This is a genomic window from Paracoccus mangrovi (genome assembly GCF_042648425.1).
GTDB classification, from domain to species: domain Bacteria; phylum Pseudomonadota; class Alphaproteobacteria; order Rhodobacterales; family Rhodobacteraceae; genus Paracoccus; species Paracoccus mangrovi.
Map to the genome: position 1 here is coordinate 1 of NZ_JBHRXJ010000009.1, position 56473 is coordinate 56473.

Annotated in this window: 49 protein-coding genes and 3 tRNA genes; 37 read left to right on the forward strand and 15 right to left on the reverse strand. The window is 64.1% G+C overall.

The window, feature by feature from the left end; genetic code table 11:
• Positions 1 to 233 precede the first annotated feature (233 nt).
• From ACFOMH_RS12480 to ptsP, 5 genes are all read left to right on the forward strand, one after another.
• On the forward strand, positions 234 to 827 hold the full coding sequence (locus ACFOMH_RS12480; RefSeq protein WP_374423113.1) for a cold-shock protein: 594 nt from the start codon (positions 234 to 236) through the stop codon (positions 825 to 827).
• Between the two features lie 56 nt (positions 828 to 883).
• Positions 884 to 1318 (forward strand): DUF192 domain-containing protein, encoded by a 435-nt coding sequence (locus ACFOMH_RS12485; protein WP_377744842.1) that lies wholly within the window; start codon positions 884 to 886, stop codon positions 1316 to 1318.
• A gap of 114 nt (positions 1319 to 1432) precedes the next feature.
• Positions 1433 to 1509 (forward strand) — tRNA-Pro (locus tag ACFOMH_RS12490).
• 181 nt (positions 1510 to 1690) lie between these two features.
• Entirely contained in the window at positions 1691 to 2947 is a 1257-nt protein-coding gene (locus tag ACFOMH_RS12495; protein ID WP_374423114.1) for an aspartate kinase, read from the forward strand.
• A 30-nt stretch (positions 2948 to 2977) separates the two neighbouring features.
• Positions 2978 to 5221 carry a phosphoenolpyruvate--protein phosphotransferase gene (ptsP, locus tag ACFOMH_RS12500; protein ID WP_377744844.1) on the forward strand — a complete coding sequence of 748 codons (2244 nt, stop codon included), beginning with the start codon at positions 2978 to 2980 and terminating at the stop codon, positions 5219 to 5221.
• A gap of 149 nt (positions 5222 to 5370) precedes the next feature.
• Here the strand turns inward: ptsP and ACFOMH_RS12505 are convergent.
• Positions 5371 to 5445 (reverse strand) — tRNA-Thr (locus tag ACFOMH_RS12505).
• A gap of 146 nt (positions 5446 to 5591) precedes the next feature.
• On the opposite strand from ACFOMH_RS12505, the gene ACFOMH_RS12510 reads away from it, so the two are divergent.
• The 7 genes from ACFOMH_RS12510 to ACFOMH_RS12540 all read left to right on the forward strand — a co-directional run bounded on the left by ACFOMH_RS12510 (position 5592) and on the right by ACFOMH_RS12540 (position 10634).
• A complete protein-coding gene (locus tag ACFOMH_RS12510) occupies positions 5592 to 5813 on the forward strand; it encodes a hypothetical protein (protein ID WP_377744845.1) in 222 nt (73 codons plus the stop codon).
• Positions 5814 to 7097: a UDP-N-acetylglucosamine 1-carboxyvinyltransferase gene (murA, locus tag ACFOMH_RS12515; protein ID WP_374423121.1), complete on the forward strand. Its 1284-nt coding sequence runs from the start codon at positions 5814 to 5816 to the stop codon at positions 7095 to 7097.
• On the forward strand, positions 7090 to 7569 hold the full coding sequence (locus ACFOMH_RS12520; protein WP_374423123.1) for a DUF2948 family protein: 480 nt from the start codon (positions 7090 to 7092) through the stop codon (positions 7567 to 7569). The genes murA and ACFOMH_RS12520 overlap by 8 nt, the downstream gene beginning before the upstream one ends.
• A 214-nt stretch (positions 7570 to 7783) precedes the next feature.
• On the forward strand, positions 7784 to 9100 hold the full coding sequence (gene hisD / locus ACFOMH_RS12525) for a histidinol dehydrogenase (protein WP_377744848.1): 1317 nt from the start codon (positions 7784 to 7786) through the stop codon (positions 9098 to 9100).
• The gene (locus tag ACFOMH_RS12530; protein ID WP_377744850.1) at positions 9090 to 9581 is read left to right on the forward strand and encodes a UPF0262 family protein; all 492 of its coding nucleotides are present in this window, start codon (positions 9090 to 9092) and stop codon (positions 9579 to 9581) included. Before hisD ends, ACFOMH_RS12530 begins: the two co-directional genes overlap by 11 nt.
• A 3-nt stretch (positions 9582 to 9584) precedes the next feature.
• Complete coding sequence (locus tag ACFOMH_RS12535) at positions 9585 to 10043, forward strand: arsenate-mycothiol transferase ArsC (RefSeq protein ID WP_374423129.1); 459 nt, start codon at positions 9585 to 9587, stop codon at positions 10041 to 10043.
• 66 nt (positions 10044 to 10109) lie between these two features.
• Positions 10110 to 10634 (forward strand): PAS domain-containing protein, encoded by a 525-nt coding sequence (locus tag ACFOMH_RS12540; protein WP_374423131.1) that lies wholly within the window; start codon positions 10110 to 10112, stop codon positions 10632 to 10634.
• A 319-nt stretch (positions 10635 to 10953) separates the two neighbouring features.
• On the opposite strand, the gene edd is transcribed toward ACFOMH_RS12540, so the two are convergent.
• Complete coding sequence (gene edd, locus ACFOMH_RS12545) at positions 10954 to 12756, reverse strand: phosphogluconate dehydratase (RefSeq protein ID WP_377744851.1); 1803 nt, start codon at positions 12754 to 12756, stop codon at positions 10954 to 10956.
• A gap of 117 nt (positions 12757 to 12873) precedes the next feature.
• On the opposite strand from edd, the gene ACFOMH_RS12550 reads away from it, so the two are divergent.
• The 5 genes from ACFOMH_RS12550 to pgi all read left to right on the forward strand — a co-directional run bounded on the left by ACFOMH_RS12550 (position 12874) and on the right by pgi (position 18446).
• The gene (locus ACFOMH_RS12550) at positions 12874 to 14070 is read left to right on the forward strand and encodes an RSP_2647 family RNA methyltransferase (RefSeq protein ID WP_377744852.1); all 1197 of its coding nucleotides are present in this window, start codon (positions 12874 to 12876) and stop codon (positions 14068 to 14070) included.
• Positions 14067 to 14633 carry an RSP_2648 family PIN domain-containing protein gene (locus ACFOMH_RS12555; RefSeq protein WP_377744854.1) on the forward strand — a complete coding sequence of 189 codons (567 nt, stop codon included), beginning with the start codon at positions 14067 to 14069 and terminating at the stop codon, positions 14631 to 14633. The genes ACFOMH_RS12550 and ACFOMH_RS12555 overlap by 4 nt, the downstream gene beginning before the upstream one ends.
• Before the next feature lie 81 nt (positions 14634 to 14714).
• Positions 14715 to 16166, forward strand: a complete 1452-nt coding sequence (gene zwf / locus ACFOMH_RS12560; protein ID WP_377744856.1) for a glucose-6-phosphate dehydrogenase — start codon at positions 14715 to 14717, stop codon at positions 16164 to 16166.
• Positions 16163 to 16837 (forward strand): 6-phosphogluconolactonase, encoded by a 675-nt coding sequence (pgl, locus tag ACFOMH_RS12565; RefSeq protein WP_377744858.1) that lies wholly within the window; start codon positions 16163 to 16165, stop codon positions 16835 to 16837. Before zwf ends, pgl begins: the two co-directional genes overlap by 4 nt.
• A gap of 1 nt (position 16838) precedes the next feature.
• Positions 16839 to 18446, forward strand: coding sequence for a glucose-6-phosphate isomerase (gene pgi, locus ACFOMH_RS12570; protein WP_377744860.1), 1608 nt, complete (start codon positions 16839 to 16841; stop codon positions 18444 to 18446).
• A 128-nt stretch (positions 18447 to 18574) separates the two neighbouring features.
• On the opposite strand, the gene ACFOMH_RS12575 is transcribed toward pgi, so the two are convergent.
• Entirely contained in the window at positions 18575 to 19624 is a 1050-nt protein-coding gene (locus tag ACFOMH_RS12575; protein ID WP_377744861.1) for an alkane 1-monooxygenase, read from the reverse strand.
• Between the two features lie 124 nt (positions 19625 to 19748).
• Here ACFOMH_RS12575 and ACFOMH_RS12580 point away from each other — a divergent pair, with 124 nt between their 5' ends.
• A complete protein-coding gene (locus tag ACFOMH_RS12580) occupies positions 19749 to 21038 on the forward strand; it encodes a PQQ-dependent sugar dehydrogenase (protein ID WP_377744862.1) in 1290 nt (429 codons plus the stop codon).
• On the opposite strand, the gene ACFOMH_RS12585 is transcribed toward ACFOMH_RS12580, so the two are convergent.
• Genes ACFOMH_RS12585 through ACFOMH_RS12595 form a run of 3 tightly spaced genes read right to left on the reverse strand, consistent with a single transcriptional unit; the run spans position 21035 to position 23915 of the window.
• On the reverse strand, positions 21035 to 22345 hold the full coding sequence (locus tag ACFOMH_RS12585; RefSeq protein ID WP_377744864.1) for an anti-phage deoxyguanosine triphosphatase: 1311 nt from the start codon (positions 22343 to 22345) through the stop codon (positions 21035 to 21037). The genes ACFOMH_RS12580 and ACFOMH_RS12585 overlap by 4 nt on opposite strands.
• Complete coding sequence (locus tag ACFOMH_RS12590; protein WP_374423149.1) at positions 22336 to 23211, reverse strand: glycosyltransferase family 2 protein; 876 nt, start codon at positions 23209 to 23211, stop codon at positions 22336 to 22338. The genes ACFOMH_RS12585 and ACFOMH_RS12590 overlap by 10 nt, the downstream gene beginning before the upstream one ends.
• A complete protein-coding gene (locus ACFOMH_RS12595) occupies positions 23208 to 23915 on the reverse strand; it encodes a hypothetical protein (RefSeq protein WP_377744865.1) in 708 nt (235 codons plus the stop codon). The genes ACFOMH_RS12590 and ACFOMH_RS12595 overlap by 4 nt, the downstream gene beginning before the upstream one ends.
• 320 nt (positions 23916 to 24235) lie before the next feature.
• On the opposite strand from ACFOMH_RS12595, the gene infC reads away from it, so the two are divergent.
• The 6 genes from infC (at position 24236) to ACFOMH_RS12625 (ending at position 29865) form a co-directional block, all read left to right on the forward strand.
• Positions 24236 to 24688: a translation initiation factor IF-3 gene (gene infC / locus ACFOMH_RS12600; protein ID WP_449301455.1), complete on the forward strand. Its 453-nt coding sequence runs from the start codon at positions 24236 to 24238 to the stop codon at positions 24686 to 24688.
• Between the two features lie 11 nt (positions 24689 to 24699).
• Positions 24700 to 25161, forward strand: a complete 462-nt coding sequence (dut, locus tag ACFOMH_RS12605; RefSeq protein ID WP_374423153.1) for a dUTP diphosphatase — start codon at positions 24700 to 24702, stop codon at positions 25159 to 25161.
• Positions 25161 to 26300 (forward strand): HesA/MoeB/ThiF family protein, encoded by a 1140-nt coding sequence (locus ACFOMH_RS12610; RefSeq protein WP_377744867.1) that lies wholly within the window; start codon positions 25161 to 25163, stop codon positions 26298 to 26300. Before dut ends, ACFOMH_RS12610 begins: the two co-directional genes overlap by 1 nt.
• A 32-nt stretch (positions 26301 to 26332) precedes the next feature.
• Positions 26333 to 28372 carry a M3 family metallopeptidase gene (locus tag ACFOMH_RS12615; RefSeq protein ID WP_377744869.1) on the forward strand — a complete coding sequence of 680 codons (2040 nt, stop codon included), beginning with the start codon at positions 26333 to 26335 and terminating at the stop codon, positions 28370 to 28372.
• Positions 28373 to 28386: 14 nt separating this feature from the next.
• The gene (locus ACFOMH_RS12620; RefSeq protein ID WP_377744871.1) at positions 28387 to 28827 is read left to right on the forward strand and encodes a hypothetical protein; all 441 of its coding nucleotides are present in this window, start codon (positions 28387 to 28389) and stop codon (positions 28825 to 28827) included.
• A 297-nt stretch (positions 28828 to 29124) separates the two neighbouring features.
• On the forward strand, positions 29125 to 29865 hold the full coding sequence (locus ACFOMH_RS12625; RefSeq protein ID WP_377744872.1) for a class I SAM-dependent methyltransferase: 741 nt from the start codon (positions 29125 to 29127) through the stop codon (positions 29863 to 29865).
• 72 nt (positions 29866 to 29937) lie between these two features.
• On the opposite strand, the gene ACFOMH_RS12630 is transcribed toward ACFOMH_RS12625, so the two are convergent.
• Entirely contained in the window at positions 29938 to 30522 is a 585-nt protein-coding gene (locus ACFOMH_RS12630; RefSeq protein WP_374423163.1) for an SH3 domain-containing protein, read from the reverse strand.
• A 91-nt stretch (positions 30523 to 30613) separates the two neighbouring features.
• Here ACFOMH_RS12630 and ACFOMH_RS12635 point away from each other — a divergent pair, with 91 nt between their 5' ends.
• The 3 genes from ACFOMH_RS12635 to ACFOMH_RS12645 all read left to right on the forward strand — a co-directional run bounded on the left by ACFOMH_RS12635 (position 30614) and on the right by ACFOMH_RS12645 (position 35424).
• Positions 30614 to 31624: a 2-hydroxyacid dehydrogenase gene (locus tag ACFOMH_RS12635; RefSeq protein WP_374423165.1), complete on the forward strand. Its 1011-nt coding sequence runs from the start codon at positions 30614 to 30616 to the stop codon at positions 31622 to 31624.
• Complete coding sequence (locus tag ACFOMH_RS12640) at positions 31621 to 32814, forward strand: MFS transporter (RefSeq protein ID WP_377744874.1); 1194 nt, start codon at positions 31621 to 31623, stop codon at positions 32812 to 32814. The genes ACFOMH_RS12635 and ACFOMH_RS12640 overlap by 4 nt, the downstream gene beginning before the upstream one ends.
• A gap of 120 nt (positions 32815 to 32934) precedes the next feature.
• Complete coding sequence (locus ACFOMH_RS12645; protein WP_377744876.1) at positions 32935 to 35424, forward strand: GcvT family protein; 2490 nt, start codon at positions 32935 to 32937, stop codon at positions 35422 to 35424.
• 93 nt (positions 35425 to 35517) lie between these two features.
• Here ACFOMH_RS12645 and ACFOMH_RS12650 read toward each other — a convergent pair whose 3' ends face one another.
• The 4 genes from ACFOMH_RS12650 to lipB form a co-directional block, all read right to left on the reverse strand.
• On the reverse strand, positions 35518 to 36018 hold the full coding sequence (locus tag ACFOMH_RS12650) for a DUF2244 domain-containing protein (RefSeq protein ID WP_374423171.1): 501 nt from the start codon (positions 36016 to 36018) through the stop codon (positions 35518 to 35520).
• Positions 36019 to 36030: 12 nt separating this feature from the next.
• Entirely contained in the window at positions 36031 to 37707 is a 1677-nt protein-coding gene (ctaD, locus tag ACFOMH_RS12655) for a cytochrome c oxidase subunit I (RefSeq protein ID WP_374423173.1), read from the reverse strand.
• Between the two features lie 182 nt (positions 37708 to 37889).
• The gene (locus ACFOMH_RS12660; RefSeq protein ID WP_374423175.1) at positions 37890 to 38366 is read right to left on the reverse strand and encodes a c-type cytochrome; all 477 of its coding nucleotides are present in this window, start codon (positions 38364 to 38366) and stop codon (positions 37890 to 37892) included.
• Positions 38367 to 38514: 148 nt separating this feature from the next.
• On the reverse strand, positions 38515 to 39171 hold the full coding sequence (gene lipB, locus ACFOMH_RS12665) for a lipoyl(octanoyl) transferase LipB (RefSeq protein ID WP_377744879.1): 657 nt from the start codon (positions 39169 to 39171) through the stop codon (positions 38515 to 38517).
• Positions 39172 to 39329: 158 nt separating this feature from the next.
• On the opposite strand from lipB, the gene metH reads away from it, so the two are divergent.
• Together metH and ACFOMH_RS12675 are read left to right on the forward strand one after the other, a co-directional pair.
• Positions 39330 to 43070, forward strand: coding sequence for a methionine synthase (gene metH, locus ACFOMH_RS12670; RefSeq protein ID WP_377744880.1), 3741 nt, complete (start codon positions 39330 to 39332; stop codon positions 43068 to 43070).
• 83 nt (positions 43071 to 43153) lie between these two features.
• Positions 43154 to 43240, forward strand: a tRNA-Leu gene (locus ACFOMH_RS12675).
• Between the two features lie 214 nt (positions 43241 to 43454).
• Here ACFOMH_RS12675 and ACFOMH_RS12680 read toward each other — a convergent pair.
• On the reverse strand, positions 43455 to 43976 hold the full coding sequence (locus tag ACFOMH_RS12680; protein ID WP_374423183.1) for a CBS domain-containing protein: 522 nt from the start codon (positions 43974 to 43976) through the stop codon (positions 43455 to 43457).
• A 79-nt stretch (positions 43977 to 44055) separates the two neighbouring features.
• Here ACFOMH_RS12680 and ACFOMH_RS12685 point away from each other — a divergent pair, with 79 nt between their 5' ends.
• The gene (locus ACFOMH_RS12685) at positions 44056 to 44241 is read left to right on the forward strand and encodes a hypothetical protein (protein WP_377744882.1); all 186 of its coding nucleotides are present in this window, start codon (positions 44056 to 44058) and stop codon (positions 44239 to 44241) included.
• Here ACFOMH_RS12685 and nqrM read toward each other — a convergent pair.
• Together nqrM and ACFOMH_RS12695 are read right to left on the reverse strand one after the other, a co-directional pair.
• Positions 44238 to 44486: a (Na+)-NQR maturation NqrM gene (nqrM, locus tag ACFOMH_RS12690; protein WP_374423187.1), complete on the reverse strand. Its 249-nt coding sequence runs from the start codon at positions 44484 to 44486 to the stop codon at positions 44238 to 44240. The genes ACFOMH_RS12685 and nqrM overlap by 4 nt on opposite strands.
• A gap of 20 nt (positions 44487 to 44506) precedes the next feature.
• Complete coding sequence (locus ACFOMH_RS12695; protein ID WP_377744884.1) at positions 44507 to 45538, reverse strand: FAD:protein FMN transferase; 1032 nt, start codon at positions 45536 to 45538, stop codon at positions 44507 to 44509.
• A gap of 255 nt (positions 45539 to 45793) precedes the next feature.
• Between ACFOMH_RS12695 and ACFOMH_RS12700 the strand changes: the two genes are divergently transcribed.
• The 7 genes from ACFOMH_RS12700 (at position 45794) to ACFOMH_RS12730 (ending at position 54171) form a co-directional block, all read left to right on the forward strand.
• The gene (locus tag ACFOMH_RS12700) at positions 45794 to 47137 is read left to right on the forward strand and encodes a Na(+)-translocating NADH-quinone reductase subunit A (protein ID WP_374423193.1); all 1344 of its coding nucleotides are present in this window, start codon (positions 45794 to 45796) and stop codon (positions 47135 to 47137) included.
• Between the two features lie 3 nt (positions 47138 to 47140).
• Positions 47141 to 48343: an NADH:ubiquinone reductase (Na(+)-transporting) subunit B gene (locus ACFOMH_RS12705; protein WP_377744886.1), complete on the forward strand. Its 1203-nt coding sequence runs from the start codon at positions 47141 to 47143 to the stop codon at positions 48341 to 48343.
• Positions 48336 to 49148, forward strand: coding sequence for a Na(+)-translocating NADH-quinone reductase subunit C (locus ACFOMH_RS12710; protein WP_374423196.1), 813 nt, complete (start codon positions 48336 to 48338; stop codon positions 49146 to 49148). The genes ACFOMH_RS12705 and ACFOMH_RS12710 overlap by 8 nt, the downstream gene beginning before the upstream one ends.
• On the forward strand, positions 49145 to 49798 hold the full coding sequence (locus ACFOMH_RS12715) for an NADH:ubiquinone reductase (Na(+)-transporting) subunit D (RefSeq protein WP_374423198.1): 654 nt from the start codon (positions 49145 to 49147) through the stop codon (positions 49796 to 49798). The genes ACFOMH_RS12710 and ACFOMH_RS12715 overlap by 4 nt, the downstream gene beginning before the upstream one ends.
• The gene (gene nqrE, locus ACFOMH_RS12720) at positions 49798 to 50406 is read left to right on the forward strand and encodes an NADH:ubiquinone reductase (Na(+)-transporting) subunit E (RefSeq protein WP_374423200.1); all 609 of its coding nucleotides are present in this window, start codon (positions 49798 to 49800) and stop codon (positions 50404 to 50406) included. The genes ACFOMH_RS12715 and nqrE overlap by 1 nt, the downstream gene beginning before the upstream one ends.
• A 13-nt stretch (positions 50407 to 50419) precedes the next feature.
• Positions 50420 to 51640: an NADH:ubiquinone reductase (Na(+)-transporting) subunit F gene (gene nqrF, locus ACFOMH_RS12725; protein WP_377744889.1), complete on the forward strand. Its 1221-nt coding sequence runs from the start codon at positions 50420 to 50422 to the stop codon at positions 51638 to 51640.
• Positions 51641 to 52284: 644 nt separating this feature from the next.
• Positions 52285 to 54171, forward strand: a complete 1887-nt coding sequence (locus ACFOMH_RS12730) for a hypothetical protein (RefSeq protein ID WP_377744891.1) — start codon at positions 52285 to 52287, stop codon at positions 54169 to 54171.
• 478 nt (positions 54172 to 54649) lie between these two features.
• On the opposite strand, the gene ACFOMH_RS12735 is transcribed toward ACFOMH_RS12730, so the two are convergent.
• On the reverse strand, positions 54650 to 56377 hold the full coding sequence (locus ACFOMH_RS12735; RefSeq protein WP_377744893.1) for an amidohydrolase: 1728 nt from the start codon (positions 56375 to 56377) through the stop codon (positions 54650 to 54652).
• Positions 56378 to 56473: the final 96 nt, after the last annotated feature.

Sequence of the window (56473 nt, forward strand, 5' to 3'; positions counted from 1 at the left end):
CGCGACGACAGACACCGCTCGGGGCGAAAAACGCTTGCCCAGCGAGCAAAATCAGGCGATCTTGAAGTCAAGCGGCAGGCCACTTGGAGAATGTCGGTTGATGCGGGTGTTATATTTATCCATGGTATGGAAAACCTGACCCCTCCCGCGTTCGCTTCGTTCAGTTAGCCGCGGCGGACCGCGGGAGTTGGGAGCGTGGTTTGTTTCTGGCCTCAGACAGGACGACGGAAGAGATGCAAGAGAACGACGAGCAACAGCGCAAGGTCGCGGGCGTCGTGAAATGGTTCGATGGCGGCAAGGGCTTCGGTTTCCTGACCGATCCGGATGGTGGTGCCGACATATTGTTGCACGCCAATGTATTGCGCAACTTCGGCCAAAGTTCGGTTGCCGAGGGTTCGCATGTGTCTGCCATGGTCCAAAGCACGCCCCGCGGAATGCAGGCGATCGAAGTCCTTTCGATCGAACCCCCCGCAAGCGAGCCGATGCCGGCGATCGCCGATTTGTGTTCGGCGACCCCCGACGAAGTTGCCAAGCTGCCCCTGCTGCCCGCACGGGTGAAGTGGTTCGACAAGGCCAAGGGGTTCGGCTTTGCCAATGTCTTCGGCCAAAAGGCCGATGTTTTTCTGCATATCGAGGTGCTGCGCCATTCCGGTTTTGCCGATCTTTCGGTCGGTGAGGCGGTTTCGCTGCGCGTCGTGGACGGCCGTCGCGGAATGATGGCTGCGCAGATACTTTCCTGGGAAAGGGCGGCTGCCGAACCGCGCACGGTGCAATCGGGGGGAGCAGCCGCGCTCGCTAAACTGCGGCTGGTCGCGGGCGCGGTATGAAATCGGGGGCTGCGTTGGCTGTAATGGCCGTAGCCCTGGTCGCTAATTCTCAGGCTTTGGCGGCGTCTTGCAAACCGGACCGTGCAATATTCAGCGGATCCGGCAACCAGATCGAATTAACCGTCGAAATCGCCGATGACGATGCCGAGCGCGCGCAGGGCCTGATGTTCCGGCGCGAGCTTCCGGCGAGGCAGGGGATGCTGTTCATCTATGACAGCCCCCGCCCGGTGAGTTTCTGGATGCGCAACACGCTGATCGCGCTGGATATGATATTTATCGACGCGCGCGGCGAGGTCCGCCACGTCCATTCCATGGCCCGTCCGCTGGATGAAACCCCCATTCCCGGTGCCGCACCAAAGGACCCGGCCCCCGAGCGCCTGATGGTGCTTGAGGTCGCCGGCGGCGAGGCCGCGCGGCTTGGGATCGTTCCGGGCATGGCGCTGTCGCATCCGCGTCTGCCGCAGGCGGGGGCGCTTGCGCCCTGCGACTGATGTCCGGGGTTTGGCGCGGGCGGGATCGGGCCGCGTCAGGCCGGACAGGATTGTGCCCGGCCGGGCAGATTCCCCTTTCCCCCCGCCGCATCAGCCGCTAGACAGCCGCAGGTCCGGGGCGTAGCGCAGCCTGGTAGCGCGACGGTTTTGGGTACCGTAGGCCGGAGGTTCGAATCCTCTCGCCCCGACCAGCATTCCAGATCACGGGCCCGACAGATCCCGCCGGCCCTTGATGCGTGCGGTTGGGCCGCTGCCACGGCGCGGCCAAGAAATATCTTGCCGAATCCGCGTGAAATCCTTGCCGCCCCTTGTTCTTTTCCGTCCCGGCCCATAGAAGGCGCCTCGGAAAACGGGTGATGCTGGAGGCATGAAATGCCGCTTCTGGTGATGAAATTTGGCGGCACTTCGGTGGCCGACCTGGACCGCATCAAGAATGCGGCGCAAAAGGTGCAGCGCGAGGTTGATCGCGGCTATGACGTCATCGTCATCGTCAGCGCCATGTCGGGCAAGACCAATGAACTGGTCGGCTGGGTCGAGGCGACCTCGCCCCTGTTCGATGCGCGCGAATATGACGCGGTCGTGGCCTCGGGCGAGAATGTGACGGCCGGGCTGATGGCGCTGACCTTGCAGGAAATGGGTGTTCCGGCGCGCAGCTGGCAGGGCTGGCAGGTGCCGATCAACACCACCGCCCAGCATTCGGCGGCGCGGTTCGTGGATATTCCCCGCGCCAATATTGACCAGAAATTCGTCGAAGGCTTCAAGGTCGCGGTGGTCGCGGGCTTTCAGGGCATCGGCCCGGACGGGCGCATCACCACGCTGGGCCGGGGTGGTTCGGACACCACCGCCGTGGCCTTTGCCGCCGCCTTTGGCGCCGAGCGCTGCGACATCTATACCGATGTGGACGGGGTCTATACGACCGATCCGCGCATCACCTCGAAGGCGCGCAAGCTTGACAAGATCGCGTTTGAGGAAATGCTGGAACTGGCCAGCCTTGGCGCCAAGGTGCTTCAGACCCGCTCGGTCGAGCTGGCCATGCGCTACAAGGTCCGCCTGCGGGTGCTCAGCTCGTTCGAGGATACGGATGAGACCAGCGGCACTCTGGTCTGCGATGAGGATGAAATCATGGAATCGAAAGTCGTCAACGGCGTCGCCTATTCCCGCGAAGAGGCCAAGATCACGCTGGTCACCGTCGAGGACCGTCCCGGCATTTCCGCCGCGATCTTTGCGCCCTTGGCCGATGCCGGCGTGAACGTGGACATGATCGTGCAGAACATCTCGGAGCGCGATTACGAGGATCACCTTGGCGCCGTCACCGACATGACCTTTTCCTGCCCGGTCAATCAGGTCGCCCGCGCCAAAAAGGCGATGGAGGATGCCAAGGCCGCCGGCCAGATCGCCTATGACGAGCTGGTCGTCGACACCGAAGTGGCCAAGGTTTCGGTCGTGGGCATCGGCATGCGCAGCCATGCCGGGGTCGCGGCGCGCATGTTCCGTGCGCTTGCTGATGAAAACATCAACATCAAGGTGATTTCGACCAGCGAGATCAAGATTTCGGTGTTGATCGACCGCAAATATATGGAACTGGCCGTGCAGGCGCTGCATGATGCCTTCGAGTTGGAACGGGTCTGACACAGGCCCAAGCCCTGACGCGGGAGGATCATGCCCGAACGCAAGGACAGCGATTCGCGTAAGCTGCTGCGGCGGCTGCGCGAGACATTGGCAGCCCCCGGCGGCGGTCAGGACCGTCTGGACCAGATCACGCATCACATCGCCGATTCGATGGGAACGCAGGTCTGTTCGATCTATCTTTTCCGGGATCCAGAAACGCTTGAGCTCTGCGCGACCGAGGGGCTGAAGCCGGAATCCGTGCACCAGACCCGCCTGCGTCTGGGCGAGGGGCTGGTGGGCCGCGTGGCCCGGACCGGGCGCTATATGAACACCGCCAATGCCCCCGCCGAGCCGGGCTTTCGCTATATGCCCGAGACCGGCGAAGAGGTGTATCCCAGCTTTCTGGGCCTGCCGATTCAGCGCGTTGGCGAAAAACTGGGCGTGCTGGTGGTCCAGTCCAGCGAGGCGCGCCAGTTCTCGGAAGACGAGGTTTACGGGCTGGAAGTCGTCGCGATGGTGCTGGCCGAGATGGCCGAGCTGGGCGCATTCCTTGGCTCACAGCTGGACGGGATGCCGCTGGCGCATCGCTTTCCGGTCATGCTGCGCGGCGGCACCGGTCAGGAGGGCGCGGCCGAAGGGCGCGTCTGGCTGCATGAGCCGCGCGTCGTGGTCACCAACCCGGTGGGCGAGGATCCGCAAAATGAAAAGGTGCGGCTGAACGAATCCGTCGCCATGCTGCGCACTACGGTCGATTCCATGCTTTCCGCGGCGGATATGGGTGCGGGTGATTCGGCCGAGGTGCTGGAAACCTATCGCATGTTCGCCCATTCCCGCAGCTGGCTCAGGCGCATGGAAGAGGCGATCGATCTTGGCCTGTCGGCCGAGGCGGCCGTGGAAAAGGAACAAAGCCAGGCGCGCGCCCGGCTGGAAAGCGCCGCCGATCCCTATCTGCGCGATCGGCTGCACGATCTGGACGATCTGTCGAACCGGCTTTTGCGCATCCTGACCGGGCAGGGGCGCGATACCGGCGCCGAGATGCCGGAAAATCCGATCCTCGTGGCGCGCAATATCGGGCCGGCCGAATTGCTGGAATATGGGCGCCGCCTGAAAGGTGTGGTGCTGGAAGAGGGCTCGGTCGGAAGCCACGCGGCCATTGTCGCCCGTGCCTTGGCGATTCCGCTGGTCATCCATGCCGAACGCATCATCAGCGAGGCGTTGAACGGCGATCCGATTCTGGTGGATGGCGATACGGGCATCGTCCATCTGCGCCCCGAGGAAAGCGTCACCAAGGCTTTTCACGACAAGATGGCCATGCAGGCCGAGGCCCAGCAACGCTATGCCGGGCTGCGCGACCTGCCCGCCACCGACAAGGCCGGGACCACGATTCAGCTTTACATGAATGCCGGGCTGATGGCCGATCTGCCCAGTCTGGATGGATCGGGCGCCGAAGGGGTGGGGCTGTTTCGCACCGAACTTCAGTTCCTGACCCGCACCCGCGTGCCGCGCCGGGGCGATCTGGCGGCGCTTTACGCGCATGTGCTGGACAGCGCCCATGGCAAGCCGGTGATGTTCCGCACGCTGGATATCGGCTCGGACAAGGTGCTGCCCTATATGAAGCCGCAGGACGAGCCGAACCCCGCAATGGGCTGGCGCGCGATCCGTGTGGGGCTGGACAAGCGCGGCGTCTTGCGGATGCAGTTGCAGGCGCTGATCCGCGCCGCCGTGGGCCGGCCGCTATACGTCATGTTCCCCTTTGTCACCGAGATGGACGAATTCGAGGATGCCCACCGGCTGTTGATGGAGCAATTGGCCCGCGAACAGCGGCTGGGCCATGACATGCCCTCGGATATCCGGGTGGGGGCGATGCTCGAAACGCCCTCGCTGGCCTTTGCGCCGCAGAAATTCTTCGAGATGTGCGATTTCATCTCGGTCGGCGGCAACGATCTCAAACAGTTCTTTTTCGCCGCCGACCGCGAGAATGAGCGCGTGCGCCGCCGTTATGACACTCTCAACAGTTCGTTCATCATGCTGCTGGATCAGATCGTGCGGCGCTGCGATCAGGCGCGGGTGCCGGTGTCCTTTTGTGGCGAGGATGCGGGCCGCCCCATCGAGGCGGTGACCTTTGCCGCGCTGGGGTTCCGGCGGCTGTCCATGCGCCCCGCCTCGATCGGGCCGGTCAAGCATCTGATCCGGCGTGTCGATCTTGGCGGCCTGCGCGAGGTCATCGACCGGGGCATCGCCCAGGGCGAGACGAACCTGCGCCGCAGCGTGACCGAATGGCTGGCGCGTCAGTGACCTGAAGCGCGGCCCAGGTCCGGGGCGCCGCCCTTGATCGGGAAATTCCAGCAATTCCTGTATCTTGCCCGCGATCAGCGGCCCGGGTCGCGGGCTGACGCATTTCCGCAAGCCAACCGGCCGGGTCGAAATTCGCTGCAAAAGGAAAATGGTGCTGTGAGAGAGGATTGAACTCTCGACCTCTCCCTTACCAAGGGAGTGCTCTACCACTGAGCTACCACAGCACTGTGGGCGGGGCTTTAGACCGACTGCGCGCGGCGCGCAAGGGGGCCAAGGGAAAATTTCGCCCTTTCCGACCCGAAAGGCAAACTTGGCGCATCCGGGGCCGGCGCATGCTGGACGCAAGCGTGCAAGATCGCTAACAGGGGGCATGGCGAAACCACCCAGCGATCCCCGGACCGATACACGCGAAGCGCGGCTCAAGGCGGCGCTTCGGGCGAATCTGGCCCGGCGCAAGGCGCAGGGACGCGCCCGCGCCACCGAGGATGCCGCCGAGGATATGGGCGCGCAGACAGGCGGGGATGCCGCCGGGAACGAGCAGAACGGGCACAAGACGCCGCCAAACGGACGCATGCCCGAAAATGAGGGTTAGATGGATCAGATCATCGTAAGGGGCAACGGCCCGCTGCACGGCGAAATTCCGATTGCCGGAGCCAAGAATGCCTGCCTGACGCTTATGCCGGCGACGCTTTTGACCGATCAGCCGCTGACGCTGACCAATGCGCCGCGGCTCTCGGATATCCGCACCATGACCGATCTTCTGCGCTCGCTCGGGGCCGAGGTCGCCAGTTTGCAGGACGGTCAGGTGCTGGCGCTGTCCAGCCACGACCTGAACAACCACACCGCCGACTACGACATCGTGCGCAAGATGCGGGCCTCGATTCTGGTGCTGGGGCCGATGCTGGCGCGGGACGGTCATGCGATCGTCTCGCTGCCCGGCGGCTGCGCGATTGGGGCGCGGCCGGTGGACCTGCATCTGCGGGCGCTTGAGGCGATGGGAGTCGAGCTTGACCTGCGCGACGGCTATGTCCATGCCAAGGCGCCGGCGGGCGGGCTCAAGGGCGCGGTCATCGACTTTCCGCTGGTTTCGGTCGGGGCGACCGAAAACGCGCTGATGGCGGCGACGCTGGCGCGTGGCACCACGATCATCAAGAACGCCGCGCGCGAGCCCGAGATCGTCGATCTGGCGCAATGCCTGCGCCGCATGGGCGCCCATATCGAGGGCGAGGGCACATCGACCATCACCATCGAAGGCGTGCGCTCGCTGGGCGGCGCCACCCATCCGGTGGTCACCGACCGGATCGAGCTGGGCACCTATATGCTGGCCCCGGCCATCTGCGGCGGCGAGGTCGAATGCCTTGGCGGCCGGATCGACCTTTTGGCGGCCTTTTGCGAAAAACTCGACGCGGCCGGCGTCAGCGTGACCGAGACGGATCGCGGCCTGAAAGTGTCGCGCAAGAACGGCCGCGTGCGTGCCGTCGATGTGGTGACCGAACCCTTCCCGGGCTTTCCCACCGACCTCCAGGCGCAGATGATGGCGCTTCTGTGCACGGCCGAGGGCACCTCGGTGCTTGAGGAAAAGATCTTCGAGAACCGCTTCATGCATGCCCCCGAACTGACCCGCATGGGCGCGCGGATCGAGGTCCATGGCGGCCATGCCACCGTCCATGGCGTCGGCAAGCTGCGCGGCGCGCCGGTCATGGCGACCGATCTGCGCGCTTCGGTCAGCCTGATCCTGGCCGGGCTCGCGGCCGAGGGCGAGACCATCGTCAGCCGCGTCTATCACCTTGATCGCGGTTATGAAAAAGTGGTGCGCAAGCTGCGCGGCATCGGCGCCGATATCGAGCGCATCAAAGAGGAGCACCCCGATGAGTGACGCGCGTTTCGCGGATGCCGATCCCGCCCCTCTGGCCCTGATGGCCGGGGATGCCGAGGATCTGACGGTGATTTCGGCATTGGCGCAGGATGCGGTGCTGTCGGTGACGGATATCGGCTATGACCCGCGCCATCGGCAACTGGCCCTGCTGCTCAACCGTTTCCGCTGGGAGGATGCCGATCACGCCCGCCGCGAGGGGCGCCCCTATGAACGCGTCCGCGCCGTCTTGCTGGTATCAGATGTGCAAAAGGTGCAAAGCGACGGCATCGACCGCCACGACACCGATCTGATCCTTGAGCTTCTGGCGCTGAACTGGCAGCCGGGCGAGGACGGCACCGGCCGGCTACTTTTGGAATTTGCCGGCGACGGGACGCTTGCGGTCGAGGCGGAATGCCTCAATGTCGAGCTGCGCGACGTCACGCGCCCCTATATCGCGCCGTCGCGCAAGGCGCCGCAGCATCCCGAAACCTGAAACGGGGGCGCTGCGTCGATGCCGGAAAAAGAATGGATATTTAAGTGAAGAAGAAACCCGGCCCCGGGGTCTCGCCTGCCGCTTTCTTCTTCATCCAAATATCCATCCGCGGCAGTGCGGTCCGGGCGGGATCATCGCATGCTCTGGCCGGTACTTCGCCGCTTGAGCGGCTCGGGCGCAGTCGCTAACAAGGTTCAATCATTCCGAGTCCGCCATGCCGATCTTTCTTTCGACCGCCCAATCCGACTTCGATGCCCGCTTCGCCGAGATGCTCTCGATGAAACGAGAGGATGCGGCGGATGTGAATGACGTCGTGACTGCGATCATCGGGGATGTGCGCGATCGGGGCGATGCGGCGCTGGTCGAGTTGACGGCGCGCTTCGACCGGCTGGATCTGACCCCGGACCGGCTGGCATTTTCCGCCGACGAGATCGCGGCCGCGACCGCCGGCGTTTCTGCCGGGGATCGGGCGGCGCTCGCCATGGCCGCCGACCGGATCCGTGCCTATCACGCCCGTCAATTGCCCGAGGATCTGCAATGGACGGATCCCGAGGGGGCGACCCTGGGCTGGCGCTGGACGCCGGTTTCGGCGGCCGGACTTTATGTTCCGGGCGGGCAGGCCAGCTACCCGTCATCCGTCCTGATGAATGCGATTCCGGCGCGGGTTGCGGGGGTCGAGCGGCTGGTCATCTGTGTGCCGACGCCGGATAATGTAGTCAATCCGTTGGTTTTGCTGGCGGCTGAGCTTGCCGGGGTCGATGAAATCTATCGCATCGGCGGCGCACAGGCTATCGCGGCCATGGCTTACGGGACCGACACCATCCGGCCGGTCGACAAGATCACCGGCCCGGGCAATGCCTATGTCGCCGCGGCGAAACGCCATGTGTTTGGCCGCGTCGGCATCGACATGATCGCCGGCCCCTCCGAGGTGCTGATCATCGCCGAGGGGGCGCAGAATCCCGAATGGCTGGCGCTGGATCTGCTCGCGCAGGCCGAACATGACGCCGATGCGCAATCCATCCTGATCACCCCCGATGCGGATCTGGCGCGCGCGGTTGTGGCCGAGGTTGAGCGGATCTTGCCCGGCCTGCCACGGGCGGCGGTCGCCGGTGCCAGCTGGCGCGACTATGGCACGGTGATCGTGACCCGCGACCTGAACGAGGCGGCGGCGCTTTCGGACCGCATCGCACCAGAGCATCTTGAGCTTTGCGTCGACGATCCCGAAGCGCTGGCGCAAAAGACGCGCCATGCCGGCGCGATCTTTCTGGGCGGCTGGACGCCCGAGGCGGTTGGCGATTACGTCAGCGGGCCGAACCATGTCCTGCCGACGGCGCGCTCGGCGCGGTTTTCCTCGGGGCTGTCGGTGATGGATTTTCTCAAGCGCACGACGCTGGCGCGGCTGACGCCGGCGGCCTTGGGGGCGATCGGGCCGGCGGCGGTGCGATTGGCCGCATCCGAAGGCCTGTCGGCGCATGGGCTTTCGGTTTCGGCGCGGCTCGGGGCTTTGAATGGGGGTAGGGATGAAGGGTAACGCCAGAAATCGCATCGGCCGGATCGACATTGACGACAGCGCCCTGCCGCCGCCAACCCCCGAAATGGAGCAGGATCGCCGCGTCGCGGTCTTTGACCTGCTCGAAGACAACAGCTTCAACCTGCCCGGCCGCGAGGGGCAGCCCGCGCCACAGGGGCCCTATGCGCTGGCGCTGGCCATTCGCGACAAGCGGCTGGTTTTCGACATCGCGACCGAGGACGGCCAGAAGGTGGCCGAATTCCACCTGTCGCTGGGCCCGTTCCGGCAGACGGTCAAGGACTACTTCCAGATCTGCGCCAGCTATTTCGACGCGGTCAAACGCCTGCCGCCGGCCCAGATCGAGGCGATCGACATGGCCCGGCGCGGCATCCACAATGAGGGCGCCCGCACCCTGCAAGAGCGCCTTGAGGGCAAGGCCGAGGTCGATATCGACACGGCACGCCGGCTTTTCACCCTGATCTGCGCCCTGGTTCAGGAGTGATTCGTGGCCGGACCGATCCCGAACTCGGTGCTTTTCTGCTGCGATCACAACGCCATCCGGTCCCCGATGGCCGAAGGGATGATGAAAAAATTCTATGGTCGCGCCGCCTATGTGCAATCGGCGGGGGTCAAGAATGACATGGAGATCGACGGTTTCGCCGTGGCCGTCTGTCAGGAAATCGGGGTCGAGCTGTCCACGCACCGGTCACGTTCGTTCGAGGAAATGCACGATTGGGGCGACGATCTGGGCAGTTTCGACCTGATCGTGGCGCTGTCGCCTGCCAGCCAGCGGATGGCGCTGGAACTGACGCGGGTGGCGCATCTGGATGTCGAATACTGGCCGATCATGGACCCCGCCGGGCTGGCCGAGGGGCGCGAGGCCAAGTTGAACCTTTATCGCGGCGTGCGCGATCAGATCCGCAAGCGGATGATCGAACGTTTTGGCGAGCCGGGCGAAAACTGAAGCGGCGCTAACGAAATCTTAGACTCTTGCTGCGATTGTGCCGGAAATCCTTCTTGGAGTTCTCGGATGTCGGATATCCAGCTTCTACGTCACGATCTGGAATGGGCCATGCAGGCGATCCGCACCCATGATGCGGTGCTGATCCTTGATCTGGCCGGAAATATCGTGGCCGCGAACCAAAGCTATCTGCGCCTGTGCGGATATCAGCGCGATGAAATCGTCGGTCGTCCTGTGGGCATTCTGCTGGACCGGTTTGAGCGCTGTCCCGAACGGCTGGGCCGAATGCTGGACGTGTCGGCCGGCTGCGACCACCGAATCCATGGCCTTGGCCAGATTTCCAAGGCCGGTCGGCATTTCCGCGTCGATGCCCGCATCTGCCCGATTCGCGACGATCAGGACGATATATGCCTGAATGTCCTGTTCATGAGCGAAACGGTCGAGGAAGAGGGGCCGCTGCGCGCCATTGCTCCGAAACTGCCCGCCTCGGGGGCCGAGATCATTCAGCTTCCGGCCTCGCGGCCGGTGCCTGCGCTGGCGGATTGGGCATTGGCGGCGGGGTATGGTGGTGTGACCTTTCGGTCAAGTCGCTAGATCCTGCCTGCATATCCGGGCGGTTTGGCTGCCTTTGCCGGGGGTGTCCGACGCCATGCCTGCGCCCAGTCGGTAGATGCCGCGCTGTTCGATGTCATGCGCCCGAGGTCGGGACGCTGATGTTGGGCCAAACAGTGCCGGGATAAGTGATACTGGCCAAACACTTTTGGCCATCCGGTGCCGGGCCTGCGGATGTCTGGTCGAGCCATGCGGCGCCCGCGATGTCCCACCGCCCCATGGCGCGGTGACGCCGTGGGGGCAGGGGCCAGATGTCGAGTCGGGATTGATCCGGTCTATGCCTTGGCGGGGTGCGACCGGCTCAGACCACAATGGCCGCACCTTCCGTCGCTGGGCTGACATGAGCGCGGAACGCCGCGAACAGCTCGCGACCCAACCCTTCCGAAGAGGCTGCGGGATCATGTTTCTCTGGGATGCGGGTTTCAAAATCGGGGGCCAGACAGGTGATGGTCCCGTTGACCGCATCCAGCCGGATCAGATCGCCATCGCGTACCCGCGCCAAAGGTCCGCCCTTTGCCGCCTCGGGCGAGATATGGATCGCGGCCGGCACCTTGCCCGAGGCCCCGGACATGCGCCCATCGGTGACCAGCGCGACGCGCAACCCGCGATCCTGCAACACGGCCAGCGTCGGGGTCAGCGAATGCAATTCGGGCATGCCATTGGCGCTTGGGCCCTGAAAGCGGACGACGACGACGGTGTCGGCGGTGAACTCACCCGCCTTGAAGGCGGCCTTGACCTGTTCCTGATCGGAAAAGACGCGGGCGGGGGCCTCGATGATATGCCGTTCGGGGGCGACGGCGGACACCTTGATGACGCCACGCCCCAGATTGCCATTCAGCTGTTTCAGCCCGCCGGTCGGGGCAAATGGATCGCTGGCCGGGCGCAGGATCTTGTCGTTCAGCGTTTCGCGCGCGCCCTCGACCCATTCGATGCGGCCGTCGCGCAGCTTTGGCTCATTGACATATTCCCCAAGCCCACCGCCTGCGATGGTGCGCACATCCTCATGCAGAAGGCCGGCTTCAAGCAGGCGGCCGATCATGAAGCCAAGCCCCCCGGCAGCATGGAAATGGTTCACATCCGCCAGCCCGTTCGGATAGACCCGCGCCATCAGGGGCACGTTCTCCGACAGGTCGTGGAAATCCTCGAGGTCCAGGATCACCCCCGCCGCCCGCGCCATCGCCGGCAGGTGCAGCACCAGGTTGGTCGAGCCGCCGGTCGCCATCAAGCCCACGATGCCGTTCACAAAGGCGCGTTCGTCCAGAACCTCGCCCGCCGGCAGATAGCTGTTGCCCAGCCGGGTGATGGCGGCGGCGCGCTGAACGGCGGCGGTGGTCAGCGCATCGCGCAGCGGCGTATTCGGGTTCACGAAGCTGGACCCCGGCAGATGCAGCCCCATGAACTCCATCAGCATCTGGTTGGTGTTCGCGGTCCCGTAAAAGGTACAGGTTCCCGCACCATGATAGCTGGCCATTTCGGCCGCCATCAGCGCGTCGCGGCCGACCTCGCCGGTGGCGAATTTCTGGCGCACCTTGGATTTTTCGTCATTGGGCAGGCCCGAGGTCATCGGTCCGGCCGGCACAAAGACCGCCGGGATATGGCCAAAGGTTGCGGCCGCGATGATCAGCCCCGGCACGATCTTGTCGCAGACGCCCAGATAAAGCGCCGCGTCGAACGTGTCATGGGACAGCGCCACACCCGAAGCGAGCGCGATCACATCGCGCGAAAACAGCGACAGTTCCATCCCCGGACGGCCTTGTGTCACCCCGTCGCACATCGCTGGAACCCCGCCCGCGACCTGCACGGTTGCCCCCGCCCCATGCGCCGCCCGCCGGATCAGGTCGGGATAGCGTTCATAGGGCTGATGCGCCGACAGCATGTCATTATAGGCGGTGACGATGCCGATATTGGGTTTGCGCGTACCGACCAGATCGTCCTTGTCGGGCATGGCGGCATAGGCATGCGCCTGGTTGCCGCAGGACAGATGCGCGCGGCGCGGACCGTCCTCGGCCTGGCGCGCGATCTTGGCCAGATAGGCGGCACGGCTTTCGATGGAACGGGCGCGAATGCGGTCGGTCACTCGGTCGATGATGGCGTGCAGGGGCATGGCTCGCTTTCTCCTTTGCGGGAAATCTACCATGTTAGCGTTAACAATGCAACGCCCGCGCTCTTGCCCGCAGCCTCTGGGCATGGCAATCCTGCACCGTTTTGCACGAGGCCCGCCATGACCGTCGATCTGCCCATTATCCGTTTGCGTCCAAAGACCAAGCCGCAGGCGATCCGCCACGGCTTTCCCTGGGTTTTCGCCGATGAGGTGGTGACGGACCGCCGCACCCGGGCGCTGCGCCCCGGCGGTTTCGCCGTGCTCGAGGATGCGGAACGCCGGCCGCTGGCCCTGGTCACCGTCAATCCCGAATCGCGCATCATTGCCCGGGTGATGGATCCCGACCCCGAGGCGGTGATCGGGCGCGAATGGATTGCCGCGCGCCTGCGCCGGGCGCTGGCATTGCGCGAACGGCTGTTCGACCGGCCCTTTTACCGGCTGGTTCACGCCGAGGCGGACGGCCTGCCCGGCACCATCATCGACCGTTTCGGCGATGCCGCCGTCATCCAGCCCAATGCTGCATGGGCCGAACACATGATCGCCGACATCGCCGACGCGCTGCGCGAGGTCACGGGCGTGTCCACCGTGGTCCTGAACGGGCAGGGCCGTGCACGCGCGCTCGAGGGGCTGGACGAACGTACCGAAATCCTGTCCGGCGCGCTGTCCGGCCCGGTCGAGGTGCCGATGAATGGCGCGATCTATCTGGCCGATCTGGCGCATGGCCAGAAGACGGGCCTGTTTTACGACCAGCGGCCGAATCATGCCTTTGGCCAGCGTCTGGCACAGGGGGCGCGGGTGCTGGACGTGTTTTCCCATGTCGGCGGTTTCGGGTTGGCCGCGCTGGCCGCCGGCGCCACGCATGCGACCTGTGTCGATGGCTCGGCCCCGGCCCTGGAACTGGCGCGGGGTGGGGCCAGGGCGATGGGCGCCGAGGCGCGGCTGACCACCCGACAGGGCGATGCCTTCGCCCAGCTTGAGGCGCTGGCCGAAGAGGGGGCGCAATTCGATCTGGTGATCTGTGACCCGCCGGCATTCGCGCCCTCGAAACAGGCGCTTGAGGCGGGCTTGCGCGCCTATGAACGCGTGGCGCGGCTGGCTGCGCCGCTGGTGGCACCGGGCGGTTATCTTGGCCTGTGTTCGTGCAGCCATGCCGCCGATCTCTCTGCGTTCCGCAATGCCAGCGCGCGCGGCATCGGTCGGGGCGGCCGGCGGATGCAGTTGATCCATACCGGGCAGGCCGGCCCCGATCACCCGACATTGCCGCAGCTGGCCGAAACCGGCTATCTCAAGGCGCTGTTCTTCCGGCTGGACGGATGAGGGCGGTACTGGACGCCTGTGTCCTCTATCCCACCGTTTTGCGCGAAATTCTGGCGGATGCGGCGGGGGCGGGGCTTTATATGCCGGTCTGGTCGGCGCGCATTCTGGACGAATGGCGCCACGCCGCCGCGCGCCAGGGGCTGGATGCAGGGGCCGAAATCGCGCTGCTTCGCGACCGCTTTCCCCAAGCCCTGACGGCGGCGGATGCCGATGCGGCGGGGCTGGACCTGCCCGATCCCGCCGATCGCCATGTGGTCGAGGCCGCGCTGGCCGCCGGCGCCCCGGTCATCGTCACCGCCAATCTGCGCGATTTTCCGCGCGGCGCATTGGCGGCGGTGGGGGTGCGGGCGATCCATCCCGATGAATTCCTGCGCGATCTGTTTCTGGCGGCCCCGCAGCCGATTCTCGCCGCCATCGAGGCCACGCTGCGCCGTGCCGAGGCCGCCGGAGGCCGGATGACGCGGGCCGAGCTGTTGCGCCGCGCCCGCCTGCCGCGTCTGGCCAAGTCCATCGCGCGCCTTTCGGATGACGAAAGCCCCGCGCGCCACCCTACCGAGAACTGAAAATCGCCCATGACAGGATCGCAGGACTTGATGTTAACGCTAACATCGGATAACCGCGTGGTGAGCCACGAGGAGACAGCCATGGTTTCACGCACCATTCCGGTCGAGGATTTCGATCTGGTGATCTTCGGTGCGACGGGCGATCTTGCCCGGCGCAAGATCGTGCCCGGCCTTTATCGCCGTTTTGTCGCCGGTCAGATGCCCGAACAGGCCCAGATCATCGGCGCCGCCCGCACCCAACAGGACGATGACGCGTTTCGCGCCGAAATGCGGGGCGCGATCCTGGAATTCATCGGCCCGGATCAGGATGAGGCACAGCTTTCCGCCTTTCTGCAACGGCTCTATTACGTTGCCATCGACGCGCGCGGCACCGGCGGTTGGGCCGAGCTCAAGGCCAGGATGCGTCCGGGCGTCGTGCATGCGTTCTATTTCTCGGTTGCGCCGTCGCTGTTTGGCGATATCGCCGAACGGCTGGCCGAAAACGGCATCGCCGATTCCGAAAGCCGCATCGTGGTCGAAAAGCCCTTTGGCCGCGATCTGGCCACTGCGCGGGCGCTGAACGCCACGCTGGCGCGGCATTTCACCGAAAATCAGATCTATCGGATCGACCATTATCTGGGCAAGGAAACCGTCCAGAACCTGATGGCGGTGCGTTTCGCCAATATCCTGTTCGAGCCGCTCTGGAACGCGCAATATGTCGATCACGTCCAGATCACCGTGGCCGAGACGGTCGGCGTGGGCGGGCGCGGCGAATATTACGACAATTCCGGCGCCATCCGCGACATGGTTCAGAACCACATGATGCAGCTTCTGTGCCTGATCGCGATGGAGCCGCCCTATCATTTCGACCCGAACGCGGTGCGTGACGAAAAGCTCAAGGTGATCCGCGCGCTTGAGCCCGTCTCGGTCGAGGATATCGTGCGCGGGCAATATGTGGCCGGCCCCGACGGTCCGGGCTATCTCGACGATGCCGGCAATCCGGCGTCGCGCACGGAAAGCTTTGTCGCGCTCAAGGTGCAGATCGCGAACTGGCGCTGGACGGGGACGCCGTTTTACCTGCGCACCGGCAAGCGTTTGCGCGCCCGCACCAGCGAGATCGTGATCACCTTCAAGGAGCCGCCGCATTCGATCTTTGACGATGGCGACACCCACAAGGCCAATCAGCTGGTCATCAAGCTGCAACCCAATGAGGGCATGAATCTCACGGTGATGATCAAGGAACCCGGACCGGGGGGCATGCGTCTTGTTCAGGTGCCGCTGGACATGAGCTTTGCCGATGCTCTGGGCGCCGAGGGGACCGACATGCCCGATGCCTATGAACGCCTGATCATGGACGTGATCCGCGGCAACCAGACGCTGTTCATGCGCGGCGACGAGCTTGAGGCCGCCTGGGCCTGGACCGATCCGATCATCTCGGCATGGGAAACGGGCAGCAAGCGTCCCGAACCCTATGATCCCGGCTCCAGCGGCCCCGAAGAGGCGCTGCGCCTGCTGCATCGCGACAACCGGCGTTGGAGGGAGATCCGGGCATGACACTGGAATTCGTCGAATATCCCGACCGCGAAATGCTGGCCATGGCGCTGGCCAACCGGCTGGTGGGCGAGCTGGCCCAGCATCTGCGGGTCAGCGACAGCGCCAGCCTTTGCGTGCCCGGCGGCACCACCCCGGCCCCGGTCTATGAAATGCTTTCGGGCAGCGAACTGGAATGGCCCCGCGTCACCGTCTTCCTGAACGACGAACGCTGGGTCGATGGCGATCATCCGCGCTCGAACAGCCGGCTGCTGCATCGCCACCTGCTGCGCGACAAGGCGCAGGCGGCCCGGTATATCGATCTTTATACCGGTGATGCGACCCCCGAACAGGCGGTGCCCACCCTGACCGAGACGCTGGTTCCGCATCTGCCGATCACCGTGCTTTTGCTGGGCATGGGGGCGGATATGCACACGGCCAGCCTGTTTCCGGCGGCCTCGGAAACGGTGATGGCGCTGGCGGGCGATGCGCCCCCGGTGATGGCCATCAACAGCGTCAAGGACGAGCCGCGCATCACCCTGACCGCGCCGGCCTTGCGCAATGCGCTGAACACGCATCTTCTGATTACCGGCGCCGACAAACGCGAGGCCCTGGAACGGGCGCAAAAGCTTGATCCGACCGAGGCGCCGATCCGTGAATTCCTGGGCGACATCACCGTACATTGGGCGGAATGACATGAGCGATATCTGGACCAGACTGCGCGACCACCGCAAATCGCAGGGCGATCTGCGCATCGAGACGCTGTTTCGCGATGACGGCACGCGCGCCGAAACTTGTGCGACCCATGCCGACGGGCTGGTCCTCGACTGGTCCAAGACCCTGATCGACGAAGGGGCCTTGCGCCTGCTTCTGGAACTGGCCGCGCCTGTGCACGCGCGCCGCGACGCTATGTTCGCCGGCCAGCGCATCAACGAGACCGAGGACCGCGCCGTCCTGCACACCGCGCTGCGCAATCTGGGTGACAGCGTGGTGGTCGATGGCCATGACGTCATGCCCGAGGTGCGCCGCACCCATCAGCGCATGGCCGATTTCGCCGAAGATCTGCGCGCGGGCCGGTTCACCGGACAGGGCGGGCGCATCACCGATGTGGTCAATATCGGCATCGGCGGCTCGGATCTGGGGCCGGCCATGGCGGCGCGGGCGCTTTCGCCCTATCACGACGGGCCGCGGGTGCATTTCGTCTCGAATGTGGACGGCGCCGATATCGCCGATACGTTGCGCGACCTGAACCCGGAAACCACGCTGGTCATCGTCGCCTCGAAAACCTTCACCACCATCGAGACGATGACCAATGCCCAGACCGCGCGCGACTGGATGGCGCGCAAGGTCGCGAACCCGGCCGCGCAATTCGCCGCGCTGTCTTCGGCGCAGGACAAGACCGGCGCATGGGGCATCGACGCCAGCCGCGTCTTCGGCTTCGAGGATTGGGTCGGCGGGCGCTATTCCATGTGGGGTCCGATCGGTCTTTCGCTGATGATCGCCATCGGCCCGGGGAATTTCGACCGCTTCCTTGCCGGCGGTGCCGCCATGGACCGCCATTTCCGCGACGCTCCCCTTCACAAGAACCTGCCGGTCCTGCTGGCGCTGGTCGGCATCTGGCATCATCAGATCTGCGGCTATGCCACCCGCGCGGTGCTGCCCTATGACAACCGTCTGGCGCGGCTGCCGGCCTATCTGCAACAGCTGGAAATGGAATCGAACGGCAAGGGCGTGGCCATGGACGGCCAAAGCCTGACCCTGCCCTCGGGCCCTGTCGTCTGGGGCGAGCCGGGCACCAACGGCCAGCATGCGTTCTATCAGCTGATCCACCAGGGCACGGCGGTTGTGCCTTGCGAATTCATCCTTGCCGCGCGCGGCCATGAACCCGATCTGGCCCATCAACACCTGCTCCTGGTCGCGAATTGCCTCGCCCAGTCCGAGGCCCTGATGCGCGGCCGTTCCCTCGATGAGGCCCGCGCCCTGATGCAGGCCAAGGGCCTGACGGGGACCGAGTTGGAGCGCCAGGCGCGCCACCGCGTCTTCCCCGGCAACCGCCCCTCGACCACGCTGCTGATCACCCAGCTGACCCCCTATACGCTGGGCCAGATCGTGGCGCTTTACGAACACCGCGTCTTTGCCGAGGGCGCGATTCTGGGCATCAACAGCTTCGACCAATGGGGGGTCGAACTGGGCAAGGAACTGGCGCTGAAGGTCGCGCCGCTGCTCGAAGGCAAGCCCGCCCCCGGCCACGACCCTTCGACCCTGCATCTGGCGCATCTGGTGCGGGAATTGCGCCGCGCCTGAATTCTTCCATGTTCAAATATCCAAAGGGCGGCGCAACCGGCGCCGCCCTTTGCCATTCATCTCATCCGCATCCGCGCCAATCACCCCGTACGCATCCGCGTCAGTCACTCAGCGCGCATTCGCGCCAATCACCCCGCGCGCATTCGCGCGACACGCCGATCCATGACCTGCCGCCACAGGGCCGGCACCGTCGCGATCGCCCCCATCACCGGCAGCGAATAGGGCAGCATGGGACGCGGCGCCGCCTCGCGATCCAGCCGCAGACCCGGATAGGGGCGGGCGGGATGGGCGTGGTGATCCGAATGCCGTGGCGCGTTCACCATCATGAGCGAGGACAGGAAATGCGGCGCGTCCCAGCTGTGGCGCGGCCCGACCGGCTCATGCCGGCCATCCTCGCGCAGGCGCCGCGACAGCCCGTAATGCTGGACATAGTCGGACAGCATCAGCTGCATCTGCGCATAAAGACAGAGGATCAGATACCAGCCCAGGCCCGCACCGCCATAGACCGCGAACACCGCCAGACAGCAGAGCGCCGCCCCCCCCAACCAGATCAGATAGGGGTTTTTTCGTCCCGGCCGGGTGGCGGACAGGGCCTGCTCGGCCGCAAGCCCGGCCCGGAACGACCCGATCCAGGCGCGGGGAAAGAACTGCCAGAAGCTTTCGCCCAGCCGCGCCGTATTGGGATCCAGCGGCGTCGCCACATGGCGATGATGGACCAGCCGATGCGCCGATGTGTGATGCCCGAAAAGCAGGCTGACATAAACCGCCGCCCCAAGCCGGAAAAGCCCGCGCGAACCGCGATGGATCAGCTCATGCGCGTTGGAATTCGACACTTGCCCAAAGAACATGCCCAATCCCAGAACCAGCCCGATCTGCGCCGGCAAACCCAATTCGCCGCCGCTCAACGCGCCCAGCCCGGCGATCAACAGCACGAAATGCAGCGCCGCCAGCACCAGCGACAGCCCATCGGTGCCGGCGGGCGCGGGGGTATCGCCGGGATCCGGGAAACCGCGCGCGATCACCGTATCGACGATCTGGCTTGCGCCCCCCATCCAGATCAGCGCGGTCCAGATCCAGCCCCCGCCCCATAAACAGGCGGCCAAAAGCAACAGCCCCGGCAAAAGCGCGAAAAGCGCGAATGCGGGGATCGTGGCCGGACGGTCGAAAGGATCAGGCATGGCGCACCGCTTTTTCCTGTCCCTTAGCCTGATTTTCCGCCTCTTGCCACCTTCGGGTGAAATCGCGGATTGACGCGCGGGCCGTCTGGGTTAGCCTCGTCGCCGCGACAGGAAAGGGCAGAGCATGGATGTGATTGGAAAGCTGACCGAAATCATTGGCGGCGTAATGGTGATGATGCGACGCAAGGACGCACCGAAAACGCCCGCATTCGGCGCCGCCCCGACCATCCCCGAGGCCCGCCAACAGGGGATCATGACGCTCAAGATGCCGACCGCGCGCGGCTGGCACGGCGATGAGGCGCCGACCCCCGCGCCGGGCCTGCGCGTGAATGCCTTTGCCCGCGATTTGCAGCATCCGCGCTGGATCGAGGTTCTGCCCAATGGCGATGTGCTGGTGGCCGAGGCCTTGCAAGAGGATCGCGCCCCGCGTTCGCTGATGGATCACGCGATGATCTCGACCATGCGCCGCGCGCGCGCGGTGGGGCACAGCGCCAATCGCATCAGCCTTTGGCGCGACAGCAATGGCGACGGCGTGGCCGAAACCCGCGAGCTGTTTCTAGAAGGCCAAAACCAGCCCTTTGGCATGGCGCTGGTCGACGGGCGTTTCTATGTCGGCAATACCGACGGCATTGTCGCCTTCGACTATGAACCCGGGGCCTCGCGGCTGAGCGGCGCGGGCGAGCGGCTGGTTTCGTTCCAGCCAGGCGGGCACTGGACGCGCAGCCTGATCGTGTCGCCCGACCGCAAGCGGATCTATGCGGGCGTCGGCTCGCTGTCCAATATCGCCGACGAGGGGATGCAGGTCGAAAAAGGTCGTGCCGCGATCTGGGAACTGGATCTGGAAACCGGACAGGCGCGCGTCTTTGCCGATGGGTTGCGCAATCCCGTGGGCCTTGCCTGGGAACCCGTGACCGGGGCGCTGTGGACGGTGGTCAACGAGCGCGACGGTCTGGGCGACGAGACGCCGCCCGATTACCTGACCTCGGTGCAGGAGGGCGGCTTTTATGGCTGGCCCTATTCCTATTGGGGCGGCACGGTCGACGACCGGGTGCCGCAGGACGCGGCGCTGGTCGCCCGCGCGATCACGCCCGATTATGCCCTGGGCGGGCATACCGCCTCGCTGGGCCTGTGCTGGATGCCCGAGGGCACCTTGCCCGGCTTTCCCGATGGCATGGTGATCGGCCAGCACGGATCGTGGAACCGCTCGACGCTGTCCGGCTACAAGCTGATTTTCGTGCCGTTCCGCGATGGCCGCCCAAGCGGGCCGTCGCGCGACATCCTGACCGGTTTCCTGTCCCCGGACGAGAAATTCTCATATGGCCGCCCGGTCGGTGTGGCGGTGGGGCCGGATGGCAAGTCGCTGCTGATGGCCGATGACGTGGGCGATGTGATCTGGCGCGTCAGCGCCGCCTAAAGGCGGTCAAAGACGGACCCCATGCGCGGCGCGAACAGCCGTTCATAGGTTTTCAACAGATAGGTATCGGTCATGCCGGCGACGTAATCGCAGATGGTGCGGGGATCGCCGGTTTCAGCATGGCGATCCCGCCAGCTCAGCGGCAACAGGCGTTCGGGATCCGATTGCAGCGCCTCGAACACGGCCAGAACCATGGCCTGACCCTTGAATTCCAGCTGCTGGACCTCGGGGCTGCGGATCACGTTCCTGAAGATGAAACTTTTCAGCGCCGCAAGAAACCGCGCCGGCGCCTCGGGCAGAATGGCGCGGTGGCGCAGCAGCGGCGTGTCGAACCCCTCGTCAGTAACAAGGCGGATGCTGGCGATGAAGTGGTGGACCAGCGCGCCGATCATCGCCTTGCGTTCATGCGAGGGACCGAAAAGCGCCGCCACGATCCGCTCATGGGGCAGATCGAAAGAGGCGCTGATCTCGGGCGGGACGGCCTGTCGAAAGGCATCGGCGGTGACGATCCTGAGGCCGATCGCATCCTCAAGGTCATGGACGCCATAGGCAATGTCATCGGCCACGTCCATGATGCTGCAATCCAGGGATTTGTGCAGTGTTTTCGAGTGCTTGCCCGAAGTTTCGCGAATTTCCGCAAAACGCAGCCGCTCATTGTGATGCAGTGGCGCTAGCACCCAGCCAACCACGCCCGTCTCGGTATCAAGATGGCATTTGGGCGGCGTCGAGGCGCCGACATCCAGCATATGCAGGACCGAGCCGCCGGCATGCAGCGCGGGCCTTTGTCCCGGATTCATCAGCCGCGAATAGGGGGCGGGGTATTTCAGCACGCCCAGCAGGCTGCGCCGCGTCAGGTTCAGCCCCGGCTGTGGCGTGGCATCGACTGGACCGCTGAGGATGCGCAGGGTCTGGCCGTTGCCCTCGAAGCCGCCGGCATCGCGCATGCAGTAATTCAGCGCCACCTCGCCGCCATGGCCAAAGGGCGGGTGGCCCAGATCATGGGCGCAGGCGATAGCCTGAATCAGGCTGCGACCGGGCAGGGCGGCGGCTGCCGGATGGTCGGGAAAGCGGCCGGCCAGTTGCAGCACGACCCCGCCGGCAATCTGGGCGACCTCCATCGAATGGGTCAGGCGGGTGCGATAGAAATCGCTGTCGCCCAGATTGAGGATCTGGGTCTTGCCCTGAAGGCGCCGGAAATAGGCCGAATGGATGACGCGCGCGTAATCGACATCGCCATCGTCGCGCAGATCGTCCGCCACCCGCCGCCGCGGTTCGCGCCGCGCAAGCCAGGCCGGATCTAGAACCACTGGCCGGGCTCCATCAATCCGAAATCCATCAGCTGCTGCGAATTCCAGCGGAAGGGATGCGAATTGCGCCAGGTGAAATTGCGGATATGCCCGCGCGAACCCGGATTGCGCGCCAGCGCCTTGGCCGCGCGGAACGACGCGGTGGCGGCGGTCAGGTTATGGTGCCAGGGACAGGAATAGGTGTTGTATTCCTCGTCGTTCATGCGGTGATCGGACAAAAGCCGCAGCCCCGGCTGGGTGCGGAACAGCGCGATCCGGTCGATGCGGCGCTTGTCCTGGGGCATGTGCTCTTCGAACCGCCAGCGCAGGCCGCCGTGGAAATCCAGCTGGCGTTCCTTGTGGTGGCCGTCGCGGTCCAGCCGCCCCAGCGCGTAATAGCCGGTGCGGTCGAACATCGCCTCGCTCATGCTGACGGCATCGGGGAAGCGTTGCAGATCGGGCGCATAAAGATCGATGACATAGGTCAGCATGGCCCGGCGCCGTTCCTCGGCGTGAAAGGCCAGCATCTCGCCGACGCCGCGATGTTCCGAGAAAGGATAGAACAGGAATTCGGCATTATAGCCGTAGTAGAGCCAGGTATCGGGCGGCACCGCGTCGATCACGGCATTGACCGCCGTCACATGCGCATTTCCCAGCCGCGAATTATGGATCAGGTTGATGATCCGCTCGTCCGGTTCCTTGGGCAAAAGGTGGTTGGGCAGGGGTTCGGGCGACAGCGCCAGCACCACCTTGAACCCCGCGTTCAGGTGATGCTCAAGCGTGCGGGCCACGGCGGCCTCGTCCTCGATCAGCAGGATCGCGATCGGCCCCTTGGCCAGCCGCTGACGCGAGGTTTTCAGGAATTCGGCAAGCGTGGGCACGGTCATTGCAGCGCCGCCCGGTATTTGGCCAGCGCGGCGTCCAGCTTGCTTGGATCCAGGGCGGCTGCGTCCAGAAGTTGCAGGATTTCGGCCTTGGTCTCGGCCGACATGCTGCGCGAGGATTCGATCACGTCGCGCATCTTTTCGGTATCGACAAAGGCCGGGGCGGCGGGGTCTGTGGCCTCGCCCGCGATGGCCTGGGCCGCGGCTTCGCCGGCGGCGCGGGTGGCGGCCGCCGCGTCCCGGGCGGCTTCGCCTGCGCTTTGGGCGGCGGCATCGGCCTGGGCTGCGGGGGCGTTCGCGGCCTCGGCGGCGTCGCGGGCGGCGATGGCGGCGGCGGCAATCGCGGCACCGGCTCCGATTTCGGCCTGTCCTGCGGCGGCGGTGGCGGGATGTTCGGGGCTGGCATGTTCCGGGGTGGCGGGATGGTCCTGGACCGCGCCGGCCGCCTCGGCCGCGACATCGGCGGCAATGGCGGCCGCGTCCGCCGCCGCATCGGCGGCCATGCCCGCCTTGGTTTCGGCATCGGTCGCCGCCTCTGACGCGGCGTTTTCAGCCGCCGGGTCCGGGGTCGCGTTCGGGGCCGCGTTCGGCGCCGGAACAGCGGCCGGTTCGCCCGGTGCTTGCATCGGCATGCCGCGTTCTTTCCAGAACCAGCCGGCCGCGATGGCGGCGGCCAGAACCGCGATCAGGACAAGGGATTTGCGCATCTTCGCTCCGGGGGCAGGCAGGACGGATTGCGGGGTATATGCCACGCCAAAGCCAAAGGGGAAAGCGCCGGAAGCTATCCTTCGCACAGGATTGATCGCGCCCCGATCAACCTTTGCGCGATCCGGGCATCCCCGGCCGGCCGATCGGTGCGTCACATCCGAATCCGGTTGAAAATCCGCCGTTTCGGCACTAACTAACCCTGCGAAACACCGGCAATACAAGGAAGACAGCCATAGCCCGCAGACCGCACAACGCTCCGCCCACCCGTGACACCGGCCCCCGCGTCAATGAACGCATCCGCGTCGCCGAGATCCGCCTGATTGGCGCGGATGGCGAAAATGTCGGCGTCGTGACGCCCGCGCGCGGGCTGGAGATGGCGCAGGAAGCCGGGCTGGATCTTGTCGAAATCTCGCCCAACGCCACGCCTCCGGTCTGCAAGATCATGGATCTGGGCAAGTTCAAATACGAACAGCAAAAGCGCGAAGCCGAAGCCCGCAAAAAGCAAAAGACCATTGAAATCAAGGAAATCAAGTTCCGTCCCGGGACCGATACCCATGATTACGACGTCAAGATGCGCTCGGTGATGAAGTTTCTGGAAGGCGGCGACAAGGTGAAGATCACCCTGCGTTTTCGTGGCCGCGAGATGGCGCACCAGCAGCTTGGGCTTGAGCTTTTGAACCGCGTGGCCGGCGATGTCGGCGAGGCGGGCAAGGTCGAATCGATGCCCAAACTGGAAGGGCGTCAGATGGTCATGATGATCGCCCCGAAATAAGGGTCCGGCAGATGGCAGCCTCAGTGACGATTCTGGTTCAGCGCGAACCGGGCGCCGATGCGGGGCTGCCCCTGCCCGAATATCAGACGGCGGGCGCGGCGGGTGCCGATCTGCGCGCCGATCTGGGCGGGGCCGAGTTGGTGCTGGCCCCGGGCGAGATCCGGTTGATCCCGACCGGGCTGCGCGTCCAGATCCCCGATGGCTATGAAATGCAGATCCGCCCCCGGTCCAGCCTGGCGCTGAAACATGGGCTGGGCCTGCCCAATTCGCCGGGCACCATCGACAGCGATTATCGCGGTCCTCTGGGCGTGATCATGATCAATATGGGCGCCCAGCCCTATACCATCCAGCATGGCGAGCGCATCGCGCAGGCGGTGATCGCGCCCGTGACGCGCGCCGCCTTTGTCATGGCCGAGGCGCTGGATACGACCGCGCGCGGCACGGGTGGCTTTGGCTCGACCGGACGGGGCTGATGCCCGTTCTGGTCTTTCTGGCCGTCCTGCTGCTGGTCACGGCATCATGGTGGCTGATCGTTTACATGCTGATGCTGGGGGGGCTGATCTGGCTGGGTCTGGGCGGCTGGCGGCTTGCGCTGGTGGCCGCGCTGGTCTGGGCGGGCGTTCTGGGCGTGGTCGAGCTTGCTCCGCATGGGGCTTTTGCCCGGCTGATCGGCTGGACGCCCCGGGGCCTTGCGGCGGCGCTGGTGGGCATCGTGCTGTTGTTCGGTGCCGAGGCGCTGCTGCGTCTTGTGCGGCGCCATACCCGGCCCCTGCCGGATCGGGCGCCCGGTCTTGTGCCGCTGGACGGTGCCGCGGCTGAGCCTGTTTCTTCGACCGCACCGGTTTCGCCGCCCGAAGACGATGAACTGACCCGCTATGCCCGCCATATCGTGCTGCGCGAGCTGGGCGGCCCTGGACAGGCGGCGCTGCGCCGCGCGCGGGTGCTGGTCGTGGGGGCGGGCGGGCTTGGCGCGCCGGTCTGTCTTTATCTGGCGGCGGCGGGGGTGGGGCGCATCACCCTTGCCGATGATGACAGGGTCGGCCTGTCGAACCTGCAACGGCAGGTGATCTTTCGCGGCACCGATGCCGGACGGCCCAAGGCGCAGGCCGCGCGGGATGCCATGCTGGCCCTGAACCCGCATGTTTGGGTCACGGCGCTTGAACGGCGCATCACCGATGCCGATGCGGGGCTGATCGCCGAACATGATCTGGTGATCGACGGCACCGACACATTCGCCGCCCGTCAGGCGATCAATGCCGCCTGTGTGGCGGCCGGGGTGCCCTTGATCGCCGGCGCCATCGCGCAATGGGAAGGACAGCTGACCGTTTGGGATCCCCGGCGCGGCGCGCCCTGCATGGCCTGCATTTTCCCCGAAGCCCCCGCGCCCGGGCTTGCACCGGCCTGTGCCGAGGCGGGCGTCGTCGGCCCGTTGCCCGGCGTCATCGGCTCGATGATGGCGCTTGAGGCGATCAAGATCATCGCCGGCGCGGGCGATGCGCTGCGCGGCCGGATGCTGATCTTTGACGGGCTTTACGGCGAAAACCGGGTGATGAAAATCGCGCGGCGGGACGATTGTGCGGTCTGCGGCTCTGGACATTCGCGGCTGGGGTGAAAGACTCGTGCGCAACCGAAAGGATGTTTGCGATGAATTCTGAGCTGACCCATTGGACCGGCCCGCTGGGCCTGCCGCGTTTCGATCTGATCCGGGATGAGGATTTCGCCCCCGCCTTTGACGCCTGCCTCAAGCTGGCGGGCGACGCGGTCGAGGCGATCGCCGCCAATCCCGAACCGCCCAGCTTTCAAAACACCGTGGCGGCGCTGGAAACCGCCGAGGATCCGCTGAACCGGCTTTGCGCGATCTTTTTCACCCTGACCGGCGTCGATTCGAACCCCGCGCGCGAGGAATTGCAGCGCCAGATCGCGCCGCGTCTGGCCGCCCATGGCGCCCGTGTCAGCATGGATCCGCGCCTGTTCGACCGGGTCGAGGCGATTTCGCAGGACATGGACGAGCTTTCCCCCGAGGATCGCCGCCTGACCGAGCTGACCCTGCGGGGCCTGCGCCGCGCGGGCGCCGGCCTGACCGGGGCGGCGCGCGACCGCATGGCGGCGCTTCGTGAACGGCTGGCGGTGCTGTCGACGCAGTTCGCGCAGAATGTGCTGACCGATGAGCGCGATTTCACCATGGCGGTGGCCGATGACCGGTTGCAGGGCCTGCCCGACTGGTTGGTCCGGTCGATGCGGGCGGCGGCGCGCGAACGTGGGCTTTCGGGTCAGATCGTGACGCTGAACCGGTCGTTGATCGTGCCGTTTCTGGAATATGCCGGGGATCGCGCCCTGCGCGAAGCGGCGTGGCGGGCCTGGGCCGCGCGTGGCGACGGTTCGGGCGCGGGCGGTTCTGCGACCGATAACCGCCCCATCGCCGCCGAGATTTTGCAGCTGCGCCATGAACGCGCGCAGCTTTTGGGCTATGCCGATTTCGCCAGCTACAAGCTGGAACCGGAAATGGCCGGCAATGCCGAAAACGTCGAGGCCCTGTTGATGCAGGTCTGGGCGCCCGCCAAGGCCCGCGCCGAACAGGATGCGGCGCGCTTTACCGAAATGCTGCACGAGGATGGCGTGAACGGCGCGCTGGAACCCTGGGACTGGCGCTATTACGCCGAGCGCCGCCGCAAGGCCGAGCACGATCTGGATGAGGCCGAGGTCAAACCCTATCTGACGCTCGATGCGATGATCGGCGCGGTTTTCGACACCGCGAACCGGCTTTTCGGGCTGGAGATGCGCGAATTTCAGGCCCCGCTCTGGTCCCCCGACGTCCGCGCCTGGGAGGTGATGCGCGGCGGCCGGCGTCTGGCGGTGTTTCTGGGCGATTTCCATGCCCGGCCCAGCAAACGCTCGGGGGCGTGGTGTTCGACCCTGCAATCGCAGCACCGGCTTGGCGCCGGTCAGCAGCCGATCGTCATCAATGTCTGTAATTTCACCCCGCCCGAGACGGCCGGCGCGCCCAGCTTTCTGTCCTGGGACGATGCGCATACGCTGTTTCACGAATTCGGCCATGCGCTGCACAACATCCTTTCGGATGTGACTTGGCCTTCGATCGCGGGCACCTCGGTGGCGCGCGATTTCGTCGAATTGCCCAGCCAGCTTTTCGAGCATTGGCTGGAACAGCCAGAGGTTCTGGACCGTCACGCCCGCCATGCGGAAACCGGCGCGCCCCTTTCGGCCGACCTGCGCGACCGTCTGATTGCGGCCGGCAATGCCGATCAGGGTTTTGCCACCGTCGAATATCTGGAAAGCGCGCTGGTCGATCTGGATTTCCATCGCGGCGCGCCGCCGGCCGATCCGATGGCACGTCAGGCCGAATTGCTGGCCGGGCTGGGCGCTCCTGCGGCCATTCCGATGCGCCATGCGACGCCGCATTTCGCGCATGTCTTTTCCGGCGACGGATATTCATCGGGATATTACAGCTATATGTGGTCCGAGGTGATGGATGCCGATGCCTTTGAGGCATTTATGGAAAAGGGCGATGCCTTTGACCCGGAAACCGCCGCCAAGCTTGAAACATGGATCCTGTCCAAGGGCGATTCTCTGCCTGCGGACGAATTGTGGTTGAAATTCAGGGAACGAAAACCCGGGGTTCACGCGTTGTTGAAGGGACGCGGCCTGATGGCGGCGCAAGACAACTAACCGGGAGAATGACCATGAACAAAGCAAAACCGTTTCTGGCACTTGCCTCTTTTGCGTTGATCGGGCTGGCCGCCTGTAGTCAGGAAGAGGTCGCGCCCGTGACGCCGGAAAATACCCCCGGCCCGATGGCGCAATCCAGTGCGTTGAACGGCACCTATAACCTGTTGCGGTCCAATTGCGGTGAAACCGGCGGCGACAAGAGCCTTGTGATCGACGGCAACAAGTTCATGTATCCGCGCGCCACCTGTACTGTGGTCAGCTCGGAGCAACAGGTGAACCGGACCCGTGTGACCCTGTCTTGTGAAGGCGAGGGGACGGGCGGCAACCGCGTCGTCGATTTGCAGACCCGCCGCGACGGCGCGCTGCGCCTGACCGAGGGGTCGATCACGCTGACTTATTTCCAATGCATGAAAGCCCCGGCCAGCACCGATTCGCTGGTTGGCCAGTCCATCTAGGCCGGCAGGCCAAGCAACGGGCAGGCCAAGCAACAGGCCAGCCATGCGACGGGCCGTCCCTTCGGGGGCGGCTTTTCCATTTCCGCGGGTATTTCGACCAGACGGTGCCGTTCGGGGAAATGCTCTGTACGAACCGACAGGTTCAGTCAGGGCTTGCGCGCTTGATCCCCCCGAGCGGAGTTCTTAACCTTTATTAACCTTTTTGGATACGTGCGCTTTTCAGAAATGGGGGGACCGATGTTGTCCACCGCGACCGCTTTGCCGCCAAAGTCCATCGGAGATGTTCCGATCGACAAAATGGGCCTTGCCCATTACTTCGAAAATTACGAACGCTATCTGGGACCGTTGCGGGATCAGCCGCTGCGATTTCTGGAACTGGGCATCGCCCGGGGGGATTCGCTGAAATACTGGGAAAACTGGCTGCCCGAGGCCCAGATCACCGGCATCGATATCAACCCGTGTCCGGTCGAATTTCACAGCGGGCGGGTGCGCTGTTATGTGGGCGAGCAACAGGATACGGCGCTTCTGGACCGGATCGCGGCGGAACGCGCCCCCCAAGGGTTCGATGTCATCATCGACGATGCCGCACATGTCGGCCAGCTTGCCCGGATTTCCTTTTGGCACCTGTTCGACCACCACCTGAAGCCCGGCGGCTATTATTTCATCGAGGATTGGGGCACCGGCTATTGGCCGCAATATCCCGATGGCCGCCATCACCGCCCCGAAAAGGTCGGGCTGTCATGGCATGAGCGCATGCTGGACCGCCTGCACAAATCCCCGGGCGTCGGCGCGGTGACGCCGCTGCGCCGGGCGGTCGGCTGGGCGCGCTGGAATCTCGTGCGGCGGCAATTTCATGGCCATGATCGCGGCATGGTCGGCTTCGTCAAGGAACTGATCGACGAATGCGGCGCCGAGGACATGACCCATGCCAATTTCGGCACCGGAACCCCGCGCCAGTCGCGCTTTGCTTGGATGCGGATTTCCCTGGGGCATGTCGTGATCCGCAAGGCCGAGGCCACCCCGCCCGAGGCGAGCTAGCCGGTCCGGGCTGACCGATACGACCTGGCCGCTGCGCGCCCCAGCCAAGGTGCGCGCCCGCGACCCCCTTTCTCAATCGCGGATTTCGCCCGCGTCGACGCCCCAGATCGCGGTCTTGGGGACCCAACCCTTTTCGCCGCCGCCCGAGATGCGGCACCAGTCGATGGTGCATTCATGCAGGCGCACGATGGCCCCGGCCTCGGCGCGGGCCACGACCTTGGCGCGCGGTTCGGGCTTGGCCATCAGGTCCAGCATGTCCTTTTGCACGATGGCGGTGCGCACCCCCGACAACAGCGCGTAATGCACCCAGCCGCCGGCGCCGTCCTGATCCTCGACCCGCCGCCAATGCCCGAATTCGGCGGTCACCCGCAGCGGCATCCCGGCATGGCGGAACACCCAGTCGATGCGATGCGACAGGCTGGGGCCACGGCGGGCATTCCCTTCGCCGCCCTTGAGGCTGACATAGCGGGGCAGGGGCAGGTTGGTCACCGCGCCGCGACCTGGGTCGCGCGCCTCGCCCTGATGGCGGCTGATCTGGGCATCCGCCGAAACGCTGGGGGGGCTGGCATCGCCGCTTTGCGCCAGCGCCATTCCCGGCCCCAAGATCGCGGCGGCCGCGAAAACGCCGGCACGCCACCAAGCCTGTCTTGTCGTCATCTGCCTGTCCTGCTTTTCGGGGGTCTTGTGCCTGCCCCTCATCGCGGGCACTTTGCCAAAAGCCGCCCGGCTTTGGAAGAGAGGAGCGACCATGCCCGTTGGCCCCGTGACCGATACGCCGCGTTCGCGCCTTAAAGTTATCGTGACCCGCCGCCTGCCCGAGGTGATCGAGGCCCGCATGAGCGAGCTTTTCGATACCACGCTCAGCCCCGACGACCGCAAGCTCAGCCGCGACGAGCTGGTTGAGGCGATGCGCGCGGCCGATGTGCTGGTGCCGTCGGTGACCGACCGTATCGACGCCGCCATGATGGATGAGGCCGGTCCGCGGCTGAAACTGATCGCCAATTACGGCGCCGGGGTCGACCATCTGGACGTCACCGCCGCGCGCCAACGCGGCATCCATATCAGCAATACCCCCGGCGTGGTGACCGAGGATACCGCCGATATGGTGCTTGCGCTGATTCTGGCCGTGACCCGCCGCATCCCCGAGGGCATGGCCGAAATGCAGGGCGCCCGCTGGAAGGGGTGGTCGCCGACCTCGCATCTGGGCGGCCGGCTGGGCGGGCGACAGCTGGGCATTCTGGGCATGGGCCGGATCGGACAGGCCGTCGCGCGCCGCGCCAATGTCTTTGGCATGAAGGTGCATTACCACAACCGCCACCGCCTGCATTCCGGGATCGAGGCCGATCTGGACGCCACATGGTGGGACAGTCTCGATCAGATGCTGGCGCGGGTGGATATCATTTCGATCAACGCGCCGCATACGCCCGCGACGTTTCACCTGTTGAACGCGCGGCGGCTCAAGCTGATGAAACCCAGTGCCGTGGTCATCAACACCTCGCGCGGCGAGGTGATCGACGAAAACGCCCTGACGCGCATGCTGCGCACCGGCGAGATCGCCGGCGCCGGGCTGGACGTGTTCGAACACGGGCATGAAATCAACCCGCGACTGCGGGCTTTGCCCAATGTCGTGCTTTTGCCGCATATGGGGTCGGCCACGGTCGAAGGCCGCATCGAGATGGGTGAAAAGGTGATCTACAATATCCGCATTTTCGCCGACGGGATGCCTCCGCCGGATCTGGTCCTGCCGAGCATGCTATGAGCATGGCCGCGTTGCCGGGCGGTGCCACGGGGGGCACCAGGGGCGGTTTCGGGCCACGCTGGGCCGTGTCGGGGCTGTTTTTCGCCAATGGTCTGATGATCGGCAGCTGGGCGCCCAAGGTGCCGGTGCTGATGCAGCGGTTGCAGATTTCCGAGGCCGAGGCCGGGCTTCTGGTTCTTGTGCTGGGCCTGGGATCGGTCACGATGATGCCGATCTTTGGCGCGATCATCGCGCGGCGGGGATCGGCCGGGCCCTTGCGGCGGGCGGCGGTGCTGGCCGCGCCGACGCTTTTGCTGATGTCCCTGATGCCGGGGATCTGGTCCGTCGGGCTGGCGGTGTTTCTGTTCGGCGGCTTTGTCGGCGGCATGGATGTGGCGATGAATGCCAATGCCGTCGCGGTCGAGCGCGCCCGCCGCCGTGCGATCATGTCGTCCTGTCACGGGTTCTGGAGCCTGGGCGCCATGGCGGGCGCCGCCGCCGGGGGCATTCTCTTGGCGGGGCTGGGCGAACGCGGGCATGCGCTTTTGGTGACGCTGGCGGTCGGGGGGCTCTTGTGGCTTTTGTTGCCGCGCGTGCTGGTCGACGCGCCCCATCCCGAGGCCGCGCCCGCGCCGCTGCGGTTGCCGCGTTCGCCCTTGCCCTATCTGATCGGGCTTCTGGCGCTGTGTTCGATGATTCCCGAAGGCGCGATCATCGATTGGGCGGCGGTCTATCTGCGCCGCGATCTGGGGGCGAGCATCTGGGTATCGGGCTTTGGCTTTGCCGCGTGCGCCGGGACGATGGCATTGATGCGCTTTGTGGGGGACAGCATCCGCCAGCGCTTGGGCGCGCGCCAGACGCTGCGGCTGGGGGCGGTGGTGGGTGCGCTGGGGCTAGCGATGGCCGCGCTTGCGCCGGCGCCGGGCTGGGCGATTCTGGGCTTTGGTCTTGCGGGGCTTGGCATTTCCAATCTGGTGCCCATCGCCTTTTCAGCGGCGGGCAACCTGCCGGGAATCGCGCCGGGGATCGGCATGTCGGTGGCCACGACCCTGGGCTATTGCGGCATTCTGGTCGCGCCCGGCCTGATCGGCTTTGTGGCCGAACATGTGGCGTTTTCAGCGATCTTTCTGGGGCTGGCGGTGCTGATCCTGTCGTCGCTGATCCTGTCCGGGCTGGCGCGCCATGCCGATTTCGATCACGGCGGCGACTAAGGCTGCGCCAATCTTGCGGTGATGTCGCTTTCGTCGCGTTTCATGTCGTCTGCATTCTATGACGCGGCGCAGCTTCTGGCACAGAAAGGGTAAAGCGCATCCGGCAAAAGGAAAAGACGAATGAAAACCCATGTGAAGGCCCTGGTGGTCGGCGGCGGCGCCGTCGGTTGCGGCATCGCCTATCATCTGGCGAAAGCGGGCTGGGACACCATGCTGGTCGAGCGCGACGAGCTGACGGCCGGTTCGACCTGGCACGCGGCGGGCCTGCTTCCGCTGTTCAACATGGGCTATGCGACCAGCCATATCCACGACTATTCGGTCAAGCTTTATGCCGGGCTTGAGGCCGAGACCGGGCTGAATGCCGGGTTCACCCGCTGCGGCAACCTGCGCATGGCCCAGACCGATGCGCGGATGGACGAATACATGCTGTATTCCGCCACCGCCGAGACGGTCGGCGTCGAGCATGAATTCCTGACCCCCGCCCAGATCAAGGCGCGCTGGCCCTTGGTCCGCACCGAGGACCTGAAAGGTGCGCTGTTTCACCCGACCGACGGCTATATCAACCCGGCCGATGTGACCCAGGCCATGGCCAAGGGCGCGCGCATGGCCGGCGCCACCATCGAACGCCGGATTCAGGTCAATGCCTATCTTTGGACCGGCGACGAATGGATCGTCACCTGCGAAAAGATGGTGGAAAAGGGCGGCAATCTTGTCCCCTCGGGCGAGGTTTTCGAAATCCGCGCCGAACATGTCGTCACCGCGACCGGCAACCATGCACAGCGCACCGCGCGGCTTTTGGGCATCAAGATCCCCGCGATCCCCGTCGAGCACCAGTATATCGTGACCGAGCCGGACCCGGCGCTGGTCGCATGGCGCGCCGCCGGCAATCCCGAACACCCCGTTCTGCGCGACGCCGATGCGAAATGGTATGTGCGCGAGGAACGCGGCGGCTGGATCCTTGGCCCCTATGAAAGGAATGCCCCGGCGCGGTTCCTCTATGACGTGCCCGAAAGCTTCCGCGCCGATCTGTTCCCGCTGGATCTGGAACGGATTGAAGAGGAATATATGTCCATGATCCACCGGATTCCGACCTCGGAAACCGTGGGGCTCAAGGACGATTTCAACGGCCCGATCTGTTACACGCCCGATGGCAACCCGCTGGTCGGCCCGGCGCCGGGCCTGCGCAACATGTGGCTGGCCGAAGGGTTCAGCTTTGGCATCACCGCCGCCGGTGGCGTCGGCCATTATCTGGCCCAGATGATGACCGAGGGCGAGGCCGATATCGACATGGCCAGCCTTGATCCGCGCCGCTTCGGCAGCTGGATGACCACCGAATACGCCGCCCGCAAGAATGAGGAAAGCTATGAGCACGTCTTCATCCTGCATCACCCCGATGAGGAGCGCGAAGCCTGCCGGCCCCTGCGCACCGCCCCCGCCTATGACCGCCAGATCGCGGCCGGCGCCCAGATGGGACAGGTGAATGGCTGGGAGCGTCCGAATTATTACGCGCCCGCAGGCTTTGACGATCATGCCGCGCGCAGCTTCCGCCGCGGCGGCTGGTGGCAATATGCGAAATCCGAGGCATTGGCCATCCGCGAAACCGCCGGCCTGATCGATGCCAGCGCATTCGCCAAGCATCGCGTCTATGGCCCCGGCGCGACCGCCTTCCTTGACTGGCTGACCACGAACAAGCTGCCCAAGGTCGGGCGGATCAACCTGACCTATGCGCTGACCGAAACGGGCACCACGCGCACCGAATATACCATCGTGCGGCTGGCCGAGGATGATTATTACCTGATCTCGGCGGGGGCCTGGGCGGATTACGACGGCGACAATCTGCGCAAGCTGGCCGAGGATATGGGCCGCGCCTTTGGTCAGATCATCGTGCAGGACATCACCACGCAATGGGGCGTCTTTGCCATTGCCGGGCCGAACAGCCGCAAGATCCTGCAAGAAATCGTACGCGATGCCGATCCCGCCACCGTTCTGGGCAACAAGCGTTTCCCGTGGCTGTCGATGCGCAATATCGAACTGGGCATGTGCCCGGTCCGCGCCATCCGCGTCGCCTATACCGGCGAATTGGGATGGGAATTGCACCACCCGATCGAATTTGGCCGCTATCTTTGGGATCAGCTGGTCATTGCCGGTGAAAAGCACGGGCTCAAGCTGGTGGGGGCACGGGCGCAGAACTGGCTGCGGCAGGAAAAATCCTATCGCGCCTTTGGCACCGAACTCGGTCGCGATGCGACCCCGCTTGAGGCCGGCCTTGACCGTTTCGTCGATCTGGACAAGGATTTCCGTGGCAAACAGGAAATGCTGGACAAGGGCATCCGTTCGAAATGTGTCACCTTGTTGATCGACGGGCCGGCGGATGCCGATCCCTGGGGGCGTGAAGGGCTGTTTCTGGACGGCACGCGCGTCGGCCGGCTGACCTCGGGCGGGTGGTCGGCGGGCTTTGGCAAGTCCATCGGCATGGGCTATGTCCGCCCCGATCTGGCCGAGCCGGGCACAAAGCTCAAGGTGCGCATGTTCCGCGAGTTTTATGATGCCGTGGTAACCGAGGACAGTCCCTTTGACCCGAGCAACGCCCGGATCCGCGTGGACGGCTAGCCATCAGGCAGGACATGATGTGAAACAGGCATGGCCCGCGCGTATCCCGCGCGGGCCATGTCGTTTGCCAGGTATCGGCGGCGGTTGCCGGGTCTAACCCCTTAGCCGCGCCAGACGCCGGTCCAGATCGTCGCGCAGGCTTTGACGTTCTTCGGGCGACAGGAATGCGCCCAGCTCGACCTCGCGGCGGCCATCGGTCAGGACGAGGTAATCCTCGACCGGGCCGGTCGCGCGCAATCCGGCGCGCACCCAATAGGGATTGGTCTGCCAGATCCGGTCCGCGCGGCCCGGATCGCTGCGCGTCAAAAGCAGCGATTGCGGCGTCAGCACCAGCACCTCGCGCGTGGCGGCACTGCGATAGCTTAGCCCGATGGCGCGCCACAGGCCCCAGACCGCCAGCACCGCAAAGGGCAGCAATCCCCACATCACCGCCGAGCCGACCACCGCCAGCAAGGGCAGCGCCAGCGCCCCGGCGGTCAGGCCGATCACCCAGACGAAGCCGCGTTTCGGAAGCGACCGATAGGGCCATGCCTCAAGCCGAAATGAAACGGCCCCGGAAACCTCCGGGGCCGTATCTGTCCAGTGATAGGGCATCTTGCCTTTGCCTCAGTGGGCGTGGCTGCGATCCCAGTCCTCGCGCTTGGGAAGCTGCTCGAAGGTATGTTCGGGCGGCGGCGAGGGCAGGGTCCATTCCAGCGTATCGGCATATTCGTTCCAATAGTTCGGAACGCCGACCTTTTTCCCGGCGAACAGCGTGTAGAACACGATGCCGATGAAGAACAGGAACGAGGCGAACGAGATATAGGCGCCGATCGACGAGATGTTGTTCCAGTAGGCGAATTCCACCGGATAGTCGATGTACCGGCGCGGCATGCCCTGACGGCCCAGGAAGTGCTGCGGGAAGAAGATCAGGTTCGAACCGATGAACATCATCCAGAAATGCAGCTTGCCGGCCCATTCCGGGTACTGACGGCCCGACATCTTGCCGATCCAGTAATAGACGCCGGCAAAGATCGCAAAGACCGCGCCAAGCGACATCACATAGTGGAAATGCGCCACGACGTAATAGGTGTCGTGATAGACCCGGTCCAGCGGCGCCTGCGACAGCACCACGCCGGTCACGCCGCCGACGGTGAACAGGAACAGGAAGCCAAAGGCCCAGAGCATCGGCGTCTTGAACTCGATCGAGCCGCCCCACATCGTCGCGATCCACGAGAACACCTTGATGCCGGTGGGCACGGCGATGGTCATGGTGGCCAGCATGAAATAGCTCTGCTGGGTCAGCGACATGCCGACGGTGTACATGTGGTGCGCCCAGACGACAAAGCCCAGGATCCCGATCGCGGCCATGGCCAGCACCATCGGCAGATAGCCAAAGACCGGCTTGCGGGCAAAGGTCGAAATGACGTGGCTGATGATGCCAAAGCCGGGCAGGATGATGATGTACACTTCCGGGTGGCCAAAGAACCACAGGATATGCTGGTACAGGATCGGGTCGCCGCCGCCGGCCGGGTCAAAGAAGGCCGTGCCGAAATTGCGGTCCATCAGCAGCATGGTGATGGCGCCGGCCAGAACCGGCAGGGACAGCAGGATCAGCCAGGCGGTGATAAAGACAGACCAGGCAAAGAGCGGCACCTTGAACAGCGTCATGCCCGGGGCGCGCATGTTCAGGAAGGTGGCGATGATGTTGATCGCGCCAAGGATCGACGAGGCGCCCGAAACGTGGACGGCGAAAATCGCCAGATCCATCGAATAGCCGGCCTCGGTGGTCGACAGCGGCGGGTAAAGCACCCAGCCCACGCCGGAGCCGGGCTGGTCGCTGCCGCCCGGCGCCAAAAGGGACGCAATCCCCAGCGCCACACCACAGACATACATCCAGTAGCTGAGGTTGTTCAGCCGCGGGAAGGCCATGTCCGGCGCGCCGATCTGCAAGGGCATGAAGTAGTTGCCGAAACCGCCGAACAGCGCCGGGATGACGACAAAGAACATCATCAGGACGCCGTGATAGGTGATCATCACGTTCCACAGATGCCCGTTCGGGGTGCATTCGGCGGCCGCGTCGGTAAAGAAACGCGCCCCTTCAAGGCACATGTGCTGAACGCCGGGATATTGCAGCTCCATCCGCATGAAGACGGTGAAGGCAACCGAAATCAGGCCGACGACACCGGCCGTGAACAGGTAAAGGATCCCGATATCCTTGTGGTTTGTAGACATGAACCAGCGGGTAAAGAACCCGCGGGTGTCATGATGGTCACCGTGGCCATGTACGGCTGCGTCTGCCATGCGTCGACTCCCTAGACATTCGGCTGGCCGACTCTTTGGCCGGCGGACTCGTTTCCGGTTCTAGACCAGTATGCTAGGCCCGGCAATCCGCCGATGCGCGGAAATGACGCGCCCCCGGACGCATTTTGCGCGCCGGGGGCGGCTTGACGGCTGGTTTGCGGGCGCGGGTGCCCGCGCGACCATCAGTTCGAGGCGGGCGGAGTGGCCTCGGCCGGTGCTTCGGCCGGCGCGGCACCCGCGTCGGGCGAATGCTGCGCCAGGAAGGCGATGACGTCGGCCTGGTTCTTTTTCATCTTGAAGGTCATCTTGGTCTTCAAGGATTTGTCGCCGACCTTTTCTTCGACATAGCTGTTGGGATCGGTGATGTAATGCTCAAGATCCGCAACGGTCCAGACCTCGCCGGCCTCGCCCAGCTTGATCAGTGCGTCGGAATATTTGAAGCCTTCCTCGGTGCCGGCCTTGCGGCCCACGACCCCGTAAAGATTGGGCCCGGTCTTGCCACCCTTGACGATGTCGGTGCCGTCGGGGGCCTGCACCATGTGGCAGGCCTTGCACTTGTTGAATTCCTTTTCGCCCTTGGCGGCGTCGCCGGCATCCTGTGCCATGGCCGGCAGGGCAAAGGTCGCTGCGGCGAGAGTGGCGATCAGGCTCGTCTTCATCGCATATCCTCCGGGGTTGTTTTCCTTGGTGAACGGGACCTCTCCCGTTTCCGGTATGAGGGCTAGCACGCGCCACGCCCGGCGAATACGGGCAAAAGGTCGCAGATGCTGTCCTAGCACGGTCGTGGCCGGCCGGTCTTGACCAATGTTAGGTCGCAAGCGCGGGAAAATGGCCTGCAAAGGTGCTGCGCAGCGCCATATCCAGATCGTCCATCCCCACCGGAAGCCCCATATCCACCAGGCTGGTCACGCCATGGCCGGAAATGCCGCAGGGAACAATGCCCTGATAATGCTCAAGATTTGGTTCAACATTGACCGAAATCCCGTGAAAGCTGACCCATTTGCGCAGCTTGACGCCGATGGCGGCGATCTTGTCCTCGCGCATGGTGCCGTCGGGCAGGGCGGGCTTGTCGGGGCGGGCGATCCAGACGCCGACGCGGCCCTCGCGAATCTCACCCCTGAGGTTGAATTCGGCCAGTGCGTCGATGACCCAGTCCTCGAGCGCTTTCACGAAGGCGCGCACATCGCGGCCGCGCCGGTTCAGGTCCAGCATGACATAGATCACCCGCTGGCCCGGCCCGTGATAGGTGTATTGGCCGCCGCGCCCCGATGCAAAGACCGGGAAACGCGCATCGAGCAGGTCGGCGCTGCGGGCCGAGGTGCCGGCGGTATAGAGCGGCGGATGTTCGACCAGCCAGATCAGTTCGTCGGCATGGCCCGCGTGGATGGCGGCGGCGCGCGTTTCCATGAACGCGACCGCGTCGTCGTAATCGGTCAGTCCGGGGGCGATGATCCATTCAGTCATGCATGTCATTTGGCGCCAAAGCCACGTGACCGCAAGGGGGGCGCAAGGGCGGCATGACAACATGAATCCGCTGCAAGATCATTGTGCGGATGTTGAATTTCACTAAATGACGCAGAGGCCCTATATAGATTGCTTCGAACAGCTAGCGGAACCGCGCCATGACCTTGCCCCTGTCCCCCGTCTTTGACGATCTGCGCGCCGCCGCGCGCCAGCGTATCCTGATCCTTGACGGGGCGATGGGCACGCAGATCCAGCAGCTTGGCTTTGCCGAGGACGATTTCGTGGGCCATGGTTCGGGCTGTTCCTGCGCGCATCATTCCCATGATCCGCAACAGGGCAATAACGACCTGCTGAACCTGACCCAGCCCGAGGCGATCGAGGAAATCCACTATCGCTATGCCAAGGCGGGCGCCGATATCGTCGAAACCAACACGTTTTCGTCGACCACCATCGCCCAGGCCGATTACGGCATGGAAGAGGCGGTCTATGACCTGAACTATCAGGGTGCGAAACTGGCCCGCGCGGCGCTGGACCGCGCCACCGCCGAGGATGGCCGCCCGCGCTGGGTCGCGGGCGCGCTGGGGCCGACGAACCGCACCGCCTCGATCAGCCCGGATGTGAACAATCCCGGCTATCGCGCCGTGACTTTCGATCAATTGCGCGAAGCCTATGCCCAGCAGGTGCGCGGGCTGATCGATGGCGGCGCCGATCTGATCCTGATCGAGACGATTTTTGACACGCTGAACGCCAAGGCGGCGGTTTTCGCCTGTGAAGAGGTGTTCGCCGAGAACAACCTGCGCCTGCCGGTGATGATTTCGGGCACGATCACCGACCTGTCGGGGCGGACGCTGTCGGGACAGACGCCCTCGGCGTTCTGGCATTCGATGCGTCATGCGACGCCGGTCACCATCGGCCTCAACTGCGCCCTGGGCGCCGAGGCGATGCGCCCGCATCTGGCCGAGCTTTCGTCGGTGGCCGACACGCTGATCTGTGCCTATCCCAATGCCGGCCTGCCCAATGAGATGGGCCAATATGACGAAACCGCCCAGCAGATGGCGGCCCAGGTCGCCGGTTTCGCGCGCGAGGGGCTGGTCAATATCGTCGGCGGCTGCTGCGGCTCGACCCCCGAACATATCGCGGCCATTGCCCGCGCCGTGGCCGACCTGCCGCCCCGCGCCATCCCCGAGATCGAGCCGCGCCTGCGGCTTTCGGGGCTGGAGCCTTTCGTCAAGACCGAAGACATTCCCTTCGTGAACGTGGGCGAGCGCACGAACGTCACCGGCTCGGCCAAGTTCCGCAAGCTGATCACCAATGGCGATTACGCCGCCGCGCTGGACGTGGCGCGCGATCAGGTCGAGAACGGCGCCCAGATCATCGACGTGAACATGGACGAGGGCCTGATCGATTCGAAACAGGCGATGGTCGACTATCTGAACCTGATCGCCGCCGAGCCCGATATCGCCCGCGTGCCGGTGATGATCGACAGCTCGAAATGGGAGGTGATCGAGGCCGGGCTGAAATGCGTCCAGGGCAAGGCGGTCGTGAACTCGATCAGCCTGAAAGAGGGCGAAGAGGCCTTTCTGCATCAGGCCGATCTGTGCCGCCGCTATGGCGCGGCGGTCGTGGTCATGGCCTTTGACGAAACCGGACAGGCCGATACCGAAAACCGCAAGGTGGAAATCTGTGCCCGCGCCTATGACCTTCTGGTGAACCGCGTCGGCTTCCCGCCCGAAGACATCATCTTCGACCCCAATATCTTTGCGGTGGCGACCGGGATCGAGGAACATGACAATTACGGCGTCGATTTCATCGGCGCGACGCGGCGCATCATGCAGTCGCTGCCGCATGTGCATATTTCGGGCGGTGTGTCGAACCTCAGCTTCAGCTTTCGCGGCAATGAGCCGGTGCGCGAGGCGATGCATGCCGTGTTCCTGTATCACGCCATTCAGGCGGGCATGGATATGGGCATCGTCAATGCCGGTCAGCTGGCCGTCTATGACCAGATCGACGCCGCGCTGCGCGAGGCCTGCGAGGATGTCGTTCTGAACCGCAAGCCCGCGAATGGCCGTTCGGCCACCGAAAACATGCTCGACATCGCCGAGCGTTTCCGGGGCGAGGGCGGCGCGAAGGCCCGCGAAAAGGATCTGAGCTGGCGCGAATGGCCGGTGAACCAGCGGCTGGCGCATGCGCTGGTCAATGGCATCACCGAGTATATCGACGAGGATACCGAAGAGGCGCGCCTTTCTGTCGAGCGTCCGCTGCATGTCATCGAGGGGCCGTTGATGGACGGCATGAACGTGGTGGGCGACCTGTTCGGTTCGGGCAAGATGTTCCTGCCGCAGGTGGTGAAATCCGCGCGCGTGATGAAACAGGCGGTCGCGCATCTTCTGCCCTTCATGGAGGCCGAAAAGGCCGAAAAGGGCGGCTCGACCAGCGCCGGCAAGGTGCTGATGGCGACGGTCAAGGGCGACGTCCACGATATCGGCAAGAATATCGTCGGGGTCGTTCTGGCCTGCAATAATTACGAGATCATCGACCTTGGCGTCATGGTGCCGGCGACCAAGATCCTTGAGGTCGCCAAGGCCGAGAATGTCGATGTGATCGGGCTTTCGGGCCTGATCACGCCGTCCTTGGACGAGATGGTGCATGTCGCCTCGGAGATGGAGCGCGAGGGGTTCGAGATCCCCTTGCTGATCGGCGGCGCCACCACCTCGCGCGTGCATACGGCGGTCAAGATCAATCCGCGCTATGCCAAGGGCCAGACCGTCTATGTCACCGATGCCAGCCGCGCGGTGGGCGTGGTCGGCAACCTGCTGTCCGGCCAGAAGGCCGCCTATGTCGAGAATATCCGCGCCGAATATCTGGACGTCGCCAACAAGCATGCCCGCGCCGAGGCCGATAAAAAGCGGCTGCCGCTGGCACAGGCGCGCGACAATGCGATCCAGATCGACTGGTCGGGTTTCGAGGCGAAAACCCCGCAATTCCTGGGTGCGCGGGTGATCGACGATTTCGATCTGGCCGAGATCGCGCGCTATATCGACTGGACCCCCTTCTTCCAGACATGGGAGCTTAAGGGCGTCTATCCGCGCATCCTCGAGGACGAAAAACAGGGCGAGGTCGCGCGTCAGCTGTTCGCCGATGCGCAGGCGATGCTGGCCAGGATCATCGCCGAGAAATGGTTCACGCCGCGCGCGGTCATCGGTTTCTGGCCCGCGAACCGGATCGGGGATGATATCCAGCTGTGGCGCGATGAGCGCCGCGCCGATCCGCTGGCGACCCTGCACACGCTGCGCCAGCAGGTCACCAAACGCGACGGCCGTCCCAATGCCGCCATGGCCGATTTCGTCGCACCTGCGGGGCATCGCGACTATGTCGGCGGTTTCGTGGTCACCGCGGGGGGCGAGGAACAGGCGCTGGCCGAGCGTTTCAAGGCCGCGCATGACGATTTCTCGGCCATTCTGGTTCAGGCGCTGGCCGACCGTTTCGCCGAGGCGCTGACGGAAATGCTGCATGAACGCGTGCGCCGGGATTACTGGGGCTATGCCGATGAAAGCTTCAGCCCCGAAGAGCTGATCGGCGAACCCTATCAGGGCATCCGCCCCGCGCCGGGCTATCCGGCCCAGCCCGATCACACCGAAAAGCAGACGTTGTTCGATCTTTTGGACGCGACTGCCGCCACGGGGGTCGAGCTGACCGAGTCGATGGCGATGTGGCCGGGGGCTTCGGTTTCGGGCCTCTATCTGGGCCACCCCGAGGCCTATTACTTCGGCGTCGCCAAGGTCGAGCACGATCAGGTGCTGGATTACGCGGCCCGCAAGAATATCCCGGTGGCCGAGGCCGAGCGCTGGCTTGCGCCGGTCCTGAACTATATCCCGCAAAGCGCGGTGGCGGCCGAATAGGGGACGCAAAAAACGCGCATGGGGGATGAAAATTGTCCTTTTCATTCCCCACGCGACTGTCTAGAAGGCGGCTTGCTACGGATGCGGTCGTGGCGGAATTGGTAGACGCGCAGCGTTGAGGTCGCTGTTCCTTAACCGGAGTGGAAGTTCGAGTCTTCTCGACCGCACCAGTAGTCCCCTTGCCATTTTCCGATTTGCGAAAATGGCGAGAAGACCAAGCCCCGAAAACACGGTTTCTTTATGTCGGTCGCGGCCTTGATCTGCGGGCGGGGTCCGGGCTTTGCAGTCCTAAGTCGTTGTCAGACGGCGATAACTTGGCGATGCCCGCACGGCTTTTCGGCGCTTTCTATCGCCTGGCGGCTGCAAGACGGCGCCGCAGCGGCATCAGCCGACGATCATCTGCTTCATCTTCAGCGCCTCATATTCCAGCTCGCGCAGGCGGTGATTGACCAGATCCCCGATCGAGACCAGACCGATCAGCGCGCCATCGGCAATGACCGGGACATGGCGGAAACGGCCATCGGTCATCTTTTGCAGCACCTGAATGATGCGTTCGTCGGGCGCGCAGGTCACGACCTTGCGGGTCATCAAATCGGCCACACTCAGCGACAGCGTGGCGCCGCCCCGTTCGGCCAGTTCGCGCACCACATCGCGTTCCGACAGGATGCCCTGCAAACTGCCGGCGGCATCGGTGACCACAAGGGCGCCGATGCGGCGTTCGCGCAGCAGCGTCACCGCCGTGGCGACGGATTCCTGGGGGCGGATGGTGACAATGTCGCCGCCCTTTTTCTCCAGAAGATTGGCGACCGTGGACACCGCCTTGGCCAGATTGCTGTCGAGCGACTGGCTGACATCATGGGGGCTGGCCGAATCCCTGCGCAATCTGCCCTGGTAAGAGCTTGGCATTGCAGAACCTCCTTTTTGGAATAGAAAGCTTACACCGCCAAAGGGGCGTTCCAAGAAAAAATCCCAAAAGGGGCAAAACGTGCTGGCCAATCTTCCGACGCTTTCCCCCGCGCAGGCGACGCTGCTTTTCGTGATCGCGGTCATCGCCGGATACCGCTATCGCCGCGTCTGGAAAACCGAGGGACCGGCATGGCAGGCATGGCTTTACGGGCTGATCGCCGCCGCCTGCCTGATCGGCGTGGCCTTTCTTCCGGTCAAGGCCTAGGCCGGTCCGCCGCTGTTTTCGGCCATCCGTTCGGCCATCTTGCGCGCGCGGGGGCATTGCAGACGTTCGCGCAGCGGGCTGTCGGGGTCGATCTCGCGGCTGCACACCATGCATTTATCCGCGCCTGAGATCGCGTTCAGACCGCCGCAGCTGCCCTTGATCGTCTTGCCCATCAACATCACGCCCAGCGACATGCCCAGCATGACAACGATAAGGATCACGAAGGCCAGAATGAACGTCGACATGATGCCGCCTTCCTGCCGGATCACTCCGGCGCTTGCAATTCCCGGAACCGCGCGGTCGCGGTGGTGGCAAAGCCGTTATCGCCCGCCTGCGGATCGCGCGCAATGAACAAGACCGCCAGCCCCTGAGCCTCGGCGATGGGCAGGCCGCGTTCCTGACCCAGCGCCAAAAGCGCCGTGGCCCAGGCATCGGCCATCATCGCGGTGTCGGCCAGCACCGTGACCGAGGCGGTCCGGTGCGTCACCGGCCGGCCCGTCCGGGCGTCGATGATATGCGAATAGCGCCGGCCATCCTGTTCGAAATAATTGCGGTAATCGCCCGAGGTCGCCATGCCCATGCCCGACAGCGCGACCACCTCCTGGATGCTGCGATCGCCGGCATCCGGGCGTTCGATCCCGATCTGCCAGGGCTTGCCCTGAAGGTTGTGGCCGGCGGTGACGATCTCGCCGCCGATCTCGACCATGTAATCGTTCAGACCCATGTCGCGCAGGGTCTGGCCCACGACATCGACGCCGTACCCCTTGGCGATGGCCGCAAGATAGACATTCGCGCCCGGCCGCAGCTTGGTCAGGGTCGGGGGATCGGCCTCTGTGTCCAGCGCCAGCACCTTGTCCTGTCCGACCTCGGCCAGCGCCGCGGTGATCGCGGCATCGGACGGGTGCGGCGTCTCGGGCGTGCGCGCGCCAAAACCCCACAGCTCGATCAGCGGGCCAAGCGTGACGTCGAACTGTCCCTCGCTCAGGCGGTTGACCTCGGCGGCGGCGGCCATGACCTTGGCCAGCTCGGGCGAGATGGCGACCGGATCCGTGTCCTGACGCGCGTCGAATTTCGAGACCTCGGAATTCGGATCCCAGTTCGACATCTGGGCATTCACCCGGGTCAGCGCCGTCTCGACCGCCGCCTTGACCCCGGCATCGTCCAGCCGGTCGTCGGCATCCAGCGCGACGATGTGATAGGTGGTGCCCATCGTCTCGCCCTCAAGGCGCAACTCCGTGGGCTCGGACTTGCAGGCGGCCAGAAAGAGCGCCATCCCGATCAAAGCTGCGCGTGCCATAGGCTGGTCCTTTCCGGCGGATTTCAGAGGCGCGCCCCTCTTGTCGAGAAAATTCCGGGGTGTCAATAATTGGGCAAGTCACAGCGTGCCGTCACCCGGCCGTCCGGTTTTTTTGCCTTTGCGGATCGCAATTTCCGCGATGGTGACGTATTGAGCGCCCCGGCGCGATCTGTAACAGCGCCGCGAACGAACCGCCGGGCCAAAGCGCCCGAACCAGAATGCCGGCCGCCGCCATGGACAGGAAGTGAGGGAAACTTGCAGCATTTCAAGCTTCGTAAAGGTCTTGATCTTCCGATCTCCGGCGCCCCCGATGCGACGATTCACGAAGGGCCGCAGGTCACCACGGTCGGGTTGCTGGGGGCCGATTATCTGGGCCTGAAGCCGCGTCTTGCCGTCGACGAGGGCGATATCGTCGCCGCCGGCAGCCCGATCTTTGCCGATAAGGAAACCCCCGAGGCGGTGGTCACCGCCCCGGTTTCGGGCCGTGTCACCGCGATCAATCGCGGCGCCCGCCGCGCCCTGATCAGCGTCGAGATCACCCGCGACGATGCCGCCGCGATCCCCATGGATTTCAGCACCATAGGCGATATTTCCACCGATGAGGGGCTGGTCGCGCGGCTTTGCGCGGCGGGGCTTTGGACCAGCTTTCGTACCCGGCCCTATTCGCGCGTGCCGCGTCCCGAAACGCGCCCCGCCGCGATTTATGTCACCGCCATGGACAGCGAGCCGCTGGCCCCCGATGCCGCCGTCATCATCGCCGATGCGGGGGCGGCCTTTGCGACCGGGCTTGCCGCCATCGCCCGGCTGAGCATGGGCAAGACCTATCTGTGTCAGGCCGGGGGCGCGGATATCCCCGGCGGCGACCTGCCGGGGGTCGAGCCGGTGGCGTTTTCCGGCCCCCATCCCGCCGGCCTGCCCGGCACGCATCTGCATTTTCTGGAACCGCCCACCGCAAGCAGGACGGTCTGGACGATCTGGTATCAGGACGTGATCGCCATCGGCCGGCTGCTGATGACCGGGCGCGTCGATTCGTCGCGGGTGATCGCGCTCTGCGGTCCGCTGTGCCGAAATCCGCGTCTGATCCGCACCGTCGCGGGTGCCTCGATGGCCGAATTGACGGCGGGCGGGATCGCCCCCGAACGGCCCGTGCGGATGATTTCCGGTTCGGTCCTCAGCGGCCGCGCCGGCCATGGCGAAACCGGCTATCTGGGCCGCTATGCCCGGCAGATCACGCTCATCGAAGAGGATCATCATCAGATCCCGCTGGGCTGGATCCGGCCCATGGCCAGCAAATATGCCGTGCAGCCGGTTCTGGGATCGGCCTTTGCGCATAAGCTTTATGCCCTGACCACCAACCTCAATGGCGGCCGCCGCGCCATGGTGCCGACCGGCACCTTTGAGCGGCTGATGCCACAGGACTTTCTGCCCACGCAATTGTTGCGCGCCCTGCTGGTCATGGATACCGACAATGCACAGGCCCTTGGCGCGCTTGAGCTGGACGAAGAGGATCTTGGCCTCGTCGGCTTTGCCTGTCCCGCCAAATATGAATACGGGCTCGCCCTGCGCGATTGCCTGACAAAGATCGAGAAGGAGGGCTAGTTCTTGGGCCTGCGCAGCTTTTTTGACCGGATCGAGCCGCATTTCACCAAGGGCGGCAAATACGAGAAGTTCTTTTCCATCTATGAGATGGTCGAAAGCTTTCTCTATACGCCCAAGACCGTCACCACCGTCGCCCCGCATGCGCGTTCATATATCGATATGAAGCGGATCATGACCTATGTGGTCATCGCGACGATCCCCTGCATCCTGATGGCGCTTTATAAAACCGGGCTTCAGGTGAATACCGCCATCGCCAGTCTTGGCGTGCCGCCGGGCTGGCGGACGGTGGTGATTTCGGGGCTGGGCATCGGCTTTGATCCCGACAGCATCTTCGCCAACATGATGCATGGGCTCATGTATTTCCTGCCGATCTATCTGGTCACGCTGATCGTGGGCGGCATCTGGGAGGTGATCTTCGCCACCGTTCGCGGCCATGAGGTGAATGAGGGTTTCCTTGTCACATCCATGCTTTACACGCTGATCCTGCCGCCGGCCGTGCCGCTGTGGCAGGTGGCACTGGGGATTTCCTTCGGCGTGGTCATCGGCAAGGAGGTGTTTGGCGGCACCGGCAAGAACTTTCTCAATCCGGCGCTTGTGGGGCGCGCGTTCCTGTATTTCGCCTATCCCGCCTATATGTCGGGCGACACGATCTGGACGCCGGTCGACGGGTTTTCCGGGGCGACGGCGCTGGCCGTGTCGGCGTCCGACGGCTATCAGCAGCTGGCGGCGCATGGCGTGACCTGGATGGACGCGTTTCTGGGCACGATTCAGGGCAGCCTGGGCGAGACCTCGACGCTGGCCTGCATGATCGGGCTGGCTTTCCTGTTGATCACGAAAATCGCCAACTGGCGGCTGATCGTCGGCTGTCTGGGCGGCATGATCGGGTTTTCGCTGCTGCTCAATGCCATCGGCTCGGACAGCAATCCGATGTTCGCGATGCCCTGGTACTGGCATCTGGTGCTGGGGGGCTATGCCTTTGGCCTGGCCTTCATGGTCACCGAACCCGTTTCGGCCAGCCACACCAATGCGGGCCGCTATATCTATGGCGCGCTGATCGGCTTCATGGTGGTGATGATCCGCGTCATCAACCCGGCCTTCCCCGAAGGGATGATGCTGGCCATCCTGTTCGGCAACGTCTTCGCGCCGCTGATCGACTGGTTCGTGGTGCGCGCCAATATCCGCCGGAGGGCCAAGCGCAATGTCTGATCCGCAAACCGACAAGCCGGGCCTGCTGCGCCGTTTCTGGGCGCTGCCCACCGATTCCGTGCCCAAGACGCTGTTCGTGGCGATTGCGCTGTGTCTTTTTGCCTCGATGATCGTGTCGGCGGCGGCGGTGGCGCTGCGCCCGCAGCAGGCCGAGAACAAGCTGCGCGACAAACAGACGAACATCCTGCAAGTCGCGGGTCTTTATGAGCCGGGCACCGATGTCGCCAAGGCCTTTGCCGCGTTCGAGCCGCATGTTCTGGATCTGGCCACCGGCCGCTTTACCGACCGCTTCGATGCTGCGACCTTCGACGACCGCGCCGCGGCCGATGATCCGGCGCTGTCCGAGCCGCTTGCCGACGACCCGGCCGGTATTGGGCGACAGTCGAAATTCGTCACCGTCTATCTGTTGCGCGAACCGGACGGCGCCTTGGACAAGGTGATCCTGCCGGTCTATGGCTATGGGCTGTGGTCCACGCTTTACGGCTATATCGCCGTGGAAGAGGACGCCAACACCATCTTTGGCCTGCAATTCTATGACCATGCCGAAACCCCCGGACTGGGCGCCGAGGTGGACAACCCCCGCTGGAAGGCGCTTTGGCGCGACAAGAAGCTGGCCGATGAAAGCGGCACCTTGCAGATCACCGTGGCCAAGACGGCGCCCCCGGCGGGCAACGACTATTTCATCGACGCGCTGTCGGGCGCCACGCTGACCTCGCGCGGGGTCGACAATCTCGTGCGTTTCTGGATGGGCGACCGGGGCTTTGGCCCCTTCCTGAAAAACCTCAAGGCGGGAGAGATCGAATGACGCAGACTCGCAGGGAATTGCTGGTCGATCCGCTGGTCGACAACAACCCGATCACCCTTCAGGTGCTGGGCGTCTGTTCGGCGCTGGCGGTGACCTCCTCGCTTAAGGTGGCGCTGGTCATGGCGATCGCGGTGACGCTGGTGACGGCGTTTTCGTCGATGTTCATTTCGATGCTGCGCAACCATATCCCCGGCTCGATTCGCATCATCGTGCAGATGGTCATCATCGCCTCGCTGGTGATTTTGGTCGATCAGCTGCTGAAAGCCTATGCCTATGAGGTGTCAAAGACGCTTTCGGTCTTTGTCGGGCTGATCATCACCAATTGCATCGTCATGGGCCGGGCCGAGGCCTTTGCCATGAAGAACCCGCCCATCGCATCCTTTATCGACGGGATCGGCAATGGCGCGGGTTACGGGCTGATCCTGATGCTGGTCGGCACGATCCGCGAGCTGTTCGGCTCGGGCAGCCTGTTCGGGGTGACGATCCTGCCCACCGTGAACAATGGCGGCTGGTATGTGCCGAACGGCCTGTTGCTGTTGCCGCCTTCGGCGTTTTTCGTGATCGGGTTGATCATCTGGGCCTTCCGCAGCTGGAAACCCGAACAGGTCGAGGAACGCGAATACAAGATCCAGACGGTCGAGGGGCACTGATGGAAGGTCTGATCTCACTCGCCGCGAAGGCCATTTTCGTCGAGAACATGGCGCTGAGCTTTTTTCTGGGCATGTGCACGTTCATCGCCGTGTCCAAAAAGATTTCGACCGCCATCGGGCTGGGCGTTTCGGTCATGCTGGTGCAGGCCATCACCGTACCGGCGAACAATCTTTTGCTGAACTATCTGCTGAAACCCGGCGCCCTGGCCTGGGCGGGGTTTCCCGATGTCGATCTGACTTTTCTGGGGCTGATTTCCTATATCGGGGTGATCGCGGCCATCGTGCAGATCCTCGAAATGGTGCTCGATAAGTATTTCCCGCCGCTTTACAACGCCTTGGGGATCTTTCTGCCGCTGATCACGGTGAACTGTGCCATTCTGGGCGGGTCGCTTTTCATGGTGGAACGCGATTACGATTTCGCCGAGGCCGCGACCTATGGCATCTCGTCGGGCTTTGGCTGGGCGCTTGCCATCACCGCCATGGCGGGGGTGCGCGAAAAGCTGAAATATTCTGACATTCCCGACGGGCTTCAGGGGCTTGGCATCACCTTCATCACCGCCGGACTGATGGCCATGGCCTTCATGTCCTTCAGCGGCGTCAAGCTGTAAGGCGGGGGCGGGCATGGAAACCTTTACCCTTGGCGTCGTCCTGTTCACCCTGATCGTGATCGCGCTGGTCACGCTGATCATCGTGGCGCGGTCGCGGCTGGTTTCGACCGGCAATGTCAACATCACCATCAACGGCGAAAAGACCATCTCGGTCCCGGCCGGCGGCAAGCTGTTGCAGACACTGGCGGCGCAAAAGCTGTTCGTGCCCTCGGCCTGCGGGGGCGGCGGCACCTGCGCGCAATGCCGGGTCAAGGTGCATTCCGGCGGCGGCTCGATCCTGCCGACCGAGGAAAGCCACATCACCAAGCGCGAGGCCGCCTGCGGCGACCGCCTGTCCTGTCAGGTCGCGGTCAAGCAGGACATGGAAATCGAGGTCCCCGAAGAGGTCTTTGGCGTCAAGAAATGGGAATGCACCGTCGTTTCCAACGACAATGTCGCCACCTTCATCAAGGCCCTGGTTCTGAAACTGCCCGAGGGCGAGGACGTGAATTTCCGCGCCGGCGGCTATATCCAGATCGAGGCCCCGCCCCACAAGCTGAGCTACAAGGATTTCGACGTCGCCCCGGAATATCGCGAGGACTGGGACAAGTTCAATCTGTGGCGCTATGAATCGGTGGTCAACGAACCGGTCGAGCGCGCCTATTCCATGGCCAACTATCCCGAGGAAAAGGGCATCATCATGCTGAACGTGCGCGTGGCCTCGCCGCCGCCTGGTTCGGACGGCATCCCGCCGGGCAAGATGTCGTCCTATATCTTCAACCTCAAGCCGGGCGACAAGGTGACGATCTCGGGGCCGTTTGGCGAGTTCTTCGCCCGCGACACCGAAAAAGAGATGATCTTTGTCGGCGGCGGTGCCGGCATGGCGCCGATGCGCAGCCATATCTTTGACCAGCTCAAGCGCCTGCATTCCAAACGCAAGATCAGCTTCTGGTATGGGGCGCGCTCCAAGCGCGAGATGTTCTTTGTCGAGGATTTCGACCAGCTTGCGGCCGAAAATCCGAATTTCGAATGGCATGTCGCCTTGTCCGACGCGCTGCCCGAGGACGACTGGAAAGGCTACAAGGGCTTTATCCACAACGTCCTGTTCGAGGAATACCTCAAGAACCATCCAGCGCCCGAGGATTGCGAATATTACATGTGCGGGCCGCCGATCATGAACCAGTCGGTCATCAACATGCTGGTCAATCTGGGCGTGGACCGCGAAGACATCATGCTGGACGATTTCGGCGGCTGACACGCCCAAACGACAGGATCCATGAACCGGCCCCTTGCGGGCCGGTTTTCATTTGCGCCGTGCGCCGAACCTTGCGCCGTCGCGCGGCAGGTGTCGGACGGGACCAGAGCTGTGCGCCATTCATGCCGGTTCGATTTTGGGCCGGGCCTGCCATTGCGCCCTGAGCTGGATTAAAAAAACTCATTTTAGCTATTATGTGCAATATGCCCGCGAGAAATGTCGGCGAGCGATTGCGTAAAGAAATGATCAGGGTTTTGTTAATGGTTTCTGGCGATCTGTGATCGGCTTTGCATCTCGTGGTGTGTTAGGGCTGGCCCTGTGTTCTCGTCGAAGCCACGTCTCTAATGGTGTAGCTCTTTGAAATTACTGCATTCTGATCGATTGGGGTGGTCGATGCGTGGCGGGCTATGTGCAGCGGACATCGCGAAAATCTTCGCGGCCATGATTTAACCACGGTCGGAATGTCGTGCTGCGCCACCGGTTTGATATCTGCGGCATATATGTTTTATTAACCGGCTTCTCGTCCCGAATGGCCGCTTCAAAGACCTCAAAGCCGCGTTCTTTAGGTAAAATGAATTTGCCATATTAGAGCCTCTGGCGTTATTCCCGAAAACTGGTTCAATTAATGACGCTTTGGGAATTGCATGTCTGACGATCCGTTCGCCGCTGTAAAAGCGCAGGTCAAGCTGGTCATCTGGGATCTGGACGAAACGCTTTGGGGCGGCACCCTGTCCGAAGAGGGGATCAGGCCTATCGCCGAGAACCTCGATATGGTGCGCGCGCTGGTGGATCGCGGCATCATGTGTTCGATCTGTTCCAAGAACGATTTCGATCAGGCGAAACAGGCGCTGGAAAAGCTGGGCGTCTGGGATCTGTTCGTCTTTCCCCATATCGCCTGGTCGCCAAAGGGGCAGGCCATCGCCCAGATGATCGAGGAAATGGGCCTGCGCGATGAAAACGTGCTGTTCCTGGACGATAACCACCTGAACCTCGAAGAGGCGATGTTCTTCAGCAAGGCGCTGATGACGGTGGACGCCTCGAAAGGGCCGGTGGCGGGGCTTCTTGAGCTGCCGCAGCTGAAGGGCAAGGATGACCGCAAGCACAGCCGCCTTGCCCAATACAAGGTCATGGAACAAAAAAAGGATGAGCGGGAGAATTCCGGCCTGTCCAATGTCGATTTCCTGCGCCAGTCCGAAATCAAGATCAAGATCATCACCGATGTCGAAAACCATATGGACCGGGTGCTTGAGCTTCTGAACCGGACCAATCAGCTGAATTTCACCAAGATCCGCGCCAATACCGAAAAAGAGCGCGCCGATCTGGACGCGCTTTTGAAAGTGTCGGGCATGCATGCCGGTCTGATTCAGGTCAAGGATCGCTATGGCGATTATGGCGTGGTCGGCTTTTTCTGTGTCCGCACCAAGTTTTCGGGAACCACGGTCCATCACTTTGCCTTTTCATGCCGGACCCTGAACATGGGCGTGGAACAATGGGTCTGGAATTACCTGCACCGGCCGCAATTCCAGATCGCCGGTCCCGTCGCCAGCGAGCTGGACACGAAAGATGACATCGACTGGATCACCGAGGTCGCCGATTTCGAGGCGGACAGTACACCTGCGGCGAACCGGCGGCTCTGTCTTGTCGGCGGTTGCGACCTTTTGCAGGTGTCTTTCTATTGCGGCACCAACCGGGACGAATTCGTCAACAAGCAGGACGATCAGGGGATGCTGGTCCGCTATGACGATGTCGGTTTCATCCTGAACCCGCGCAGCAAGCAGCTGAAGCATTCGCATCCGCTGCGCCATTTCGTCGGGCAGACGCTGGACGACATGCTGGCCTTTGACAAGTCGATCGCGGAATCCGATCTTGTCCTGCTATCGCTTTATTTTTCGGTCCCGTCGGACCTGTTCTTTACCTATGGCGGCGATGAATGGGGGGGCGAATATTGGGCGACCATCCCGCCGCGCCGGTTCAAGAAGCTGATGCGCGACCACGAAAAGGCGGCCCGCTTTTCCAAGGAAATGTATCACCGCCGGCTGTCGCTGGAGGAACGTCTTGTGCTGACCCGGCAGGCCTTGCAGCGCGTCCATGATTTGCGCCGGCCGGAAACGCCGCTGTTCATCCTGTCGGCTGTGGCCGAGCATGGCGAACAGGCCAAGCGGACCATCGAGATCCGCAAAGGCTATAACGCCATGTGCCGGTCCTTCTGTGAGGCGGTGCCGAACGCGCATTTCATCGACATCGACACCCTGCTTGAACCCGGCGAGTTTGCCGATAGCGATCACTATACCAGAACCGGATATTTCAAGATCGCCGAGTTCGTGAATAGTCATGTCGATGCGGCGGCGCAGAACGCAGCGCTTGCCCCGCCGGAGGCCGAGCTTGTGCCCTTGGCACCCCCGAAACCGGTCAAGACCAGCAAGGCAAGCAAGACCTCCAAGGCCGCAAAAGCCGGCACGAGCTCAAAAACCAGCAAAAGCGCCAAGACCACCATCGCCAGAAAAACCGCATCAAAGGTCGCGGCCCGCTAAGGGTTGCGGCGCCTGTGCTGAACGGGCGGCTGTTTCGCATCCTGATCTGAACCGTCCCGCACCCGCCACGGCGCGGGACGGATGCCCACGCCTTGTGTCACGACGGAAAGGGCGCTCGGGAGACGTGGCCGTGGGTCGGACGCACGGGGCTGGTTTTCGCTGAATGGACTGGTCTGAAAGGTTCCACGCCAGGCATGACCGGCAGGGGCAATAGGGGCAAAGCCCAGCCCGGGACCGCCGCCATATCCCGGAAGCCCTTGGCTCGGCGGTGCTTTTCGACAGCTGATCGCAGCAGGCCGTTGGAATGACGCGGGCCATGTCGCCAAAATGTTCGGGCGTCTGGCCCGCGCATCCGGGCGGCATGTCGCGGGCTGCCTCAGGCCGGATTGGCGATCAACGCGCTGCCCCGGAACCGGGACAGCGCAGATGTGACAGTGTCCGACATGGGCCGTGCCGGAACGCGAAGGGGCCTGCCCCCTCAGTGCGAATGCGTGACCTGCAAGGCGTGATCGATTGCGGCAAAGGCGAAATCCCGGTCGGCGTCGGGGTCCGATGCCGGCTCAAGGCTGGCCTTCTTGACCGCCGCCGCCCCCGCGGGAAGTACCCGACCCTCCATCACCGTGCCCCAGACCGCGATATCGCGGATGGCGTCCGCTTCGACGGTCAGCGGATTCTGCGACAGAATGGTCATATTCGCGCGCTTTCCGGGCTCCAACGTCCCGATCTCGTCCTCAAGCTTGAGCGAATAGGCGGCCTCGATCGTCACCCCGCGCAAGGCATCCTCGATGCTGGCCCGCTGGTCGGGGTCCGCAACGCGGCCCGAGGCGGTCAGCCGGGTTACGGCACACCACATCAGGAACAGCGGATCGGCCGGCGCCATCGGCATGTCCGAATGCAGCGACCACCGGATCCCGTTGCGCGTCAGATCGCCAAGGCGGACCATGGCGTCGGCGCGCTTGGGACCAAGCCCGACTTCGCTATATTGATCGGACAAGGCCGTCACATAATAGGGATTGCCGCTGACAATCGCGCCGAGATTCTTGATCCGCGCGACCTGATCGGGGTCGCTGACGGCGAAGTGGACAAGAACGGTGCGATGGCCGAAACGCGGGTTGCGGCGCATATTCGCCTCGAGCGTGTCGAGCACGCGGTCCACGCCGGCATCGCCGTTCACATGGATATGGATCTGATACCCCGCATCCCAATAAATGCGGAACGCGCGTTCGAACAGCGACTTGTCCATCATCCACGCGCCTTCATGCCCGTCGAGATAGGGTTCGCGCACCTGCATGAGCTGCGAATAGATTGCCCCGTCGGCGAAAAGCTTGATCTGGTTCGGGGCCATGCTGGTCATGCCGGTATACCAGGAAACAAGATTTTCGGTGTCCCCGATCACCTTGGTATCGTCGTCATTGGCCGCGACGATGCTTTTGCCATCGGGGATGAAGGACCAGCGGAAGGGCATGTCATTGCTTGAGAAAACCTCGTTCACCGCGTCCTGAACCGGTTTCGAGAAGATGCCGCCCGGCTCGTTGCCGATGGTGATGCCCTTGGCATGCATATAGTCGCGTGTCAGTTCAAGCCCGGCCCGGAAGCGGTTGCGATCGACGGCTAACGGCGCGATGGCCGGCAGCACGGCGAAAATGCCCTGTTCCCAGAAATGCCCTTCGTCGAAATTGCTCTGTTCCTTGGCCGAGGCGGAGAAGCCCTCGAAAAACTCGGGCGTGACCCCGCCCTTTTCCATCGCCGCCGAGCTCAGGATCATTTCATGGCAGGACCGGCCCCAGACGATGATCGGATTGGGCTTGCCCAGCCCGTCAAGATCGGCCCGGGTCAGAGGGCCGTAAAAGGCGGGGTGATACCCCCAGGTCAGCACCGGCTCATCGGGGTTCGCCCGCGCGTCGACCGCCTTGGAAAGCCGGGTCAGAAAGTCCTGTTTGTCCTTGACCGCCGGCACCGTGCCGGTCGGCAGCACCCAATCCTCGATCGAGAGGATTTCGGACGACATGCTGAGCGCGGCCAGAACCGGGTGGTCATGCTGGGCCACAAAGCCGGGAACGATGGTGTGTTCGGCGAAACTCTCGTCCACGGTAAAGGGCTGGCCGGCAAGCGCGGCGGTGACATCCGCGAAATTGCCGATGGCCAGGATGCGGCCGTTCACGACGGCAATCGCCTCGGCCGTCGGTTGCGACGGATTCAGCGTCACGATTTCCCGGGCGCGATAGACCGTTGCCTAGGCCGGCGCGAACAGAACCCGCCCGACATCCGAGAGCGAGGTGGTATCGGCAATCCCACGGCCCAG

Excerpts from the sequence above, each read along its gene's own strand:
- ACFOMH_RS12480 (WP_374423113.1), top strand. The coding sequence starts at position 234 with ATGCAAGAGAACGACGAGCAACAGCGCAAGGTCGCGGGCGTCGTGAAA.
- ACFOMH_RS12495 (WP_374423114.1), top strand. The coding sequence starts at position 1,691 with ATGCCGCTTCTGGTGATGAAATTTGGCGGCACTTCGGTGGCCGACCTG.
- ptsP (WP_377744844.1), top strand. The coding sequence starts at position 2,978 with ATGCCCGAACGCAAGGACAGCGATTCGCGTAAGCTGCTGCGGCGGCTG.
- ACFOMH_RS12510 (WP_377744845.1), top strand. The coding sequence starts at position 5,592 with ATGGCGAAACCACCCAGCGATCCCCGGACCGATACACGCGAAGCGCGG.
- murA (WP_374423121.1), top strand. The coding sequence starts at position 5,814 with ATGGATCAGATCATCGTAAGGGGCAACGGCCCGCTGCACGGCGAAATT.
- ACFOMH_RS12520 (WP_374423123.1), top strand. The coding sequence starts at position 7,090 with ATGAGTGACGCGCGTTTCGCGGATGCCGATCCCGCCCCTCTGGCCCTG.
- hisD (WP_377744848.1), top strand. The coding sequence starts at position 7,784 with ATGCCGATCTTTCTTTCGACCGCCCAATCCGACTTCGATGCCCGCTTC.
- ACFOMH_RS12530 (WP_377744850.1), top strand. The coding sequence starts at position 9,090 with ATGAAGGGTAACGCCAGAAATCGCATCGGCCGGATCGACATTGACGAC.
- ACFOMH_RS12540 (WP_374423131.1), top strand. The coding sequence starts at position 10,110 with ATGTCGGATATCCAGCTTCTACGTCACGATCTGGAATGGGCCATGCAG.
- edd (WP_377744851.1), bottom strand. The coding sequence starts at position 12,756 with ATGCCCCTGCACGCCATCATCGACCGAGTGACCGACCGCATTCGCGCC.
- ACFOMH_RS12550 (WP_377744852.1), top strand. The coding sequence starts at position 12,874 with ATGACCGTCGATCTGCCCATTATCCGTTTGCGTCCAAAGACCAAGCCG.
- ACFOMH_RS12555 (WP_377744854.1), top strand. The coding sequence starts at position 14,067 with ATGAGGGCGGTACTGGACGCCTGTGTCCTCTATCCCACCGTTTTGCGC.
- zwf (WP_377744856.1), top strand. The coding sequence starts at position 14,715 with ATGGTTTCACGCACCATTCCGGTCGAGGATTTCGATCTGGTGATCTTC.
- pgl (WP_377744858.1), top strand. The coding sequence starts at position 16,163 with ATGACACTGGAATTCGTCGAATATCCCGACCGCGAAATGCTGGCCATG.
- pgi (WP_377744860.1), top strand. The coding sequence starts at position 16,839 with ATGAGCGATATCTGGACCAGACTGCGCGACCACCGCAAATCGCAGGGC.
- ACFOMH_RS12575 (WP_377744861.1), bottom strand. The coding sequence starts at position 19,624 with ATGCCTGATCCTTTCGACCGTCCGGCCACGATCCCCGCATTCGCGCTT.
- ACFOMH_RS12580 (WP_377744862.1), top strand. The coding sequence starts at position 19,749 with ATGGATGTGATTGGAAAGCTGACCGAAATCATTGGCGGCGTAATGGTG.
- ACFOMH_RS12590 (WP_374423149.1), bottom strand. The coding sequence starts at position 23,211 with ATGACCGTGCCCACGCTTGCCGAATTCCTGAAAACCTCGCGTCAGCGG.
- ACFOMH_RS12595 (WP_377744865.1), bottom strand. The coding sequence starts at position 23,915 with ATGCGCAAATCCCTTGTCCTGATCGCGGTTCTGGCCGCCGCCATCGCG.
- dut (WP_374423153.1), top strand. The coding sequence starts at position 24,700 with ATGGCAGCCTCAGTGACGATTCTGGTTCAGCGCGAACCGGGCGCCGAT.
- ACFOMH_RS12610 (WP_377744867.1), top strand. The coding sequence starts at position 25,161 with ATGCCCGTTCTGGTCTTTCTGGCCGTCCTGCTGCTGGTCACGGCATCA.
- ACFOMH_RS12615 (WP_377744869.1), top strand. The coding sequence starts at position 26,333 with ATGAATTCTGAGCTGACCCATTGGACCGGCCCGCTGGGCCTGCCGCGT.
- ACFOMH_RS12620 (WP_377744871.1), top strand. The coding sequence starts at position 28,387 with ATGAACAAAGCAAAACCGTTTCTGGCACTTGCCTCTTTTGCGTTGATC.
- ACFOMH_RS12625 (WP_377744872.1), top strand. The coding sequence starts at position 29,125 with ATGGGCCTTGCCCATTACTTCGAAAATTACGAACGCTATCTGGGACCG.
- ACFOMH_RS12630 (WP_374423163.1), bottom strand. The coding sequence starts at position 30,522 with ATGACGACAAGACAGGCTTGGTGGCGTGCCGGCGTTTTCGCGGCCGCC.
- ACFOMH_RS12635 (WP_374423165.1), top strand. The coding sequence starts at position 30,614 with ATGCCCGTTGGCCCCGTGACCGATACGCCGCGTTCGCGCCTTAAAGTT.
- ACFOMH_RS12640 (WP_377744874.1), top strand. The coding sequence starts at position 31,621 with ATGAGCATGGCCGCGTTGCCGGGCGGTGCCACGGGGGGCACCAGGGGC.
- ACFOMH_RS12645 (WP_377744876.1), top strand. The coding sequence starts at position 32,935 with ATGAAAACCCATGTGAAGGCCCTGGTGGTCGGCGGCGGCGCCGTCGGT.
- ACFOMH_RS12650 (WP_374423171.1), bottom strand. The coding sequence starts at position 36,018 with ATGCCCTATCACTGGACAGATACGGCCCCGGAGGTTTCCGGGGCCGTT.
- ctaD (WP_374423173.1), bottom strand. The coding sequence starts at position 37,707 with ATGGCAGACGCAGCCGTACATGGCCACGGTGACCATCATGACACCCGC.
- ACFOMH_RS12660 (WP_374423175.1), bottom strand. The coding sequence starts at position 38,366 with ATGAAGACGAGCCTGATCGCCACTCTCGCCGCAGCGACCTTTGCCCTG.
- lipB (WP_377744879.1), bottom strand. The coding sequence starts at position 39,171 with ATGACTGAATGGATCATCGCCCCCGGACTGACCGATTACGACGACGCG.
- metH (WP_377744880.1), top strand. The coding sequence starts at position 39,330 with ATGACCTTGCCCCTGTCCCCCGTCTTTGACGATCTGCGCGCCGCCGCG.
- ACFOMH_RS12680 (WP_374423183.1), bottom strand. The coding sequence starts at position 43,976 with ATGCCAAGCTCTTACCAGGGCAGATTGCGCAGGGATTCGGCCAGCCCC.
- nqrM (WP_374423187.1), bottom strand. The coding sequence starts at position 44,486 with ATGTCGACGTTCATTCTGGCCTTCGTGATCCTTATCGTTGTCATGCTG.
- ACFOMH_RS12695 (WP_377744884.1), bottom strand. The coding sequence starts at position 45,538 with ATGGCACGCGCAGCTTTGATCGGGATGGCGCTCTTTCTGGCCGCCTGC.
- ACFOMH_RS12710 (WP_374423196.1), top strand. The coding sequence starts at position 48,336 with ATGTCTGATCCGCAAACCGACAAGCCGGGCCTGCTGCGCCGTTTCTGG.
- ACFOMH_RS12715 (WP_374423198.1), top strand. The coding sequence starts at position 49,145 with ATGACGCAGACTCGCAGGGAATTGCTGGTCGATCCGCTGGTCGACAAC.
- nqrE (WP_374423200.1), top strand. The coding sequence starts at position 49,798 with ATGGAAGGTCTGATCTCACTCGCCGCGAAGGCCATTTTCGTCGAGAAC.
- nqrF (WP_377744889.1), top strand. The coding sequence starts at position 50,420 with ATGGAAACCTTTACCCTTGGCGTCGTCCTGTTCACCCTGATCGTGATC.
- ACFOMH_RS12730 (WP_377744891.1), top strand. The coding sequence starts at position 52,285 with ATGTCTGACGATCCGTTCGCCGCTGTAAAAGCGCAGGTCAAGCTGGTC.